The organism is Streptomyces sp. NPDC005408, from assembly GCF_040606445.1.
In the GTDB taxonomy this organism is placed as follows: domain Bacteria; phylum Actinomycetota; class Actinomycetes; order Streptomycetales; family Streptomycetaceae; genus Streptomyces.
In genome coordinates, this window is sequence record NZ_JBEXEX010000026.1 from 57,672 (window position 1) to 101,650 (window position 43,979).

The 43,979-nt window shown below is 69.0% G+C and carries 47 protein-coding genes and 1 pseudogene (1 of these 48 only partly in view); 17 read left to right on the top strand and 31 right to left on the bottom strand.

The annotated features are described in order from the left end of the window. The 6 genes from ABZS64_RS23525 to ABZS64_RS23550 form a co-directional block, all read right to left on the bottom strand. Positions 1–377: the 5' portion of a GNAT family N-acetyltransferase gene (locus ABZS64_RS23525; RefSeq protein ID WP_355832911.1), read on the bottom strand. The gene continues 148 nt to the left of window position 1, outside the view; the window shows 377 of its 525 coding nt (coding positions 1–377); it begins with the start codon at positions 375–377; its stop codon lies beyond the left edge, outside the window. Positions 378–597: 220 nt separating this feature from the next. After that, positions 598–1,776, bottom strand: a complete 1,179-nt coding sequence (gene mqnE / locus ABZS64_RS23530) for an aminofutalosine synthase MqnE (RefSeq protein ID WP_355832915.1) — start codon at positions 1,774–1,776, stop codon at positions 598–600. 94 nt (positions 1,777–1,870) lie between these two features. Beyond that, a complete protein-coding gene (locus ABZS64_RS23535; protein ID WP_355832918.1) occupies positions 1,871–2,326 on the bottom strand; it encodes an Lrp/AsnC family transcriptional regulator in 456 nt (151 codons plus the stop codon). Positions 2,327–2,431: 105 nt separating this feature from the next. After that, positions 2,432–3,097, bottom strand: coding sequence for a UbiX family flavin prenyltransferase (locus ABZS64_RS23540; RefSeq protein ID WP_355832921.1), 666 nt, complete (start codon positions 3,095–3,097; stop codon positions 2,432–2,434). A gap of 21 nt (positions 3,098–3,118) precedes the next feature. After that, positions 3,119–4,021, bottom strand: a complete 903-nt coding sequence (gene mqnP / locus ABZS64_RS23545; RefSeq protein ID WP_355832924.1) for a menaquinone biosynthesis prenyltransferase MqnP — start codon at positions 4,019–4,021, stop codon at positions 3,119–3,121. Beyond that, a complete protein-coding gene (locus ABZS64_RS23550; RefSeq protein WP_355832927.1) occupies positions 4,018–5,469 on the bottom strand; it encodes a menaquinone biosynthesis decarboxylase in 1,452 nt (483 codons plus the stop codon). Before ABZS64_RS23550 ends, mqnP begins: the two co-directional genes overlap by 4 nt. Positions 5,470–5,638: 169 nt before the next feature. Here ABZS64_RS23550 and ABZS64_RS23555 point away from each other — a divergent pair, with 169 nt between their 5' ends. Next, positions 5,639–6,034 carry a PLD nuclease N-terminal domain-containing protein gene (locus ABZS64_RS23555; protein WP_355832930.1) on the top strand — a complete coding sequence of 132 codons (396 nt, stop codon included), beginning with the start codon at positions 5,639–5,641 and terminating at the stop codon, positions 6,032–6,034. Position 6,035: 1 nt separating this feature from the next. Beyond that, complete coding sequence (locus ABZS64_RS23560; protein ID WP_355832933.1) at positions 6,036–6,944, top strand: LysR family transcriptional regulator; 909 nt, start codon at positions 6,036–6,038, stop codon at positions 6,942–6,944. On the opposite strand, the gene ABZS64_RS23565 is transcribed toward ABZS64_RS23560, so the two are convergent. Further along, positions 6,886–7,842 carry a DMT family transporter gene (locus ABZS64_RS23565; RefSeq protein WP_355832936.1) on the bottom strand — a complete coding sequence of 319 codons (957 nt, stop codon included), beginning with the start codon at positions 7,840–7,842 and terminating at the stop codon, positions 6,886–6,888. The genes ABZS64_RS23560 and ABZS64_RS23565 overlap by 59 nt on opposite strands. Before the next feature lie 108 nt (positions 7,843–7,950). Here ABZS64_RS23565 and ABZS64_RS23570 point away from each other — a divergent pair, with 108 nt between their 5' ends. Together ABZS64_RS23570 and ABZS64_RS23575 are read left to right on the top strand one after the other, a co-directional pair. Then, complete coding sequence (locus tag ABZS64_RS23570) at positions 7,951–8,400, top strand: nucleoside deaminase (RefSeq protein WP_355832939.1); 450 nt, start codon at positions 7,951–7,953, stop codon at positions 8,398–8,400. Then, positions 8,393–9,322 carry a 2-oxoglutarate and iron-dependent oxygenase domain-containing protein gene (locus ABZS64_RS23575; RefSeq protein WP_355832941.1) on the top strand — a complete coding sequence of 310 codons (930 nt, stop codon included), beginning with the start codon at positions 8,393–8,395 and terminating at the stop codon, positions 9,320–9,322. The genes ABZS64_RS23570 and ABZS64_RS23575 overlap by 8 nt, the downstream gene beginning before the upstream one ends. A gap of 40 nt (positions 9,323–9,362) precedes the next feature. Here ABZS64_RS23575 and ccsB read toward each other — a convergent pair whose 3' ends face one another. The 7 genes from ccsB to hemL all read right to left on the bottom strand — a co-directional run bounded on the left by ccsB (position 9,363) and on the right by hemL (position 16,962). Further along, positions 9,363–10,445 carry a c-type cytochrome biogenesis protein CcsB gene (gene ccsB, locus ABZS64_RS23580; RefSeq protein ID WP_355832944.1) on the bottom strand — a complete coding sequence of 361 codons (1,083 nt, stop codon included), beginning with the start codon at positions 10,443–10,445 and terminating at the stop codon, positions 9,363–9,365. Then, complete coding sequence (locus ABZS64_RS23585; RefSeq protein ID WP_355832947.1) at positions 10,442–12,130, bottom strand: cytochrome c biogenesis protein ResB; 1,689 nt, start codon at positions 12,128–12,130, stop codon at positions 10,442–10,444. The genes ccsB and ABZS64_RS23585 overlap by 4 nt, the downstream gene beginning before the upstream one ends. Positions 12,131–12,134: 4 nt before the next feature. Beyond that, positions 12,135–12,872, bottom strand: coding sequence for a cytochrome c biogenesis protein CcdA (locus ABZS64_RS23590; RefSeq protein ID WP_355833033.1), 738 nt, complete (start codon positions 12,870–12,872; stop codon positions 12,135–12,137). A gap of 29 nt (positions 12,873–12,901) precedes the next feature. Further along, the gene (locus ABZS64_RS23595) at positions 12,902–13,507 is read right to left on the bottom strand and encodes a TlpA disulfide reductase family protein (RefSeq protein WP_355832949.1); all 606 of its coding nucleotides are present in this window, start codon (positions 13,505–13,507) and stop codon (positions 12,902–12,904) included. A 68-nt stretch (positions 13,508–13,575) separates the two neighbouring features. Then, the gene (locus ABZS64_RS23600; RefSeq protein WP_355833036.1) at positions 13,576–14,820 is read right to left on the bottom strand and encodes a hypothetical protein; all 1,245 of its coding nucleotides are present in this window, start codon (positions 14,818–14,820) and stop codon (positions 13,576–13,578) included. A gap of 136 nt (positions 14,821–14,956) precedes the next feature. Continuing rightward, positions 14,957–15,649 (bottom strand): histidine phosphatase family protein, encoded by a 693-nt coding sequence (locus tag ABZS64_RS23605; RefSeq protein WP_355832952.1) that lies wholly within the window; start codon positions 15,647–15,649, stop codon positions 14,957–14,959. After that, on the bottom strand, positions 15,646–16,962 hold the full coding sequence (gene hemL, locus ABZS64_RS23610) for a glutamate-1-semialdehyde 2,1-aminomutase (RefSeq protein ID WP_355832955.1): 1,317 nt from the start codon (positions 16,960–16,962) through the stop codon (positions 15,646–15,648). Before hemL ends, ABZS64_RS23605 begins: the two co-directional genes overlap by 4 nt. A 273-nt stretch (positions 16,963–17,235) precedes the next feature. Between hemL and ABZS64_RS23615 the strand changes: the two genes are divergently transcribed. Beyond that, a complete protein-coding gene (locus tag ABZS64_RS23615) occupies positions 17,236–17,796 on the top strand; it encodes a hypothetical protein (protein ID WP_355833039.1) in 561 nt (186 codons plus the stop codon). Positions 17,797–17,830: 34 nt separating this feature from the next. Here ABZS64_RS23615 and sigJ read toward each other — a convergent pair whose 3' ends face one another. Next, positions 17,831–18,871, bottom strand: coding sequence for an RNA polymerase sigma factor SigJ (gene sigJ / locus ABZS64_RS23620; RefSeq protein ID WP_355832958.1), 1,041 nt, complete (start codon positions 18,869–18,871; stop codon positions 17,831–17,833). Between the two features lie 245 nt (positions 18,872–19,116). Beyond that, on the bottom strand, positions 19,117–19,686 hold the full coding sequence (locus ABZS64_RS23625; protein ID WP_355832961.1) for a TIGR03086 family metal-binding protein: 570 nt from the start codon (positions 19,684–19,686) through the stop codon (positions 19,117–19,119). A 63-nt stretch (positions 19,687–19,749) separates the two neighbouring features. On the opposite strand from ABZS64_RS23625, the gene ABZS64_RS23630 reads away from it, so the two are divergent. Further along, positions 19,750–20,592, top strand: a complete 843-nt coding sequence (locus ABZS64_RS23630) for a helix-turn-helix domain-containing protein (RefSeq protein WP_355832964.1) — start codon at positions 19,750–19,752, stop codon at positions 20,590–20,592. Positions 20,593–20,658: 66 nt separating this feature from the next. Here ABZS64_RS23630 and ABZS64_RS23635 read toward each other — a convergent pair whose 3' ends face one another. Continuing rightward, the gene (locus tag ABZS64_RS23635; RefSeq protein ID WP_355832966.1) at positions 20,659–21,279 is read right to left on the bottom strand and encodes a hypothetical protein; all 621 of its coding nucleotides are present in this window, start codon (positions 21,277–21,279) and stop codon (positions 20,659–20,661) included. A gap of 45 nt (positions 21,280–21,324) precedes the next feature. Here ABZS64_RS23635 and ABZS64_RS23640 point away from each other — a divergent pair, with 45 nt between their 5' ends. The 4 genes from ABZS64_RS23640 (at position 21,325) to ABZS64_RS23655 (ending at position 24,420) form a co-directional block, all read left to right on the top strand. Next, positions 21,325–21,864, top strand: a complete 540-nt coding sequence (locus ABZS64_RS23640) for a GNAT family N-acetyltransferase (RefSeq protein ID WP_355832969.1) — start codon at positions 21,325–21,327, stop codon at positions 21,862–21,864. A 58-nt stretch (positions 21,865–21,922) separates the two neighbouring features. Next, a complete protein-coding gene (locus tag ABZS64_RS23645; RefSeq protein WP_355832971.1) occupies positions 21,923–22,684 on the top strand; it encodes a metallophosphoesterase in 762 nt (253 codons plus the stop codon). A gap of 125 nt (positions 22,685–22,809) precedes the next feature. Further along, on the top strand, positions 22,810–23,673 hold the full coding sequence (locus tag ABZS64_RS23650; protein WP_355832974.1) for an NAD(P)H-binding protein: 864 nt from the start codon (positions 22,810–22,812) through the stop codon (positions 23,671–23,673). A gap of 12 nt (positions 23,674–23,685) precedes the next feature. Further along, on the top strand, positions 23,686–24,420 hold the full coding sequence (locus tag ABZS64_RS23655; RefSeq protein ID WP_355832977.1) for a Mut7-C RNAse domain-containing protein: 735 nt from the start codon (positions 23,686–23,688) through the stop codon (positions 24,418–24,420). Positions 24,421–24,462: 42 nt separating this feature from the next. Here ABZS64_RS23655 and ABZS64_RS23660 read toward each other — a convergent pair whose 3' ends face one another. Together ABZS64_RS23660 and ABZS64_RS23665 are read right to left on the bottom strand one after the other, a co-directional pair. Beyond that, a complete protein-coding gene (locus tag ABZS64_RS23660) occupies positions 24,463–24,945 on the bottom strand; it encodes a MarR family transcriptional regulator (RefSeq protein ID WP_355832980.1) in 483 nt (160 codons plus the stop codon). Positions 24,946–24,989: 44 nt separating this feature from the next. Beyond that, entirely contained in the window at positions 24,990–25,565 is a 576-nt protein-coding gene (locus ABZS64_RS23665) for a TetR family transcriptional regulator (protein WP_355832983.1), read from the bottom strand. A gap of 102 nt (positions 25,566–25,667) precedes the next feature. On the opposite strand from ABZS64_RS23665, the gene ABZS64_RS23670 reads away from it, so the two are divergent. Further along, complete coding sequence (locus tag ABZS64_RS23670) at positions 25,668–27,125, top strand: FAD-dependent monooxygenase (protein ID WP_355832986.1); 1,458 nt, start codon at positions 25,668–25,670, stop codon at positions 27,123–27,125. A gap of 181 nt (positions 27,126–27,306) precedes the next feature. Here the strand turns inward: ABZS64_RS23670 and ABZS64_RS23675 are convergent, their stop codons facing one another. Further along, complete coding sequence (locus ABZS64_RS23675; protein ID WP_355832989.1) at positions 27,307–27,789, bottom strand: hypothetical protein; 483 nt, start codon at positions 27,787–27,789, stop codon at positions 27,307–27,309. An 88-nt stretch (positions 27,790–27,877) separates the two neighbouring features. Here ABZS64_RS23675 and ABZS64_RS23680 point away from each other — a divergent pair, with 88 nt between their 5' ends. Beyond that, on the top strand, positions 27,878–28,213 hold the full coding sequence (locus ABZS64_RS23680) for a YnfA family protein (RefSeq protein ID WP_355832992.1): 336 nt from the start codon (positions 27,878–27,880) through the stop codon (positions 28,211–28,213). Positions 28,214–28,286: 73 nt separating this feature from the next. Beyond that, positions 28,287–29,051, top strand: a complete 765-nt coding sequence (locus ABZS64_RS23685; RefSeq protein ID WP_355832996.1) for an SDR family oxidoreductase — start codon at positions 28,287–28,289, stop codon at positions 29,049–29,051. Positions 29,052–29,072: 21 nt separating this feature from the next. Here ABZS64_RS23685 and ABZS64_RS23690 read toward each other — a convergent pair whose 3' ends face one another. The 6 genes from ABZS64_RS23690 to ABZS64_RS23715 all read right to left on the bottom strand — a co-directional run bounded on the left by ABZS64_RS23690 (position 29,073) and on the right by ABZS64_RS23715 (position 34,657). Beyond that, positions 29,073–29,483 carry a VOC family protein gene (locus ABZS64_RS23690; protein ID WP_355832999.1) on the bottom strand — a complete coding sequence of 137 codons (411 nt, stop codon included), beginning with the start codon at positions 29,481–29,483 and terminating at the stop codon, positions 29,073–29,075. Positions 29,484–29,563: 80 nt separating this feature from the next. Then, positions 29,564–29,956, bottom strand: coding sequence for an AraC family transcriptional regulator (locus ABZS64_RS23695; RefSeq protein ID WP_355833002.1), 393 nt, complete (start codon positions 29,954–29,956; stop codon positions 29,564–29,566). Between the two features lie 296 nt (positions 29,957–30,252). Further along, positions 30,253–31,536: a phosphatase PAP2 family protein gene (locus tag ABZS64_RS23700; protein ID WP_355833041.1), complete on the bottom strand. Its 1,284-nt coding sequence runs from the start codon at positions 31,534–31,536 to the stop codon at positions 30,253–30,255. A 391-nt stretch (positions 31,537–31,927) separates the two neighbouring features. After that, positions 31,928–33,460: an FAD-dependent monooxygenase gene (locus ABZS64_RS23705; RefSeq protein ID WP_355833005.1), complete on the bottom strand. Its 1,533-nt coding sequence runs from the start codon at positions 33,458–33,460 to the stop codon at positions 31,928–31,930. Positions 33,461–33,511: 51 nt separating this feature from the next. After that, entirely contained in the window at positions 33,512–34,303 is a 792-nt protein-coding gene (locus ABZS64_RS23710) for an aquaporin (RefSeq protein WP_355833007.1), read from the bottom strand. A gap of 39 nt (positions 34,304–34,342) precedes the next feature. Further along, positions 34,343–34,657 (bottom strand): metalloregulator ArsR/SmtB family transcription factor, encoded by a 315-nt coding sequence (locus ABZS64_RS23715; RefSeq protein ID WP_355833009.1) that lies wholly within the window; start codon positions 34,655–34,657, stop codon positions 34,343–34,345. Between the two features lie 73 nt (positions 34,658–34,730). Between ABZS64_RS23715 and ABZS64_RS23720 the strand changes: the two genes are divergently transcribed. Both ABZS64_RS23720 and ABZS64_RS23725 read left to right on the top strand, forming a co-directional pair. Next, complete coding sequence (locus tag ABZS64_RS23720) at positions 34,731–35,150, top strand: arsenate reductase ArsC (RefSeq protein WP_355833012.1); 420 nt, start codon at positions 34,731–34,733, stop codon at positions 35,148–35,150. 155 nt (positions 35,151–35,305) lie between these two features. Further along, positions 35,306–35,599: an amphi-Trp domain-containing protein gene (locus tag ABZS64_RS23725; protein WP_355833015.1), complete on the top strand. Its 294-nt coding sequence runs from the start codon at positions 35,306–35,308 to the stop codon at positions 35,597–35,599. A 313-nt stretch (positions 35,600–35,912) separates the two neighbouring features. Here ABZS64_RS23725 and ABZS64_RS23730 read toward each other — a convergent pair whose 3' ends face one another. The 5 genes and pseudogenes from ABZS64_RS23730 to ABZS64_RS23750 form a co-directional block, all read right to left on the bottom strand. Continuing rightward, positions 35,913–37,526, bottom strand: coding sequence for an MFS transporter (locus tag ABZS64_RS23730; RefSeq protein ID WP_355833017.1), 1,614 nt, complete (start codon positions 37,524–37,526; stop codon positions 35,913–35,915). Positions 37,527–37,865: 339 nt separating this feature from the next. Further along, positions 37,866–38,255, bottom strand: a pseudogene (locus ABZS64_RS23735) (RtcB family protein); the annotation flags it as partial. 209 nt (positions 38,256–38,464) lie between these two features. Beyond that, positions 38,465–39,694, bottom strand: a complete 1,230-nt coding sequence (locus ABZS64_RS23740) for a hypothetical protein (RefSeq protein WP_355833020.1) — start codon at positions 39,692–39,694, stop codon at positions 38,465–38,467. A gap of 385 nt (positions 39,695–40,079) precedes the next feature. Then, positions 40,080–40,469: a DUF4240 domain-containing protein gene (locus ABZS64_RS23745; protein WP_355833023.1), complete on the bottom strand. Its 390-nt coding sequence runs from the start codon at positions 40,467–40,469 to the stop codon at positions 40,080–40,082. Positions 40,470–40,570: 101 nt separating this feature from the next. Next, positions 40,571–41,827, bottom strand: coding sequence for an RtcB family protein (locus ABZS64_RS23750; RefSeq protein WP_355833025.1), 1,257 nt, complete (start codon positions 41,825–41,827; stop codon positions 40,571–40,573). Positions 41,828–41,999: 172 nt separating this feature from the next. Between ABZS64_RS23750 and ABZS64_RS23755 the strand changes: the two genes are divergently transcribed. Together ABZS64_RS23755 and ABZS64_RS23760 are read left to right on the top strand one after the other, a co-directional pair. After that, complete coding sequence (locus ABZS64_RS23755; protein ID WP_355833028.1) at positions 42,000–42,824, top strand: DUF3558 domain-containing protein; 825 nt, start codon at positions 42,000–42,002, stop codon at positions 42,822–42,824. 164 nt (positions 42,825–42,988) lie between these two features. Then, a complete protein-coding gene (locus tag ABZS64_RS23760; RefSeq protein ID WP_355833031.1) occupies positions 42,989–43,720 on the top strand; it encodes a DUF3558 domain-containing protein in 732 nt (243 codons plus the stop codon). The last annotated feature ends 259 nt before the right edge of the window (positions 43,721–43,979 follow it).

Sequence of the window (43,979 nt, forward strand, 5' to 3'; positions counted from 1 at the left end):
GCTTCGATGCCCTCGAAGCCCCGGCCGGCGTCTTCGGCTGCGGCCATGAGATCGCGGCCGTAGCCCTTGCCCTGGTGCTTGGGGTGGACCATGACCGTGTAGAGCCAGACCCAGTGCCGCATCAGCCGGTGCGTGTTGTACGTGAGGAAGGCGGTGGCCGTGACGGCGCCCTCCTCGTCGTACCCGACGAGCAGCCGGGTGCGCCCTTCGGCCATCGCGGCCAGGTGCTTCACCAGCTCGGGCCGGACGGCGTCGGCGCTGACGGGCGGTACGAAGCCGACGGACCCACCGGCGTTGGACACGTCGACCCAGAGCGCGACGATGCCGTCGCGGAGGTCGCGGTCGATCGGCGGATCCAGCTGGAACGTAAGGGCCATTCGGTGATGCTAGCCATTACGCCTGGAGGGCTTCAACCGGTGTCCAGAACGCGAGAAAGCCCCGCCGCACGGGAGGCGCGACGGGGCTTTCTGCGGGGCACGTTGCCGCGCCGCCACAAGGCGTCGGCTCGCGCCGCAGCCGCGGGACCCGGCACGGGCTCCCGTCTGCGGCGGACCCCGGCGTCGGCGACGGGGGCGTGGGGGCGCAGCCCCACCCGGGTCAGACCCGCATCGGCTGCGGCGACTCGCGGCGGGCCGCGTCCGGGCCCGGGTACTCGCGGATGATCTCGTAGCGCGTGTTCCGCTCCACCGGGCGGAAGCCCGCGTCGCGGATCAGGTCCAGGAGATCCTCACGGCCCAGCTTGTTCGGCGTGCCGTAGTTGTCCGCGTCGTGCGTGATCTTGTACTCGACGACCGAGCCGTCCATGTCGTCCGCGCCGTGCTGCAGCGCCAGCTGCGCCGTCTGCACACCGTGCATCACCCAGAAGACCTTGACGTGCTGGACGTTGTCGAACAGCAGCCGCGAGACCGCGAAGGTCTTCAGCGCCTCGGCCCCCGTCGCCATCGTCGTCCGCGCCTGCAGCCGGTTGCGGACCTTGCCGTCCTGCATGTCCACGAAGTCGTGCTGGTAGCGCAGCGGGATGAAGACCTGGAAGCCGCCGGTCTCGTCCTGGAGTTCACGCAGGCGCAGGACGTGGTCGACACGGTGCCGGGGCTCTTCGATGTGGCCGTACAGCATCGTGCACGGGGTCTTGAGACCCTTCTCGTGCGCGAGCCGGTGGATGCGCGACCAGTCCTCCCAGTGGGTGCGGTGGTCGACGATGTGCTGCCGGACCTCCCAGTCGAAGATCTCCGCGCCGCCGCCGGTCAGCGACTCCAGACCGGCCTCGATCAGCTCGTCGAGGATCTCGGATGCCGAGAGGCCCGAGATCGTCTCGAAGTGGTGGATCTCCGTCGCGGTGAACGCCTTCAGCGAGACGTTCGGCAGGGCCTTCTTCAGCTCGCTGAGCGACCGCGGGTAGTAACGCCACGGCAGGTTGGGGTGGAGCCCGTTGACGATGTGCAGCTCGGTGAGGTTCTCGTTCTCCATCGCCTTGGCGAGGCGGACGGCCTCCTCGATGCGCATGGTGTACGCGTCCTTCTCGCCCGGCTTGCGCTGGAACGAGCAGTACGCGCACGACGCGGTGCACACATTGGTCATGTTGAGGTGGCGGTTGACGTTGAAGTGGACGACGTCACCGTTCTTGCGCGTCCGCACCTCGTGCGCGAGGCCGCCGAGCCACGCCAGGTCGTCCGACTCGTAGAGGGCGATACCGTCCTCGCGGGTCAGCCGCTCCCCGGCCCGGACCTTCTCCTCCAGCTCGCGCTTGAGACCTACATCTTGAAAAGATGCAGTCATATGCGGCCGCCTCCCAATGTCTCGGCAAAACAGGCTTCACCAACCGTACTCCCCCGCACTTTTCAGGCGGGGGGACCCCCATTGACGCTCCGCATCAGCCCTCTTCGGGCAGATCTCCGACCCGGTTCTCCCACTTCGTGGAGAGCACGATCGTCGTACGCGTACGCGACACACCCCTCGTGCCGGACAGCCGGCGGATCGTCTTCTCCAGACCGTCCACGTCGTTGGCCCGCACCTTGAGCATGTACGAGTCGTCGCCCGCGATGAACCAGAGGTCCTCGATCTCGGCCAGGTCCTTGAGCCGCCGCGCCACATCCTCGTGGTCGGCCGCGTCGGAGAGCGAGAGGCCGATCAGTGCCGTGACGCCGAGGCCGAGCGACCTGGCGTCGACGGTGGCTCGATAGCCGGTGATGACACCTGCCGCCTCGAGGCGGTTGATGCGATCGGTGACGGAGGGCCCGGAGAGCCCGACGAGCCGGCCGAGCTCTGCGTACGAGGCTCTGCCGTTCTCCCTGAGGGCCTGGATGAGCTGCCTGTCCACCGCGTCCATATGCCTGGACCCTTCCATTATTCAGCGATCCCGCAAGTTTACCATTAGAATCTAAGGTATGCAGGGTGAAATTCCTACGAATTAAGCAAAATGCAGGAATCCAGGCTAGTCCGTACGAGGGCCACCCAGCTCTCCCTCCCACCGGCGGTACAGCCGATGCGGCACCCCCGCCGCGTCCAGCACCCGCCCCGCCACGAAGTCCACCAGGTCCTGGATGTGCGTCGCACCCGCGTAGAACGCCGGGGACGCGGGGAGCACCATGGCGCCCGCCTCGTCCAGTGTCACCAGATGCCTGAGGGTCTGCCCGTTCAGCGGGGTCTCGCGCACCGCGACCACCAGCTTCCGGCGCTCCTTGAGCGTCACGCTCGCGGCACGCTGCAGCAGATCCTTCGAGAGCCCGAGCGCGACCCCGGCCACGCACGCCGTGGACGCCGGGACGATGAGCATCCCCTTGACGGGATACGAACCGGACGAGGGCCCGGCGGCCAGATCCCCTGCCGCCCAGTGCCGTACGTCGTCCACGTCCACCCGGAAGGTGTCCGGCTTTCCGTCGGCGCCGCGCGCCAGCCACTCACGCAGATCGTCGCGCCAGTGCGCGTCGCGGAACGCGATCCCCGTCTCGTCGAGCAGCGTCAGCCGCGAGGCGCGGCTGACCACCAGGTCCACGCTCTCGCCGGCGGCGAGCAGCCCGCGCAGCACGGCGGCGGCGTACGGCGTCCCGGACGCGCCGGAGACGCCCACCACCCACGGGGTGCGCTTGGCGTCGTTCATGCTGCTGAGCCTATCCGCCGGTCACACGGTCAGGCCGCGCACCAGCAGATCGAGCAGCGCACACCCGAACAGGGCGATCCCGATGAACCCGTTGACGTTGAAGAAGGCGCGGTTGAGGCGGGACAGGTCGTGCGGCTTCACGATCGTGTGCTCGTAGAGGAACGCGGCGGTGACGATCACCAGGCCGGTCCAGAAGAAGCCGCCCGCGTCCGTGGCCAGCGCGTACCAGATCAGCAGGACAGTCGTCACGACATGGCAGGCGCGGGCTCCGTAGAGCGCCGCGGGGATACCGAAGCGGGCCGGGACCGACATCACGCCGTGGGCGCGGTCGGCCTCGACGTCCTGGGAGCCGAAGATCAGGTCGAAGCCGCCGATCCAGACGCCGACGGCGAGGCCGAGGATCACCGCCTCCCAGGACCACTGGCCCGTGATCGCGATCCACGCGCCGACCGGGCCCATGGCCTGGGCGAGGCCGAGGATCGCGTGCGGGAAGTTCGTGAACCGCTTGCCGTACGGATAGACCACCATCGGGATCACGGCGATCGGCGCGAGCGCGAGGCACAGCGGATTCAGCGCGGCCGCGGCACCCAGAAAGATGACGACGGCGATCAGCGCGCCGGTCCACGCGGACCTCACCGAGACCGCGCCGGTGACCAGTTCACGGTTCTCGGTGCGCGGATTGCGGGCGTCGATCTCGCGGTCGATGATCCGGTTGCAGGCCATCGCGAAGGTCCGCAGCCCGACCATGGCGAGGGTGACCAGCAGCAGCCGCCCCCAGTGGATGTTCTTGTCGAGCTGGAACATCGCGGTCAGCGAGGCGATGTACGCGAAGGGCAGCGCGAAGACCGAGTGCTCGATCATGACGAGCCGCAGAAACGACTTGGTCCTGCCGGGTTGCGGGACTGCTGCGGCAGCGCTGCTCACAGGCCGTACTCCTTCCACCGGCGGTCGACCTTCGCCGCCGTCTCCGGGTCCGACTCGACCATGTTCGGCCAGCCGCCGTCCCGGACGTACCCCTCCTCGGGGAGCTTCTTCGTCGCGTCGATGCCCGCCTTGCCGCCCCAGAACTGCTGGTAGGAGGCGTGGTCGAGATGGTCGACGGGACCCTCGACGACGGTGAGGTCGCGGGCGTAGTCGGTGTTGCCGAGCGCGCGCCAGGAGACCTCGTGCAGATCGTGCACGTCGCAGTCCGCGTCGACGACGACGATCAGCTTCGTCAGGGACATCATGTGCGCCCCCCAGATCGCGTGCATGACCTTCTGCGCGTGCTTGGGGTACTTCTTGTCGATCGAGACGATCGCACAGTTGTGGAAGCCGCCCGACTCGGGCAGGTGGTAGTCCACGATGTCCGGCACGATGATCTTGAGCAGCGGCAGGAAGAAACGCTCCGTGGCCCGGCCGAGCGGGCCGTCCTCGGTCGGCGGGCGGCCCACCACGATCGACTGGAGCAGCGGCCGCTTGCGCATGGTCACGCAGTCGATGGTCAGCGCGGGGAACGGCTCCTGCGGCGTGTAGAAGCCGGTGTGGTCGCCGAAGGGGCCCTCCGGGAGCGTCTCGCCCGGCTCCAGCCAGCCCTCCAGGACGACTTCGGCGTTCGCCGGGACCTGGAGCGGCACCGTCTTGCAGTCGACCATCTCGATCCGCTTGCCCGCCACGAAGCCCGCGAGGAGGTACTCGTCGATGTCACCGGGCAGCGGCGCGGTCGATGCGTACGTCACCGCGGGCGGGCAGCCGAAGGCGATCGCGACCGGCAGTCGCTCGCCCCTCTCGGCGGCCACCGCGTAGTGGTTGCGGCTGTCCTTGTGGATCTGCCAGTGCATGCCGATGGTGTTCCGGTCGTGGCGCTGGAGGCGGTACAGACCGAGGTTCCGCACGCCCGTTTCCGGATGCTTGGTGTGCGTAAGACCCAGATTGAAGAAGGAGCCGCCGTCCTCCGGCCAGGTGAACAGCGCGGGCAGCTGGTCCAGATCGACGTCTTCGCCGCGCAGGACGACCTCCTGCACCGGCGCGTTCTTCACCTTCTTCGGCGGTACGTGCACCATCGTGCCGAGCTTCCCGAAGGCCTCGCGCACCCCGACGAAACCGTGCGGCAGCTCCGGCTTGAGCAGCCCGCCGATCTTGTCGCTGATCTCGGAGTAGGACTTCAGGCCGAGGGCCTTGAGCAGCCGGCGGTCCGTGCCGAAGACGTTCATCGCGAGCGGCATCGCCGACCCGCGGACGTTCTCGAAGAGCAGCGCCGGGCCGCCCGCCTTGTTCACGCGGTCGACGATCTCCCCGACCTCCAGATACGGATCGACCTCGGCCTTGATGCGCTTGAGGTCTCCCTCGCGCTCCAGCGCCCGGAGCAGGGAGCGAAGATCGTCGTAAGCCATGCCGTCAAGTATCGCTGAGGCCTCCGATGATCCCGCGCGCGGCCCGCCCCACTCTGCCGGGGGTCCGGGGGTGGTCCCCCGGGATAGCGCAGCCGTTACGCACTACCCTGGACCCGTAACCGGGGCCGCACGCAGCTCCGCCACCGCTTCCCGGGGGGAACGCACCACCATGCTCCGGTATCTGCCCTTCCTGCTGGTCCTGGCGCTGTGGATCTACGCCTTCATCGACTGCCTCAACACCCCCGAGCAGGAGGTCAAGCACCTCCCCAAGGTGGTCTGGGTCATCATCGTGCTGCTCTTCGGCGAGGTCCTGATCGGCCCGATCGCGTGGCTCGTCGCGGGCAGGGAGCGCCGGGTCTCCGCCGACGGCAGCACCCCGTCGGAATGGCACCGCAACCACCGCACCGAGTTTGTCGCGCCCGACGACAACCCCGAGTTCCTGAAGTCCCTCAAGGACGAGAACAAAAAGGACGAGGGGCTCCTCAAGGACTGGGAGGCGGATCTGCGCCGCCGCGAGGAAGAGCTCAAGCGCCGCGAGAACGGCGACGATCCCAAGCAGCCCTGACATGGAACTGCGTCTGCTGGTGACCTTCGAGAAGGTCGCGACCGTCCTCAGCTTCACTCAGGCGGCGGCCGAGCTGAAGTACGCCCAGTCCAGCGTCACCAGCCAGATCCGCTCGCTGGAGACCTCGCTCGGCACGGAGCTGTTCGACCGGCTCGGCAGCCGGATCCGGCTCACCGAGGCGGGCGAGCGGCTGCTGCCGTACGCCCGCCGCATCATCGAACTGTCCGAAGAGGCCAGGGCCGCCGTCTCCGGAGCCGACGAGCCCGCCGGGACGATCAACGTCGGCACCATGGAGTCGCTCACCTCCTACCGGCTGCCCGCGCTGCTTGAGCTGTTCCACCACCGCTATCCGCACGTGAAGCTGTCGCTGCGGCCCACGCTCGGGGACGAGACCCGCCAGGCGCTGCGCCAGGGGGTGTACGACGTCGGCTTCCTGATGGAACGGGAGACCGTGCACACGGGCCTGCAGACCGAGGTGCTCACCGCCGAGCCGCTGGTCCTGGTCTGCGCGCCCACCCACGCGCTCGCAGACGCTGCCAAGCTGGCGACCGTCGATCTCGCGGACATCCAGCTGGTGGGTACGGAGCCGGGCTGCCCGTACCGCGATCTCTTCGAGCAGGAGCTGCGCGAACGCAACGGCGCTCCCCCGCCCTTCATGGAGTTCGGCACGATCGAGGCGACCAAGCGGGGTGTGGCCGGCGGCCTCGGGGTCGCACTCCTGCCGCGCATGGCAGTGCGCGAGGAGCTGGCGTCGGGGGCGCTCCTCGCGCTGCCGTGGGAGCCGCCGTTCCAGCTGTACACGCAGGTTGCGTGGCGGGAGGGGAAGCGGCTGCCGCGCCATGTGCGGCTGTTCATCGACGAGACGATGCGGCTGGTACGGGAGCAGGAGTCGTCGAGTCGGTCCGCGTAGCCGAGCCGGCAGCTGAACCAGCCACCGTACGGGGCGACTTGGCGAGGTTGACCTTCAGGCTCGCGAGCACGATCAGCGGGACACCGAGCGCCTGGACGAGTCCGATGTGGTGCCCGTACACCGCCCAGTCGGCGACCATCGCGACGGCCGGGTAGGTGAAGGCGAGCACGGCGATCTTCGCGGTGGGCAGCTTCTGGTACGCGGCGTACATCAGGACGTACATCAGGCCGGTGTGGATCAGACCGAGGCCGACCAGCCATCCCCAGTCCGCGCCGGTCCCGCTCATGGCGCCGAAGTCGGCGAGGGGCAGCAGCAGCGGGATGCCGACCAGCACCTGGACGAGTGCGACCAGGTGCGGGCGTACGCCCGTGACGCGCTTGGTGACGAGCGTCGACAGGCCGTAGAGGAGCGCGGCGGCGAGCGCCTGGCCGATGCCGAGCAGATAGCTGCTGTTACCGCCCGTGAAGTCGCCCGGCGTCACGCCGGAGACGAGGATCAGCCCGGCGAACGCGAGCGCGATCCAGCCCACCTTCGCCGCGGTGAGGCGTTCACGGAAGAGCAGGGCGCCCAGCAGCACCACGTAGAACGGCTGCGTGTGGTAGACGACGGTCGCGACTGAGATCGACGTGTTCTCGTACGACTCGAAGAGGAACACCCAGTTGAAGACGATGAACAGGCCGCCGAGCGCGGCCAGTCCCAGCTTCTTCGGGGTGAAGCCGTGATCGCGGAAGTAGCCGCGGGCCAGCGCGTAGCCGCCCAGGGCAAGAGCGCCGAAGAGGACGCGGAAGAAGACGACGTTGAATGCCGATGCGCCCGACTCGACGACGAAGATTCCGAGGGTGCCGGACAGGACCATGGCGGCGGTCAGCTGGAGTGTGCCCTTGCTCTCTGTGTTCATGGCCCTGACGCTACGAGCGGGGGCGCGAGCCGGTCCACGAGCCAGTGGGGCGTCCTGCCGATGGGCCGATCGGCGCGGCCGATGACGTACGTTCGGATGGTGGGCGTCATGGAGAACGCGAAGTACGGGGCCTGGCTGTCGACCGCCGTCGAGGAGGCCCGGACGGGCCTTGCCGAGGGCGGGATCCCGATCGGGGCTGCGCTGTACGGCGCGGACGGGACGCTGCTGGGGCGCGGTCACAACCGGCGGGTGCAGGACGCCGATCCGTCGATGCACGCGGAGACGGCGGCCTTCCGGGCGGCCGGACGGCAGCGCTCGTACCGGGGCACGACGATGGTGACGACCCTGTCGCCGTGCTGGTACTGCAGCGGTCTGGTCCGGCAGTTCGGGATCTCCCGGGTGGTGATCGGTGAGGCGGCCACCTTCCACGGCGGGCACGACTGGCTGGCCGAACACGGCGTGGAGATCGTGCTGTTGGACGACGCCGAGTGCAGGACCCTGATGGAGGACTTCATCAAGGACCGTCCAGAACTGTGGAGCGAGGACATCGGTGACTGAACCCAGGATTCCCACCATCGATCTGCGCCCCTGGTCCTCCGGGGACCCGGCCGCCCGCGCCGCCGTCTCGGCGACCGTCGACCAGGCTCTCCGCAGCGCCGGATTCCTCCTGGTCACCGGCCATGGAGTCGACCCTGGGCTGCGCGGCGAGATCCGGGAGGTGGCGGGAGAGTTCTTCCGGCTGCCTCAGGCTGCGAAGGAGCCGTACGCCGTGCGGGTCGGCGGCCGCGGCTGGCTCGGCCCGGGCGCGGAGGCCAACGCCTATGCGGAGGGCACCGAGAGCCCCCCGGATCTGAAGGAGTCGCTGTCCTTCGCCGCGGACGAGGCGACCGGGGACCGTGCCGTCGACGCCGAGTGGTTTCTGCCCAACACCTGGCCGGACCAGGTGCCGCGGCTCAAGGCCCTGGTCGAGACGTATCTCGCGCAGATGCGGGAGCTTTCGGACCGGCTCCTTGAACTCCTCGGCGTGGCGCTCGGCGAGCCCGAGACCTTCTTCACCCGGCACACCGGGCACCCCACATGGGGCTTCAACATCAACTGGTACCCGGGCCGCGACCGGCTCGGAGACCCGCAGCCGGGCCAGTTCCGCATCGGCCCGCACACCGACTTCGGCACGGTCACGGTCCTGGACCGCCAGGCGGGCAAGGGCGGGCTCCAGGTCTTCACCGACGAGGGCGGCTGGGAGGACGCGCCGTACGACCCCGAGGCCTTCACCATCAACATCGGCGATCTGATGGCCCGCTGGACGGACGACCGCTGGCGCTCGGGCCGCCACCGGGTACTGCCACCACCGGCGGACGCGCCCGCGGAGGAGCTGATCTCGCTGGTCTACTTCTACGAGTGCGACCCGGGCACGGACGTACGGGGCATCGACTCGCACACCTATCTGCGGGCCCAGCTCGACGCGATCACGGCCGGCTGACGTACTCCGACGGCGGCCCCCGTGACGGGGGGCCACCGCCTCAGACTCCGGCGTATGAGTGCTTGCCGGTGACGAAGATGTTCACGCCGTAGTAGTTGAAGAGCCAGCAGCCGAAGGCGATCAGCGCCAGGGTGGCCGCCTTGCGGCCCTTCCAGCCCGCCGTGGCGCGTGCGTGCAGGTAACAGGCGTACGCGACCCACGTGATGAAGGACCAGACCTCCTTGGGGTCCCAGCCCCAGTAGCGGCCCCAGGCGTCGCCCGCCCAGATCGCGCCCGCGATGATCGTGAAGGTCCACAGCGGGAAGACCGCCGCGTTGACGCGGTAGGAGAACTTGTCGAGCGAGGCGGCCGCGGGCAGGCGTTCCAGGACCGAGGTGGCGAAGGAGCCGGGCTTCACGCCGCGGGCGAGCTTGTTCTCGTAGCTGTCGCGGAACAGGTAGAGCAGCGTGCCGACCGCGCCCAGGTAGAAGACCGCGCCGCACAGGATGGCGGTGGAGACATGGATCCACAGCCAGTACGAGTGCAGGGCCGGGACCAGCTGGTCGCTGTTGGTGTAGAGCACGGTGGTGGCGATGCCGAGGTCCAGCAGGACCGTGGTGACCAGCAGCAGGCCCATCCAGCGGACGTTCTTCTTGGCCAGCAGGAAGGCGAGGTACGCGCCGACCGCCACCGAGGAGAAGGTGATGGAGAACTCGTACATGTTGCCCCAGGGGGCCCGCTGCACCGACATAGCGCGGGCGACGACGCCGCCCGTCTCGATGAGGAAGGCAAGGACCGTGAGCGAGACGGCGATCCGGCCGTACAGGTCGCCCTTCTCAGTGCCGCCCGCCGCGCCGGGGCCGTCCGGGACGTCCCTGGTGCCGGCAGCGGAGCGGGTGACGACCTTCGGCTTGTCCAGTACGGCGGTGCCGCCGCCCTGCTTGACCTGGACCGTGACCGAGGGGGCCGCGGCGGACGCGGTGCCGGTCAGCGCGGCGGCCGTGCGGCCGACCTTGCTGCGGCTGCCGAAGACCCATTCCGCGATGTGCGCGAAGAAGGCCAGCGTGTAGACGGCCATCGACGAATAGATCAGCACATTGCTGATGTGCGCGAGATTCTCGTTGGTTGCGGCGGCGAGAGTCACTTCTCAGCCCCTTCGGCAGGTACGTCTGAGGGATCGGGCGCCGTCGGCGCCTCGGCGTTGAGGGTCAGGGCCAGATCGCCCAGTTCCTCGGGAAGCTTCGGGGACTCGCTGCGGCCGAGTCCCGCCATTTCGACGACGGTGACGCCGTCCTCACCGGCCACGGCCCGGACCCAGACCCGGCGGCGCTGGATGAACAGCGAGCCGACGAGGCCCGCGATGGCGCCGATGGCACCGGTCAGCGCCCAGCCCGCGGCGGGCTGCCGCGAGATCTGGAAGGTCGCCCACTCCTTCACTTCCTTCTCGAAGGTGATGGAGCCCGCGCCGCCCGGGAGCGTCATCTTCTCGCCGGGCAGCAGCCGCGCCTTGAGGATCTGGCCCCTTGAGTCCTTGAACTGGGTCAGCTTGGCGGTGTCCAGCTGGTACACGTTCTGCGGCAGGCCGGCGTTGACACCCAGGCTGCCGTGGTAGGCGGTCAGCGCGATCACCGGGAACTCGAGCCCCGGGAACTGCGAGAACATCGTGCCCTTGCCCGCGCCGCCGAACGTCGGCACGAAGAAGGCCTGGAAGCCCAGCTGCTCCTTCTTGCCGTTCTTGTCGCGGTAGCCGTCCATGATCTTGATCGCGCCGGTCGACGTGACGTTGTTGTCGATCGGCAGCAGCGGCACGGCGCCGTTGAAGACGACCTTGCCCCTGCCGTCCCGGACGGTGACGACGGGCGCGTACCCGTGCCCGTTGAGATAGACCTTGGTGCCGTCGACCACCAGGGGCTCGTTGACCCGGATCACGGACTTCTTGTCCGGGCCGCCGCCCTTGGAGTACGTGACGCCGGCCTCATAGGTGCGCGGGGTGCCCCGCTCGGGACCGCTCTTCGCGTACGTACCGGTGAAGCTGTTCAGTTTGAAGGTGAACGGCGCCAGATCGTCCGAGCTGAACAGCGAGCCGGACTTGAAGTCGTCGTACTGGGTGAGCGTGTTGGAGAAGCCGTCGCCCTCGACGATCAGCTTGCCGCCCTCGGACTTGAGCAGCTGCCCGGCGGCGAAGGCCACCAGCATCACGATCAGCGCGACATGGAAGATCAGGTTGCCGGCCTCGCGCAGATAGCCCTTCTCGGCGGCGACCGCGTCGCCGACGGTGTGGGCACGGAAGCGGCGCTTCTTCAGGATCGCGAGCGCGGCCTCGCGCACCTGCTCGGGCTCGGCCTCGGTGCGCCAGGTGGTGTACGCGGGCAGCCGCGTCAGGCGCCCGGGCGCGCCCGGCGGCCGCCCGCGGAGCTGCCCGACGAACTGCCAGGAGCGCGGCACGATGCAGCCGATGAGCGAGACGAACAGCAGGATGTAGATCGCCGAGAACCACACGGAGCTGTAGACGTCGAAGAACTGCAGCTTCTCGTAGACCGGCGAGACCGTCTTGTGGGCTTCCTTGAAGGTCTGCACCTTCAGCTCGTCCACGCTGTTCTGCGGGATGATCGAGCCGGGGATCGCGCCGAGCGAGAGCAGGAAGAGCAGGATCAGCGCGACCCGCATCGAGGTCAGCTGCCGCCAGAACCAGCGGACCCAGCCGATGACCGAGAGGGACGGCCCTCCGACGAGCTCCTCGCGGGGGGCGGTGGAGAGCTGCGCGCCGGCGGCGCCGAGGTCCTTGCTCTCGTTCTGCGCCGCCTGCTCGTCGGTCTCTGTGTTGCTCATGGAACTAGATCCCCACCGTGAAGCCGTTGGCCCAGCCCTGCATGCTCTGCACCAGGGTGTCCCAGACGCCGGTCAGCAGCAGCAGACCGGTCGCGATCATCATGATGCCGCCGATCCGCATCACCCAGGCGTAATGGCGCTTGACCCAGCCGAACGCGCCGAGCGCCTTGCGGAACGCCACCGCCGCGAGGACGAAGGGCACCCCGAGGCCGATGCAGTACGCGACCGTCAGTATGGCCCCCCGGCCCGCGCTCGCCTGTTCGGCGGCGAGGGCGTTCACGGACGCGAGCGTCGGGCCGATGCACGGCGTCCACCCGACGCCGAAGAGCGCACCCAGCAGCGGGGCGCCGACGAGTCCGGTCACCGGCCGCTTGTGGATACGGAATTCGCGCTGGGTGAGCCAGGGCATCAGCCCCATGAAGAACACGCCCAGCAGGATCATCAGCACGCCGAGGATCTTGGAGAGGGTCTCCCTCTCGCCCTGGAGGGTCGCGCCGAAGTAGCCGAAGAGCGCGCCGCCGGAGACGAAGACGGCGGTGAAGCCGAGGACGAAGAGGGAGGCTCCCGCGACCATCCGGCCTCGCTTGGCCTCGGCCAGGTCGGTGCCGCTGACTCCGGTGACGTACGAGAGATAGCCGGGTACGAGCGGCAGCACACAGGGCGAGAAGAAGGAGACGAGTCCGCCAAGAACAGCGATCGGCAGCGCCAGCATCAGCGCACCGCTGAAGACCGTCTCGTTCATGCCCGTGGAGGCGGCGAGAACCTGCACGATCACTTCTCCGCGACCAGCGGATCGATGATCTTGTGGAGTTCCTCGCTGTCGAGGGCCGTGAGCGAGCGCGCCGCGATCTTTCCCTCACGGTCGAGCACGATCGTGGAGGGAATGGACTGCGGATTGAGACTGCCCTTCGGGAAGCCATTGACGATCAGCTTGCCCATGGGGTCGTACAGGCTCGGATAGCCGATCCCGTAATCCTTCTCGAAGGCGATCGCCGGGCCCTTGTTGGGGTCACGGGTATTGATCCCGACGAACTCGACTCCCTTCGCCTCGCTCTCCTTGGAGACCTTGGCGAAATGCGGTGCCTCGGCGCGGCAGGGGGCGCACCAGGAGCCCCAGACGTTCATCACGACGACCTTGCCCTTGAGGTCGGCGACGTCGAGCTGCTTGCCGTCGAGGGTCTCGCCGGAGAGCTTGCGGGGCGTGGTGCGCTTGCCCTTCGCGACGGTGGAGATGCCGCCGGTGCCAGTGACGAAGTTGGTGTCGCCGCCACCGCCGGACTTGCCGTTGGAGTCACCGCTGCAGGCCGACAGGGTGAGCGCGCCGACGGCGACCACGGCGGTCAGCAGGGCGGCGCGAGGGGCACGGCTAAGGCTCATGTGAAAAGTTTCGCATGGCCGTTGCGGGGATCATTCCGCGCCCCCCTGGGTGCCCGTAAAGCCCCTTGTCAAGCTGCCTTAAGGAAAGTGTTCCAGCCGCCGGCCGGGGACTGACCGACCTCGAGCGTACGAAGCTTGGCGAGCACCTGCGGGTCCTGGACGTCGAGCCAGTCGCAGAACTGCCGGAAGGAGACCAGCCGTACGTCCTTCTTGCCGGCCATGCCCTTGAATGCCTCCTCGACGGCGTCCATGTAGATGCCGCCGTTCCACTGCTCGAAGTGGTTGCCTATGTAGAACGGCGCGCGATTGCTCTCGTAGGCCCGGTTGAATCCGGCGAGGTACGCCTCGGCGGCCTGCTTCTTCCAGCCGGGATACCGCTCGGGCATGCCCTTGGTCGAATTCTGCGACTGATTGGCGAGGATGTTGTAGTCCATCGAGAGCACCTCGAAGGAGTGCCCGGGGAACGGAATCTGCTGGAGCGGCAGATCCCACAGGCCGTGGCGCTTCTCGGGCCACATCTGGCGGCCGCCGGGCGAGCTCGCGTCGTAGCGCCAGCCGAGCTTCTTCGCGGTGGGCAGCAGCTTGTCCTGGCCGAGCAGACAGGGAGTGCGGGCGCCGACGAGTTCCTTGCGGTAGTCGAAGGGCAGCGGATCGATGTCCGTCCAGCCGGTGTTCGTACGCCACTCGGTGACGAACTTCACAGCCTGGTCTATCTCGTTCTGCCAGTCGGCGGGCGACCAGTTTCCGACCGATCCGGAACCGCCGCAGAAATGCCCGTTGAAGTGCGTGCCTATCTCATGGCCGTCGAGCCATGCCTGGCGTACGTACTTCAGCGTCTCCTTGATGTGACCGTCGGTGAGATAGCCGATGTCGGACGCGCCTGTGCCGTTGTTCGGCGGACGGTAGAGCGTCTTCTTGGACTCGGGGAGCAGATAGAGACCGGAGAGGAAGAAGGTCATTGCCGCGTCGTGATTCTTCGCGAGTTCGAGGAAGCGCGGGAAGAGGCCGTTGCCGACCTCGCCCGCACCGTCCCAGGAAAAGATCACGAATTGCGGTGGCGTCTGGCCCGGTTCGAGCCGGACGGGCTTGGGCGGCTGGTGCGGCTGCTTGCCGGTGTCGGACGTGGAGCCGTCCCCGATGAGACGGCCCTCACTCTTGGAGGGGGAGGGCTTACCGCCCGAGTCGCTGCCGCCCGCGCCGGGTCCGGTATGCCCACCTTTGCCCGAACCCAAGGAGCCGCAGCCCGCGATCCCGACCGCGGCTGCGGCTCCAAGTCCCGCCCCGAGCAAGCCCCTTCGACTGATGTCGCGCATGTCGTCCCCCATCCACGCTCTCCCGGTCGGAGAGAGCACATCCAAACCGGCAATGGTCTAGATGGACTTCCGGAGAGTGAGGTTCCGGGGACTCGCACTTATTTTCGTGAGGAACTGCGCTCCAACTGCGCGTCGGCTAAGCGCCGAATGCTTTGGCCTTGCCCTTCACAGGTTTTGCACCGGCGAGAAGATGAGCCGGAACAAGATCACGTGCGGGCTCGGTGTAGCCGACGGAGACAATCCGGTCGCCCTGATACGTGAACGTGGTCAAGGACGCGAGCGTGCACTGCCGGCGGCGCGGGTCGTGCCACAGACGGCGCCGCTCCACAAAGCTGCGCACGATCCAGATCGGCAGCTGATGGCTGACGCACACGGCCTCGTGTCCGCGGGCCGCGTCCCGCGCCGAGTTGAGCGCGCCCATCATCCGTACGACCTGATCGACGTACGGCTCGCCCCACGAGGGACGGAACGGGTTGGTCAGATGCTTCCAGTTGGAGGGCTTGCGCAGCGCGCCGTCGCCGACGCCGAAGGTCTTGCCCTCGAAGACGTTGGCCGCCTCGATCAGCCGCTCGTCGGTGTCGAGGGTGAGGCTGTGGCTCTTGGCGACGGGAGCCGCGGTCTCCTGGGCGCGCTCCAGCGGGGAGGAGACGACGTGAGTGATGTCGCGGTCCGCCAGATGCTCGGCGACCCGGTCGGCCATCTGCCGTCCGAGCTCGGAGAGGTGGTACCCGGCGCGGCGGCCGTAGAGCACACCGTCGGGGTTCTCGACCTCGCCGTGGCGCACCAGATGGACGACGGTGATCTCGCTGTCCAGGCTGTTCTCGCTCATGCGGACACCTCCGTCGCCTCGGCGGCGGCACGGGCGGCGGCGGGCAGCGCGGCCGCGATCCGCTCGACCGCCCGCTCGTCGTGGGCCGTGGAGACGAACCAGGACTCGAAGGCGGACGGCGGGAGATAGACGCCCTGGGAGAGCATCGAGTGGAAGAAGGCGGTGAAGCGGAAGGACTCCTGCTTCTTCGCGTCCTCGTAGTTCTTGACGTCCGTGCCCGTGAAGAAGACGGAGAACATGTTGCTCGCCGTCTGCAGCCGGTGGGCCACGCCCTCCTTGGAGAGCGCCGCGGTCACCAGGGACTGGATCTCGGCCGAGACGGCGTTGATCTTCTCGTACGCGGCGTCGTCGAGCAGCCGCAGCTGCGCGAGCCCGGCGGCGGTGGCGACCGGGTTACCGGAGAGGGTGCCCGCCTGGTAGACGGGGCCGGCCGGGGCGAGATGTGCCATGACGTCCTGGCGGCCGCCGAAGGCCGCGGCGGGGAAGCCGCCGCCCATGACCTTGCCGAAGGTCATCAGGTCGGGCGCGACGCCGTCCACGCCGTACCAGCCGGCCTTGGACGTACGGAAGCCGGTCATGACCTCGTCGGAGATGTACAGCGCGCCGTTCTTGGCGCAGGCCGCCTTGAGGCCCTCGTTGAAGCCGGGCAGCGGCGGGACGACGCCCATGTTGCCCGGGGACGCCTCGGTGATCACACAGGCGATCTCGCCGGGGTGCGCGTGGAAGGCCTCGTGCACGGCCTGGAGGTCGTTGTACGGCAGCACGATGGTGTCGCCGGCCTGCGCGCCCGTGACACCGGGGGTGTCGGGCAGCCCGAAGGTCGCGACGCCCGAGCCTGCGGCGGCGAGCAGCGCGTCCACATGGCCGTGGTAGCAGCCGGCGAACTTCACGACCTTGGCCCGGCCGGTGAAGCCGCGCGCCAGCCGGATTGCGGACATCGTCGCTTCCGTACCGCTCGAAACAAGCCGTACCTGCTCGACGGGCTCGATCCGGGCCACGATCTCCTCGGCGAGGGCCACCTCGCCCTCACCGGGCGTGCCGAAGGAGGTTCCGCGGGCCACAGCGGACTGCACGGCCTCGATAACGGCGGGGTGGGAGTGCCCGAGGATCATCGGACCCCACGAGCAGACGAGGTCGACATATTCGCGTCCGTCGGCATCGGTGAGGTACGGGCCGGTACCGGACACCATGAACCGGGGCGTACCGCCCACGGCTCGGAAGGCTCGGACGGGAGAGTTCACGCCGCCGGGCGTCACGAGGGACGCGCGGTCGAAAAGCGTCTGCGAAACGGGTGCTTCGTATGAATACGCCACTTTGGTCCTGATCTGCTATTCGGGTGTTCGGGGGGCCGGGACGGAGGATCTCGGCCACCGGTGAGCAGGGAGCGCGGTCTCCTCGTATTACGAAAGGGCGTCACCACGCTCGCGTCTGCGAAACTGGGGCGACACAGGGAAAGCTCACGGAATCCATGGTGTCAGAGCCCTCGACGTTCTTGCGGACTGGTGTTTCACAGCACGTTGGTGGGGGAGGTCACTGTCACGATGATCGGGTTGCGCGGCGGGGGCTGCGAGTGGTCGGGTGGAGATATGCATCGCGGTGGCGGACTGGGCGAGGGGACCGACGACCTGGGTCCTGAGCCTGCCCGGCGGGGAAAGCACCGGCGAGGCGAATCGGGCGCGGACGAGCCCATGGGAAGCAGGAGCGGCCGAGTGGGGGTGACCTACAAATACTTCGGCGCACCTGACGGGGCGACTGCCGCGCGTGTGCCGATCTCGATGCGCCCTGAGGAATTGGGCGGCGACGAGCTCGGCATGGGCGGGATGTTCGCCAAGATCAAGCCGGAGACCATAGCCGCGATGGTGCTGACCGGCATCCAAGGCATGCCGCTGAACAAAGTGCCGCCGCTGGAGCTTGTGGTGCTCCACCCCGACTATGCGGTGGTCAAGCTTCCGATGACGGTGGTCGACCCCTTGCGCGGCATCGGCGAGGAATCGGTGGGCGCGGCGGCCTTCATCTGGTCGACGGTCCCGGACCGGGGCGGTCCGCGGGACGCGTTCAATGTGTACCAACTGCTGCACGAATGGCAGGATTTCTCGGTACGCCTGCATGAGGCGGGGCATCAGCCGTACTGCTTGGTGTGGCCGTAGGCCCTGTCCGGCCGATCTTGCAAGTCCGCAGCCCTCAGTCCTCGCCCTCCAGGACATGGACGGTGGTGAGCTTGTCCGGGTTGCGTACGATATCGACCGACGTGATCCGGTCGGTGTCGACCGTGAACGCCACCACGGACAGCACTCCTTCCGCGTCGTGCACGACGAGCCCGGGCGCGGCGTTGACCTGAGCGAGGCGCAGATCGCGGGGCGGGCGCCGGGTGTAGGCGAGCAGCACATGCGCGACCTTCTCCGCTCCGTGCTCGATGTGCCGCAGCGCGGTGACCTTGCCGCCGCCGTCGTCGCGCAGCCGGGCGTCGGGGTCGAGCAGTGCGACAAGACCGTCCAGGTCGCCCTCCTGGCAGGCGGCCGCGAAGGCGCTGACCAGTTCGCGCTGCTGGGCGGGGGTGGGCGGGAAGCGCGGCCGTCCGCTCTCGACGTCGCGGCGGGCGCGGGCGGCGAGCTGGCGTACGGCCGCGGGTGAGCGGCCGACGACATCCGCGACCTCGTCGAAGGAAACCCCGAAGACGTCGTGCAGCAGAAACGCGGTGCGCTGGGCCGGGGACAGCTGTTCCAGGACGACCAGCAGCGCCATGCTCACGGACTCGTCCAGCGTGACCCGCTCGGCAGGGTCGTCCTCGCCGGCGGCCTCGACCAGCGGCTCGGGCAGCCAGGTTCCGACGTAACGCTCCCGCCGCACGCGTGCGCTGCCCAGCGCGTCGAGGGCGATCCGACCGACGGTGGTCGTCAGCCAGGCCCGCAGATCATGGATCCCGCCGGGATCGTCGAGCCTGCGCAGCCGCAGCCAGGCCTCCTGGACGCAGTCCTCGGCCTCGGTCAGCGAGCCGGTCGTCGTGTACGCGACCCGAAGGAGACGCGGCCGCTCGAGCTCAAAGGCGTCCGCGAGGGCGGCTTCGTCGACATCGGCAAGGGGCGGCGCAGGAGCGGCCCGATCGGCGGCCCGGCCGGCGGCATCCGGGTCGGCCCGACCAGCGGCCCGACCAGCGGCCCGACCGGCGGGCTCCTCGTCGGGTACGCCGCGGGGCTGCCCGGACCCGCTTCCCTCGGGGCTCATTACCGCTGCCCCGCCTTCCGCCCCTCAGTGCCAGGCCCCGCCGCCACCTTGTCCCGCAGCCACTTCTCGAACGGCACCGTCCCCCTGCTGAGCCCCCTTACCTCGTGGCCCCGAGAGCGCAGCTCGTCGGCGACCTGCCGGCCCAGGGTTCCTGTTCCTCATGCAATGGCGATCCTCATGCTTCTAGGACGACACAGCCGGCCACTGTGTGACATTCAGGAGGGTCCGTCCCAGGAGGGTCCGTCTCAGGACGGCTGCCAGTGCGGATCACGTCCGGTCAGCGCCAGCACCCTGTCGAAGGCGGATGCGTCGTCCCCCACCTCGACGGGCTCGCCGAACACCCCGCCCTTGCGGGCCATCGGTGCCATCTCCCTGAGCGAGGGCCCGATCTCCTCGACCACCGCCGGGTCCGGTGTGAACGCCTGCCCCGTGGCGCGCGCCAGGTCCCAGGCGTGCACGGTCAGGTCGCCGAGCACCATGTTGCCGACGGTCCTCGCCGGGAAGCCCATGCTCCCGGTGGTGCCCTCCTCGGCGCCCGGTGCCGCCCACGCCGCGACGAGTGCGGCGGTCTCGTCGGCGAAGCGGGACCGCCAGTCACCCTCCATGTAGTGCGGCTCGGCGGAGAAGTCGGAGTCCTGTTTCGCGGCCAGTTTCTGGAAGTTGATCACGACCTGGATGAGGTGATCGGTCAGGTTGCGTACGTCGTACTCGGCGCAGGGCGTCGGGTCGGACAGCCGGTCGTCGGCGATCCCGCGCACGATCGGAACGGCCCGTTCCGCCGCCGCGTCGAGCAGCTCACTGATGGATTTCGTCATGCCTCGACGGTAGGGGCGGCAGGGACCCTGCGTATTGAACAAACGCGACATAGGATCCGCGGCATGGCAGGTCCGCGACGCGACACCAGGGGAATCGTCGAAGCGCGCGAGCTCTTCGCGCGCGTGGACTTCCGCCGCCGCGAGCCCGCCCCGGCCCTGCGCCCGTATCTGGAGCACTACTGGCTCATCGACTGGGACATTCCGGAGCCGTACGCCTCCCACGTGGTGCCGCATCCGTCCGTGAACGTGGTCTTCCAGCGGTACGGCGACGCGCCGCCGTGGGGCGAGGTCGCGGGCATCGGCCTGGGGCTGTTCACGCAGAAGCTGGAGGGGCGGGGCCGGGTGTGCGGGGTGCAGTTCCGCCCCGGCGGCTTCCGGCCGTTCGCGCCCGGGCGGCCGGTGTCCGACTGGACGGGGCAGCGCGTGCCGGTCGCGAACGTCCTCGCGGGCGCGGGCCCGGACACGGCGGCCGCGATCCTCGGGCCGGAGGCGGAGGACACGCGGGTCGCCGCGCTGGACGCGTTCCTGCTGGGCCTGGAGCCCGCGGCGGACCCGCAGTCGCTGCGCGCGATGGAGCTGGTCGACCTGGTGCGCAGTGACCGCACGATCCGGCGGGTCGCCGAACTGGCGGAGGCGGAAGGGGTGTCGGCGCGTTCGTTGCAGCGGCTCTTCGCGGCGTACGTCGGCGTCGGTCCCAAGTGGGTCATCCTGCGCTACCGCATCCATGAGGCGCTGGAGCGCGCCGAATCGGGCGACGGTGACAGCGCGGCGGGCGAGGGCCAGGCGCTGGACTGGGCGGCCCTCGCGGCGGAGCTCGGCTACAGCGATCAGGCCCATCTCGTACGGGACTTCACGGCCACGGTGGGCGTGCCGCCGACGGCGTACACACGTCCCGCACCTCGGTAGCCCGACGCCGACCTTTCAGTAACTCTCGGTGAAGCCGACGGCTCGGCAGCTGTCGTGACGGCGAGTTCAGTAGCTCTCGGTGACGCCGACCGCGCCCGCGCCATGTGCGGCCGCGTACCGCAGCACCCGCACCGGACCGTCCAGCAGTGTGCGCGCGTCGAAGCCGGGCTCGTCGCTCATGGCCGACATCCAGGCGTCGATCCGGCCGATGATCTCGGTACGGCGCGGCCCGGTGACGGCGAGCACGGACTCGGCGTGCGGCAGGACCGCCCGCACCTCGGCGGCAGTCAGCAGGAAGTCGCCGAACCAGCCGGGGAGCCGGGCCGCGGCCTCCGCCCCGAGGCCGTACCAGAGGGCGGTGGCCGGATCGCCCTTGCGCGCGGCAGCGGCGAAGGCGGCGTCCCCCTCCACGTCCCGCAGCAGGTCCATGCCCGCTTCCTTCATCGCGGCGACGGCCGGCGCGCTGGGGCCGCCGCTGCGCGCGAAGGCGGCGAAGCGGAGGGCGGCGGGCGTGGGCCCGGGCGTGAAATACGGTTCGCGGTCGCCGCCGCCGAGCCACCACGCCAGGTCATCGGCGTAGCCGGGCGGCGTGGTCCACTCCCCCTCCACGTGCGCGAATCGCTCGGGCAGGGCGGCGACTTCGGCATCAGGGACAGCGCCGATCGCCCACACACCGGTGAAGCTCATCCTCAGGACCCCCGGTTGTCAGACCCCCGTCCTACAGTGCAAGACATGGAGATCAAAGCATCGGCGGTACGGATCGAGCCATGGTCCGAGGACGACTTCGACCTTCTCCGCGCTGCGAACGCACCGGAGTTGATGGATCACCTGGGTGGCCCGGAGACGGAAGAGCAGCTGGTCAAACGGCACGGGCGCTATGTGGAGCTGAGCTCGGACCGTGCGGGACGGGGCCGGATGTACCGCATCGTTCTGGAGGAGACCGGGGAGTCGGCGGGCTCGGTCGGCTTCTGGGAGAGGACCTGGCAGGGCGAGGAGGTGTACGAGACGGGATGGAGCGTCCTGCCGGCCTTCCAGGGGAAGGGGATCGCGACGGCGGGCACGCTCGCGGTGGCCGAGGCGGCGCGCGCCGAGCACAAGCACCGCTATCTGCACGCGTTCCCGACCCCGGACAACGGTCCGTCGAACGCGGTGTGCAGGAAGGCGGGTTTCGAGCTGCTGGGCGAGTGCGAGTTCGAGTACCCGCCGGGCCATGTGGCGCCGTCCAACGACTGGCGACTGGACTTGCAGGCCACTCCGCGAGACCGCACCTAATGGCATAGAGTTCTCTAACCATTAGCCGTCTGCATGTCAGGCGGCAGAGGGAGGACTCATGCTGCTCGCCCACATCAGCGATCTGCATCTCGACGGCTCGGAGCACGCGACGGACCGTGCCGTACGGACGGTGACGTATCTCAACTCCCTTGCCCGGCAGCCCGATGCAGTCCTGGTCACCGGCGATATCGCAGACCACGGCGCCCCGGCGGAGTACGCGGAGGCGGCCGAGCTGCTCGCCCGGCTCGACGCGCCCTATTTCCCCTGCCCGGGCAACCACGACGACCGTGCCGCGTACCGCAAGGTACTGCTGGCCGAGGACGATGCCGGAGACGCCGGGGACCCCGGCCGCGCCGTCAACCGCCTGCATCTCGTTGACGGTTACGCCCTGCTGCTCTGCGACTCGACCATCCCGGGCGAGGACGCGGGCCTGTTCGACGACGAGACGCTGGACTGGCTTGCCCGCACGCTCGACGAGCTCGGCGACACTCCGGCGCTGCCCGCCTTCCACCACCCGCCGGCCGTCATCCACCACCCGTATCTGGACTCCACGAATCTGACGAACGCCGACAGGTTCGCGGAGGTGCTGGCCGGGCGGACGAACGTCCCGGCCGTGCTGACCGGCCATGCGCACACCGCCGGAGCCATGACCTTCGCCGGACTTCCGCTGCTGGTCGCGCCCGGCGTGGTCTCGACGCTGCGGCTGCCGTGGGAGAGCGGCGACACGCTGACGGACCGGGTGGCGCCGCCCGGCGTCGCGTTCCACGTGCTGGGCGAGGGCGGCGGCCCGATCACCACGCACTTCCGCGTCGTGCCGTAGCTGTGCCGTAACGGCAGGCACGACATCTCAAGGGCCCGCTTGACGAGCGGGCCCTTTGTCACCGATATTTATCTGCGTCACGCAGATTCTGTGCAACGTCGAATAATGTACGTAAGGAACCCGCCATGACGATCCTCGTCACCGGAAGCCGCGGCAAAGTCGGCTCCGTCCTCATCGAGCTCCTCCACGAGGCCGGAGCCGACGTACGCGCCGCCTCCGCCGCCCCCGACAAACTGCGCCTCCCCCCGAGCGTCGATCCCGTTCACCTCGCCCTCGACGATCCCCCGACCTTCCCGGCCGCCCTCGACTCCGTGACCTCGGTCTTTCTGTACGCCGAGCCCTCCCACATCGGCACGTTCCTCGACGAGGCGGTGGCGGCAGGCGTCGAGCACATCGCGCTTCTCTCCTCCAGCTCCGTTCTCGATCCCGGCGCCGCCGACAACCCGATCGCCGCGTCGCATCTCGCGGTCGAGAAGGCACTCGCCGCCTCGCCCGTCGCGACGACCGTCCTTCAGCCGGGTGCCTTCGCGGCCAATGCCCACCAGTGGCGCTGGGCGCTGGAGTCCACGGGCGCGATCGACCTTCCGTACCCCGGCAGTTACGGCGATCCGATCCACGAGCGCGACATCGCCGAGGCGGCGTTCGCGCTGCTCACGCGGCCGGAGCTGCGCGGCAGGACGTACCACCTGACCGGCCCCGAATCCCTCACCTTCACCGAGCAACTCGCCATCCTCGAACGCGTCGTCGGCAGTCCCTTCCCCTTCAACGCCGTGACGCGCGAGGCATGGAAGGCGGCCATGGCGGGATACATGCCGAGCGTCTTCGCCGACGGACTGCTCGACTACTGGGCCTCGACCGACGGCTCGCCCACGCCCCTCACCCGTACCGTCGAGGAACTGACCGGCCACCCGGCCCGCACCTTCGCCGAATGGGCGGCGGAGAACGCCGACGCCTTCAAAACCACCTGGCTGGCACAGGCCGCCCGATGACATGCTGGCGGCGTGAACGGACCGGAAATCTACATCGGCGTCTCCCCTGAGCTGCGCCTCTTCGTCCCTTCCGAGCGCCGCCACGGGCGTACGGCCCTGGTCACCGACGGATCGTCGACCCTCGGCCATGTCATCGAGTCGCTCGGCGTCCCGCTCACCGAGGCGGGCCGGGTGCTCGTCGACGGCCGCCAGGTGCCCGTCTCCCACATCCCGCGCGCGGGCGAGACCGTCGAGGTGCACAGCGTCGAACGGCCGCAGGAGGTCCCCGGCGCCCCGCTGCGCTTCCTGCTCGACGTCCACCTCGGCACCCTGGCGCGACGGCTGCGGCTCCTCGGCGTCGATACGGCGTACGAGAACGAGGACATCGGCGACCCGGCACTGGCCGCCCGCTCGGCGAAGGAGCAGCGGGTACTGCTCTCGCGGGACCGCGGGCTGCTGCGGCGGCGGGAGATCTGGGCAGGGGCGTACATCTACAGCGACCGTCCGGACGACCAACTGCGGGACGTCCTGGAGCGGTTCGCGCCGGTCCTGGCACCCTGGACGCGCTGCACGGCGTGCAACGGCCGGCTGACGGACGCCGACAAGGACTCGGTCCAGGACCAGTTGCAGCAGGGCACGCAGCGGTCGTACGACGTGTTCGCGCAGTGCACGGCCTGCGAACGCGTGTACTGGCGGGGCGCGCACCATGCGCGCCTGGAGGCGATCGTCGCGGAAGCGCTGAGGGAATTCGGCGGCGCCCCGGCGTAGTTGAGGCCCTCGTGTCAGCCCGGCACCCCCGCAGGCGAAGCGTCAGAACTCGCCGCTCCGCAGCCGCTCGACCTGCGCCGCGCTGAGCTCAACCGTCCGCCGCATATGCACGGTGAGGAGCGCGATCTCCTCATCGCTGTACGCGTCGAACATCGCGTACCAGGCGCCGTTCAGCTTCTGCCACACCTCGCCGAGCTCCGCCATGCGCTCGGGCGCCACCGTCACCAGCACCCGCCGCCGGTCCTCGAAGTCGCGCTCGCGCGTGACATATCCGGCCCGCTCCAGCCGGTCGACGAGCCGCGTCGCGGACCCAGTGGTCAGGCCGGTCAGCTCGGCGACGCGTCCGGTGGTGACGGGACCGGGCTCGAGCCCCAGCAGGTTGAGGCACTGCAGATCGGTGGGGTGCAGCCGCAGATGGTCGGCGAGCGCCTGGTTGAACAGGGCGTACGAGGCCATGTAGCGGCGCGAGGCGGTGGACAGCTCTTCCATCAGCCTGCCGCGACCGCCCGCATTCTTCTGCGTCATGCAGAGATTGTACGAACCAAACGCGGACCGACCGCACCCCGGCGCTACGGCAGCTCCGCCGTCAGATACCGCTGAACCGTCGGCGCCAGCCAGGCGATCACCTCATCCCGGGGCATGTCGACGGCGGGCGGGAAACGCAGCACATAGCGCGTCAGCGCCATCCCGAGGATCTGCGAGGCGGCGAGCGCCGCGCGGCGCGGCGCCTCGGCCGGATCGGGGCAGACCGCGGTGGCGACCGGCCCGAGCTGCCCCTTGAAGATCTCCTGCGCGCGCTCGGCGGCCGCCGCGTTGGTGACGCTGGCCCGCAGCAGCGCGGTCAGTACCTCGTCCTGCTCCCACCGGTCGAGGAAGTGGGACACGAGGACCGCGCCTACGTGCTTGCCGGGCACGGCCCCCATCGCGGGCAGGCGCAGATCGAATTCGGAGGCCGCGGCGAACAGCCCCTCCTTGTTGCCGTAGTAGCGCATGACCATCGACGGGTCGATCCCCGCGTCGCGCGCGATGGCGCGGATCGTGGCGCGCTCGTACCCGTCGGCCGCGAAGCGCTCGCGCGCGGCTTCGAGGATCGCGGCCCTGGTGGCATCGGAGCGGCGGGGACCGCCGGGGGCTTCCGTCGTCATGCCAACAACTGTAGGCCAACAGGTGTTGACATGCCAGACCCGGCCGTCCTACATTTGCCAACAAGCGTTGACCAACAAGCGTTGGCACCCGAGGAGGCAGCCATGAATGGCAAGCCCGGAACAGAAGGCACCACCCGCGCGAACGGCACGACCCCCGGCGACAGCACCGACGTCCTCGTCGTGGGCGCGGGCCCCGCCGGGATGCTGCTCGCAGGCGACCTCGCCACCGCGGGCGTCCGGGTCACCGTCATCGAGCGCCGACCGCACGAGACCAGCAATATGACGCGCGCCTTCGGCGTTCACGCCCGCACGCTGGAGCTCCTGGACGCCCGGGGCCTGGCCGACGAACTGGTGAAGAAGGGCAGGACCATCACCGGCCTGAGGCTCTTCCGCCGGCTCTCCCTCGACCTGTCCCGGCTGCACTCCCGCTTCCCGTTTCTGCTCATCACCCCGCAATACGAGGTGGAGCAACTGCTGGAACGCCGGGCGCTCGAAGCTGGCGTGACCTTCCGTTACGGCACGGAGCTGCTCGGCCTGAGCCAGTCCGCCGACTCCGACGAGGTCACCGCGGAGGTCCGGGACACCGACGGGACCCGGAGCACCCTGCGGGCCCGCTATCTGGTCGGCACCGACGGGGTGCGCAGCACCGTGCGCAAGGCTCTCGACCTGCCGTTCCCCGGCGTCTCGGTGATCCGCTCGATCGTCCTCGCGGACGTCCGGCTCACGGAGGAGCCCGAGAACCTCCTCAGCGTCAACGGCACGGGCGACGCCTTCGCCTTCATCGCCCCCTTCGGCGACGGCTGGTACCGCGTCATGGGCTGGAACCGCACGCGCCAGGTCCCCGACAGCGAGCCGGTCGACCTCGACGAGGTCCGCGAGATCGCCCGCCTCGCCCTCGGCACCGACTACGGCATGCATGACGCGCGCTGGATCTCCCGCTTCCACAGCGACGAGCGCCAGGCCCCCTCGTACCGGAGCGGCCGTGTCTTCCTGGCCGGCGACGCGGCGCACGTCCACTCCCCCGCGGGCGGCCAGGGCATGAACACCGGCCTGCAGGACGCGGCCAACCTCTCCTGGAAGCTCGCATCCGTCGTCCGGGGCCAGGCCCCCGACCCCGAAGCCCTGCTCGACAGCTACGAGTCGGAGCGGCACCCCGTCGGCGCGATGGTGCTGCGCAGCAGCGGCACGATCGTCAGGCTCGCCATGGCCCACACCCCGCTCCAGCGCGCCGCCCGCTCCCTCGCGTCCCGCTTCCTGAACGCGGTAAGGCCCGCGTCCGCCCGGGCGATGGGCGTGATCTCCGGCATCGGCATCTCGTACGACGCGCCGCGCGGCGCCCACCGCCTCACGGGCAAGCGCGCACCCGACCTGGAGCTCACCGAGGGCAGGCTCTACGAACTGCTGCGCGAGGGCCAGTTCGTGCTGGTGGCCCCGGAGGGCGAGACCCCCGCGGCACCGGCCGCTCCCGGCAGCGTCATACGGGCGCACTGGGCCACGGACCGCCGCGGCGCGCTGCTGATCCGCCCCGACGGCTACATCGCCTGGGCGGACGGCCGCTGAGCGAATGTCCTTCGGCCAGGTCGGCCGGTCGAGGGTGCGCCGCAGATATGCGCTCGGGTCGGCGGGGTACCGGCGAGAGTGGTCGCCGACCCGCCGGCGCCCTGGTCAGAGGCGGCCCCGGTCGGCACCGACGATCCGGTCCGATCCGATCCGGTCCGATCCGATCCGATCCGGCGCCCCGTCAGAAGGCGTACGGGTCACCGGTGGCCGGGGTCAGCACCTGGTGCTCGTTGTTCTCCGGGTTCCTGTCGGTCGCGCCGCCGTTCCACTGTGTGCCGACCTGCACGAGGACCTCGGCCGGTGTGCCGACCGTCCGCAGGTCGAGCGCGAACCGGCGGCCGGTTCCGGCCGCCCGCAGCTCGCCCGTCGCACACAGCACGATCTTGTCGCCGCCCCACAGGCACCCGGCGGGCAGCACCTGAGGACCGGCCATCGGCACCGAGAAGGAGAGCCGCACGGTCGCGTTCGCGAGGCTCGCGGGGCCATGGCTCTCGGAGACCAGCGAGACCCCGAGCCGCCCGCTCGTCAACGAGACATGGCCGTGGTGCGCCACATCCGCCTCCGGTGCGATCGCCGGGCCGTGCGCGCCCGCGCTCGTCCCGGCACCGACCACCATCACCACTGCGGCGGCGACCGCCGACAGCGCCCTACGCATCACACACATGACCCGAAGATACCTTTTACACGCTTATGTTCCTGATTGCCCGTCAGTCCCGGCGAGTCCTGGGTGCCTTGCGTGGGAGGCTGCCCCCATGCTCGTCGCCCGTTCCGCCGCCCTCTTCCTCGTCGCCGCCTTCTTCGAGATCGGCGGCGCCTGGCTCGTCTGGCAGGGGCTCAGGGAGCACCGGGGCTGGATCTGGATCGGCGCGGGCGTCATCGCCCTCGGCGCGTACGGCTTTGTCGCGACGCTCCAGCCGGAAGGCGAGTTCGGCCGGATCCTTGCCGCGTACGGAGGAGTCTTCGTCGCGGGCTCCATCGCCTGGGGCATGGTCGCCGACGGCTACCGCCCCGACCGCTGGGACGTGATCGGCGCGCTGGTCTGCCTGGCGGGCATGGCGTTGATCATGTACGCACCCCGGGGCCGCTGACACCGGGCCACCGCGGGCGAGAGCGGCCGCATATCCTGGGCCGCGTATCGATCACACGCGCGAGGAGTACGACATGACCGCCGCTGGGACCCCCGTCGCCGTCATCACCGGAGCCAGCAGCGGCATCGGCGCCGCCACCGCACGCGGGCTGGCAGCCGCCGGGTACCACGTCGTTCTCACGGCCCGCCGCAAGGACCGCATCGAAGGGCTCGCCGCGGAACTCGTCGCCGCGGGCCACCGGGCCACCGCGTACGCCCTCGACGTCACCGACCGTCCGGCCGTCGACGAGTTCGCCGCATCCCTCGACCGCTGCGACGTCCTCGTCAACAACGCGGGCGGCGCGCTCGGCGCCGACCCCGTCGCCACCGGCGACCCCGCCGACTGGCGTCAGATGTTCGAGGTCAACGTCATCGGCGCGCTCAACACCACCCAGGCCCTGCTTCCGGCCCTCACCTCCGGCGGCGACGGCACCGTGGTGATCCTCTCCTCCACGGCGGGCCTCTCCACCTACGAGGGAGGCGGCGGCTATGTCGCCGCCAAGCACGGCGCCCATGTCCTCGCCGAGACCCTCCGCCTGGAGATCGTCGGCACCCCGGTCCGGGTGATCGAGATCGCCCCCGGCATGGTCAAGACCGAGGAGTTCGCCACGACCCGCTTCCGCGGCGACACGGAGCGGGCCGCCAAGGTCTACGCGGGCGTGGCCGAGCCGCTCACCGCCGACGACGTGGCGGACACGATCACCTGGGCGGTCACCCGCCCCTCCCACGTCAACATCGACCTCCTGGTGGTCCGCCCCCGCGCCCAGGCCTCCAACTCCAAGGTCCACCGCGAGCTCTAGGCGTAACCCGTGGGCCGGCCCTCAGGCCTTCGGCTGGGTGAAGCGGATGCTGTTCCCGAAGGGGTCGCGAAGGCCGCAGTCGGTTCCGTACGGACGATCGGTGGGTTCCTCCGTGAACTCGACGCCACGTCCCCGCAGCGTCTCGTACGTCTTGCGGCAGTCGTCCGTGCTGAAGATGAGGTGGCCTCCCGTCGCGCCCTTGGTCACCAGCTCACGGACCAGCTGCGCCGTCTCCTCGGACATCGCCGGAGGGCCCGGCTTCTCCAGCAGGATCTGGCGCTCGGGGTGACCGGGGATGCTGACGGTCAGCCAGCGCATGAAGCCCATGTCGACGTCGGCGTTGACCTCCAGGCCAAGCTTGCCGACGTAGAAGTCGAGGGCCTCGTCTTGGTCGAGGACGTAAATCTGCGAGTGCGTGATGGCGTTGAACATGTGCATCACGCTACTGGGCAAGCCGGAGGAAAACTTCTCCAAAACTGCTCAGTCGACGGACGGTACGGCAGTGCGAACGGTCATGAGCTCGGCCGCATCCACGCCATCGTGAAGCACGTCGGTACGTCCGCGGCCGGCGCCTCCTTGCGGTACGCCCGCGGCGACCGGCCGACGATGTCGCGGAACGTGCGGCTGAAGGTTCCCGGGCTGCCGAAGCCGACTTCGAAGCAGATGTCCGTCACACTGCGGTCGGTCTCCCGCAGCAGGAACATCGCACGCTCGACCCGGCGGCGCTGCAGGTAGCGGTGCGGCGTCTCGCCGAACGTGGCCCGGAAGGTGCGCGTGAAGTGCGCCTCCGAGACATGGGCGATCCGGGCCAGGGCCGGGACGTCCAGCGTCTGCGCGTAGGCGCGGTCCATCGCATCCCGTGCCCGAAGCATGCGGCGATTGCTCTCTTCGGCAGCACGGCTCACGGCGTCATCACACCACGGTTTTCCGCCCCGGTAGGTGCGGCTGCCGTTTCCAATGGCCGCTCCTCCGAGTCGAGAGCGACCAGCAGGTATTGCGAGCCGAGGCCCGTCAAGCGCAGGCACGTAGCCGGCGTGATACGGGTTGCGATGAAGAGGAACGCCGTGCCCGGGAGTTCAGCGCACGCCCGCCAGGCAGAGGAATGCGACCGATGCACCCCGAAGAGCTTCCTCGACCTGTCGCTGCCGGACATCGATGGTGCGCGTCAGCCGGTGGCCGGCGGGTAACGCGATGACATGACTCAAACCAGTTCGGGCTGCGTTTCGCGTCGCGGTTCCGGCAGATGCACCGACGCGGGCTTCCGTTCCCACAGCTTGGTGGTCCGTACGTAGCCGTAGACCACTGAGGTCATCGCCAAAATGAGCAGCGGCCCGAACACCCACGGATGTTCGGCCATCTCCATCGACAGGTAGCGATACGACGCCAAGAGCGCAGCGAAGACCGCGGCGCCGTAGACGACAAGCTGGATTCCCGGCCGGTCCCAGCCGCGGTCGAGCGAGCGCAGCGCCGTCTCGATCGTGAGCGTGAACACCACACCGGCGACGATGTCCGCGCCGTAGTGGTAGCCGAAGCCCAGCGTTGCGCCGAGCGTGGCGATCAGCCAGAACGCGCCCAGGAGTCGCAGAGCCCGCGGGCCCTTGCGGGAATGAATGAAGATCGCGGCAGCCCACGCCGTGTGCAGACTGGGCATGCAGTTGCGCGGGGTGATCTCGTCGAAGTGCATCGAGTGCGGGGTACTGACCGGCGGCGGCGTGTCCGGCCACAGGTTGGCCACCGCCCAGTGCCCCCCGTCGGCACCGTAGGCGAAGATCGGTCCGACCACCGGGAAGATCATGTAGATGCCCGGCCCGAGCAGGCCGATGACCAGAAACGTGCGTACCAGGTGATGGCCCGGGAAGCGGCGCTCGACCGCCACATTGCGCAGCTGGTACAGCGCGACGATGACCGCGCCCACCGCGAGCTGAACGTAGACCCAATTGAGAACGTAGGCGCCGACCGTGCCGGTGGCCTCGACGATCCGGCCCACCACCCACGACGGGTTGCCCAACGCGTGATCGGCGGTTGCCACGTACTGGTCGAGCACCGCCGGGCGGGTCTTCGACGTGATCAGCAGCCAGGTGTAGCCGGTCTTGCGGCCGGCCACCAGCAGCAGGGCCAGTCCGACGCCTTTCAGCAGCAGGACGCGGTCCCGGCCGGAGCGGCGCGTGACGGCGATGACGGCACAGGCCAAAGTCACCCACAACGCGCCGTTGCCGTACATCATCTCGGCGTCGACAGCCCACCGCACGAGCCAGAAGACGACGTCGATGCCGATCGCGGCGCCGGCCGCGATGAAGCGCTGCCGCCAGGTGAGCACCACCATCATCAACGCCATACTGACGTACAACACCGTCCCCGATTTGGGGGCGAATATCACCTCTCGCGCCTGGTCGGTGATCGGCCCGCGCTCGCCGTACCGACGCGCGGCGATCTCCAGTGCAATGAGGAATCCGAGGCCCACCACACTGACCGCGCCCCACAGCATGACGCGTGGTTGACGCCATGCAGCCAACCGAAGGCTGCCGCCTGTTCGCGAAAGCCCTCGCGTTACCTTAGATATCAATTTTTCAGCCGATTTATCATGTTTCAACGTGATCGTTGCGAGCTCGAACATGCTATCGGAGCGGGTGGGTTTCGCCGATCACGGGTACGTCGAATACAGCGATCGGCTCCCCTTGCCCGCGGCGGACATGAAACGTCGCGCGGCCCCGGATTGGGGCGGCGCGGGCGCTCGGTGGACCGGAGGGCGGGTGCCGGGGCGGGGCTTGACGGCGACAGTGGCGATGTCGAGGGCGGCGCGAGCGACGCCGACAGCGGATCCCTGGCCGCGATGGGCCACATCCTGGGCCGCGGGTAGACCGCGGCGCCCGTACACATCACGTCCGGCGCGGCAGCCACCGGTCGAGATACCGGACGAGCCCCGTCAGGTCCGTGCCTCCGGCCCGGTACGCGAGGTAGCCGTCCGGCCTGACCAGACAGTGCGTGACGCCGCGCCAGGGCCCGCCCGTCCCCAGGGTGTGGACATGGACCAGGTGATCGCGGCCACGGATCGCGGCCGCGATCAGGCCGGTGTCCCAGTCCTCGCCCGGGCCGCACAGGAGCAGGTGGTACCCGGGTGCGGCGATCAGCGCGTGCAGCTTGCCAGGGGTGTCGGGCAGCCGGTCGCCTGCCCGCGGACCGCGCCGCGGCGGATGGCTGCCCTCGGTCGTTGCGGGACTGCGCCGGTAGTGGATGGCCAGTTGGGAGAGCGTACGGAAGGCGGCGCCGCGCAGGGCGGGCAGGCGCAGGACCAGCGGCGCCAGGCGGGGCGCGACCTGCGTGCGGGCCATTCGCAGCAGCGGGTTGCGGCTGGTGGCGATGGTGAAGGCTCGGTCGGTGAAGCGCAGTACGTTGCGGCCGACCGGAGCCCGTTCGCTCTCGTACGTGTCCAACAGCGCGGCCGGCGCGGAATCTTGGCAGACGAGCGCGAGCTTCCAGCCGAGATTGAGCGCGTCCTGGATGCCGGTGTTCATGCCCTGGGCCCCGGCCGGGCTGTGGATATGGGCCGCGTCCCCGGCCAGGAAGACCCGGCCCGAGCGGTAGCTCTTGGCGCCGCGGTTGTAGAGCCGGAAGTCGGTCATCCACACCGGGTCCCGCAGCCGCAGCGGATCGCTGACATAACGGTCCACGATCGCCTGCAACTGCCAGATCTCCACCGGTCCTTCGGTGCCTCCCGGCGGGCGCATCGCGAGCATGCGCCAGCTCGCCGGTGACCCCAGCGGGAAGAAGAACAGCATCCCGGCTTCGGTCATGTACGCGTGCGCGGCGCCGCGTTCCAGGCCGTCGACCTCCAGATCGGCGAGCAGGAATGTCTGTGGGTAGGCGTGGCCCTCGAAGCCGATACCGGCCTGCTCGCGGACCGTGCTGTGCGCCCCGTCGCAGCCGACGACGTAGCGGGCGTGCACGCTCTCCTCGCGCCCGCCCTGATGCCTCAACCGGCAGACGGTATACGCCGCTTCGGGTGTCAGCTCCAGCAGCTCGGTACCCCGCTCGACCGTCGTACCCGCCTCGGCGAGACGGCTGCCGAGCACACTCTCCGTCTCGGTCTGGGACAGGAACAGCAGGAAGGGATACAGAGTGTCCCCGACGCCGATGTCGAACAGCGGCATCCGCACCGTACGGCCGGGAAGATGCATCCGCACGTGTACGGCCGGGTTCCCTCGCGCGACCAGTTCGTCCGTCACGCCGTACGGGGCGAGGGCTTCCAGAGTCCGCGGCTGGATGGCCAGCGCCCGGGACTCCCGGGCCCGGTCCAGATGCCGGTCGACGATCCGGAACCGCGCGCCGTACGCGTGCAACTGGGCGGCGAGAGCCAGCCCGGTCGGCCCCGCGCCCACTACCAGGACATCGAGCGACTCATTCGCAGCCATGGCAGCAGTGTGCCGCCGGCGGGAGCGCCGCGCGCGCCGGAGAGTTCAGCGTCAGGCCGATTGCGGGGAAGTGTCCCGCCCCTGCATGAAGATGAGCGCCACCAGGGCCAGCCCGAGTACGGCACCGGCCAGTTGGGCGGCGGCGAAGCCCGGGACCGAGCCGGGTGCGATGCCCGCGAAGGTGTCCGTGAACGCGCGGCCGATCGTCACAGCCGGGTTGGCGAACGAGGTGGAGGACGTGAACCAGTAGGCGGCGCCGATGTACGAGGCGACGGCGACCGGCGCGAAGCGCAGACGGCCGGTGCGTTCCAGGCCGAAGATCAGCAGGATCAGCCCGGCGGTGGCCACGACCTCGCCGAGCAGCAGATGTCCGGCCGAGCGGTCGTGGGTGGACCACGCGACCAGCGGCTTCCCGAACATCGCATCGGCCAGCACGGCGCCCGCAATCGCCCCCGCGATCTGGGCGGGCACGTACACGACCGCCTCTCGCGTGGTGACCCCGCCACCCCCGCGGCGGGCGGTCCACCACTCGGCCAGAGTGACCGCCGGGTTGAAGTGCGCACCGGAGACCGGGCCGAGCAGGGTGATGAGGACGCCGAGCCCGAAGACGGTGGCAATGGAGTTGGCGAGGAGCTGGAGGGCAACGTCCTGGGTCAGCTCGGTGGCCTGAATGCCGGAGCCGACCACGACCGCGACGAGAGCGGCGGTCCCGACGAGTTCGGCGGCGGCCCGGGCGACCAGCGGAGTGCGGGGCGGGGTGGCGCCCGGGGCCGGCTGCGGCTCGGCGGCGGATACCGCGGTTTCCGCGGTGGTCTCCGGGACGGCGGTCGACGTGGCGCTCAACAGAACTCCTCGGTGCAGTTAAGACAGGACAAGAGGGAATCAGAGGCAGGAACGCTTGACGTTCGCCTCAGCCGTGGCGCGCGCGGACTGCGCCAGGCCGGAGAACTGCCCGGCGAGCGCCTCGATGACCTCGGGCCTCAGCCGGTAGTACGTGAACCGTCCACAGGGCTCGGTCTCCACGACCCCGGCCTGGCGCAGCACCTTCAGGTGGTTGGAGAGGTTGGTCTGCCTGGCGCCGGTCTCCTCGACCAGATGCGTGGTGCAGAGCGTCTCCTGGGCGAGGAGGGTGACGATCTGGAGCCTGAGCGGGTCGGCCAGCGCCCGGATCAGTTCAGTGTCGACTGATGTCAGCATGGGCTGATACTGTCACATCAGCCGGAGCTGATACCAGTCCGGGCCGAATCCGGCCGCGAAGGAAGAAGAACCGATGGCCTCCACCCCTGCCGCCTCCGTGCTGTTCGTCTGTGTCCACAACGCCGGGCGCTCGCAGATGGCCGCCGCCTGGCTGACGCACCTGGCCGGGGACCGTATCGAGGTCCGCTCCGCGGGATCCGACCCCGGCGACGCCGTGAACACGGCCGCGGTCGAGGCGATGCGCGAGGTCGGCATCGACATCTCCGCCGAGACCCCGAAGATCCTCACGATCGACGCCGTCCGCGAGTCCGACGTCTGCATCACCATGGGGTGCGGCGACACCTGCCCGGTATTCCCCGGCAAGCGCTACCTGGACTGGAAGCTGGACGACCCGGCCGGCCAGGGCGTCGAGGCCGTACGGCCCATTCGCGACCAGATCAAGAAGCTCGTCGAGGGCCTGATCGCCGAGATCGACGCCGAGGCCGCCAAGTGAGCGGTGAGATCCGCAACGTCATCGTCATAGGCTCCGGCCCTGCCCGGTAAACCGCCGCCCTTAGATCCACTGTCCGTCGGTTCCGGGGGCGAGGTGCGGATCTACGCTGACCTGCGCGGTACGCCGTGCAGTTTTCTGCCGGATCGGAGGCATCCATGAAGGACCTCAAGTTTGAGCAGAAGCGCTCGCTGTCACGCCTTGAGGCGGCTGATCAGCTCGCGGCGCTCGCGGCCGCGCTGAGGCACGGTGGTGATGCCGAACTGGAACTCGGCCCCGGGAGGCTGAGCCTGCGGGTCCCCGACGACCTTCGCAGCGAGATAGAGGTCGAGGTCGGTAACGGGGAGATCGAGCTGGAGATCGAGTTCAAGTGGCCGACCGCACCGACCCGGACAACGACATCGCAGGCGGCGGCAGGCACAGAGGAGGCCCCGCGAAGCGAAGACGAGTGACGCGAGACGCGAACCAGTCCGCACCGGATCTCACCGGCCCAGACCGCCGATCAACCACAAACCACCTCACCGACAACCTCCGGTACGACCGGCTGCGGTCACCACCGCTCACTCAGCCGGCACAACACCGAGCCCGCAGCGGCCGCCGCGGGACAGGGGGACACTGTATTCGCGCTCTGCGTAGTCGTGGCTGGCTCGCTCACCCTGCGTCCGCTCATGGCGGAGAATGAGCTGTCCTGACCGCACAGGCCGAGGCACGTCTGCGTCAGGAAGCGAGAGCGAGTGCGCCGCTCCTGACGGCGTTTGCCCGGCGCTACGGTTCCGTCGAGCGGGGCTGGGTGGTCGGGATCCGTTGGGTGAAGAACATGGCGAGGAGGGCGGCCAGAGCGAGGATGGCGAGTGCGGCGCGCAGGCCGTCGAGCCTGGCTGCCTCGTTCGCGTCGAGCGCGGCCTGGGTCACTTCCTTGCTCGTGCCCGCTTCGTCGAGGGCGCCCTTGAGCTGGGCGTCCGACAGGAAGGGCACGCCGCTTTGGAGTTCGACGTTCGCCTGGCTCTTGACGTTGGCCGGGATCGCCTCGTTCTGGTCGACGCTGGTCAGGAACGAAGCCGTCAGCGCGGCGATCAGGATCGACCCGGCGAGTGCTGTACCGATCGAGGCGCCGAGGTTGGTGACGGCGTTCTGAATGCCTCCGACCTCCGCGCTCTGTTTGTCCGGTACTGCGGAGACGGTGACCGATCCGAGCTGCGACGCCAGCGCGCCCATGCCGAGCCCGATCAGCAGGAGGGGGATGGTGACGATTTCCGCACCGGCGTCTGCGTCGAGCGCGGCCATGAGGACCACCGCACCCGCGAGCAACGCAAGGATCCCGAGGCGCACCACGCGCCGCGGTGAGACGTTCGGGAAGAGACGCGGGATCAGGATCGCGGCGGCCAGCAGTGTCAGGGAGAGCGGCAGGATGCGTGCGCCGGTCTTGAGCGCGGACAGGCCGAGTGCGACGGACAGGTAGAGCGGTACGACGAAGAACACGCCCATCTGCACGAGGTACTGGAAGAAGAACATGGTCAGGCCGCCGGTGAGCTGCTTGTTCCGCAGGAGCGCCGGGTCCACGAGGGGCTCCTTGCGCTGCTCCACCAGGCGGGCCTCCCAGCGCAGGAAGAGCCAGATCAGCAGCAGACCCGCCAGCATCAGCCACGCGACCAGCGAGATCCCGAGCCAGGACGGCGCGTCGGGCTTCGGCTGGAACCAGCCCCATTCGGCCGAGCGCAGTACGCCGTAGACGAAAATCCCGAGCCCGAGGGCGGAGAGCACGGCGCCGACGAGATCGATGCGATGGCGCTGGTCGGTCGGCACGTCGGCGATCCGGCGGGCGAACACCAGGATGCCGAGCACGATCACGACCTCACCGGCGAAGACCCAGCGCCAGGAGAAGTACGTCGTTGCGACACCCCCGATGATCGGCCCGACCGCGATCGCCACGGCTCCTGCGGCCGCGACGAGTCCGTAAGCGGCGGGGCGGCGTTCCGCGGCGAAGTTGCCGGCGACGAGCGCCACGATCGCGGGCAGGATGAGCGCCGCCCCGACGCCTTCGAGGAACGACCAGCCCAGCAGGAGAACAGGCAGGTTCGGGGCGAGCGCCGTCGTCAGGGATCCGCAGCCGTAGATGACACAGCCGATCATGAACGCGCGCTTACGGCCGATGAGCACGCCGACCTTGCCGCCAGGGATCATGAACATCGCCATCACGAGCGTGTAGGCCGTGATCGCACCCTGGATCCCGGTCACCGTTGTGCCGACGTCGTCGGCCACCGTCGCGATCGAGACGTTCATGACGGAGCTGTCCAGCGCCATCAGGAACTGTCCGGCCGCGAGTGTCAGCAGGACGAGTCCTGCCTTTGTCGAACTCGCCGTGCCCGCCCTGGATGTCATGGGGCGCATCGTCCCAGCGCCCCGACGGACGGATCCTCGACCCGCCTCGGAGATCAACCGATTGGCGGACATTTCGCGCCGACTCCACTGAACCGATGGAGATGGCCCCACGTCACGGCTACGCCCAACTTCGTCACGGACAAAGCAGTAGACGGCCACCTGTGCCCGCGAGGTGCCCACGTGATGGTCCAGTCCGTCGGGTCGTCATCCCCAGGAATCGTGGAGGAGCTTTGTGGACACCCCAGGAGGCCGAGGCGTCGCGCCCGGCGACCTGAACCGAAGACTGCAGGCCCCAGACCTCGTAAGTCTGGGGCCCGTCATCCGGTGGTGTGCTGGACCTCAGCCCTTCACGCACACGACCTGCTTGAGCTTCGCGACCACCTGCACCAGGTCCCGCTGCTGCTCCATCACCTTCTCGATCGGCTTGTACGCACCCGGAATCTCATCCACGACGCCGGAGTCCTTACGGCACTCCACACCCCGCGTCTGCTCCTCCAGATCCTTCGTCGAGAACCGCCGCTTCGCCGCGTCCCGGCTCATCTTCCGACCAGCCCCGTGCGAAGCCGAGTTGAAGGAAGCAGCGTTACCGAGCCCCTTCACGATGTACGAGCCGGTACCCATCGAACCCGGGATGATCCCGAAGTCGCCGCCGCCCGCCCGGATCGCGCCCTTACGGGTGACCAGCAGGTCCATGCCCTCGTACCGCTCCTCCGCCACATAGTTGTGGTGGCCGGGCTACCCCGCCCCGGTGGCCCGACGCCACCGGGCACTCCCACTGTCCCGCCCGTGGCGCGCGCCGCTCATCACCGTCGGGGGTGAGGCCGCCCCACCCCGCGCGCACCGGCTCGGCCGTTGGCCCCCCGTGACGCCACGAGCCCCGGCGGTCGGCTCCGGGGCTCGTGGCGACCGCCGCGGCAGTACCGCGTCCGGCCTTGCGATCAGCTCTTATTGGCAGGCTTCGTCTTGACGACGTTCAGGTCGTAGCAACCGGGGACGTCACCGGCGCAGTTGTCGGGGAGGTTCTTGAAGATCTTGCTGTGATTCAGGATGACCTTGGCGCCCACCCAGTTGTTGATGCCGCCGCCGTTGCGGGCCGCGCGGTTGTCGGTGACCGTCGTGCGGTCGAGGGTCAGCACCACGGGGTCCGAGGCGTTCTCCTCCTCGTTGTTGATGCCACCGCCGTCCCGGCCGGCCGAGTTGCCCCTGATCGAGCCCCCCTTCAGGGTCGCCGTGCCCTCGTTGTTCAGCGCGCCACCGTCACGGCCCGCGACGTTGCGGTAGAAGCTCGAGCGCGTGACTTCCAGCGTCTTGTTGTCTGCAGGGTCGTTGTTGATGGCGCCGCCCTCGACGCCGGCCCAGTTCTGGACGAACTTGCTGTACCGGATCGTGGCGGAACCCAGGTTGTTGATGGCGGCGCCGTCGTCGTCGCGCGCGATGTTCTTGGAGAACAGGGTGCCCTCGACCGTCAGCGTGCCCTGGTTCTGGATGCCGCCGCCGTCCTCCTCGGAGGTGTTGCCGGCGATGGTGGACTTCTTGATCGTGAGGGTGCCGTCCGCGTTGTTGCTGATGCCGCCCCCGTCCGCGGCGTCCCCGTCCTGGTCGAAGGCGACGTTGGTCAGGACACGGCTGTCCACCAGCGTGACGTTCCCGCCCTCGTTGGAGATGCCGCCCCCGTCGCCGGTGATCTGGTTGCCGACGACCGTGCTCTTCTCCAGGCGCAGCGTGCCTTCGTTGGCGATGCCGCCACCGTCCGCATTGCCCTCGTCGTCCTCCGGGTCGGAAGTGAGGAGCCCGCCGGCCACGGTGACGCCCTTGAGGGTGAGGTTGCCGTCCTCCTCAACGCGGAGGATCCGGAACTCCTCGCCCCGCACGGAGCGGATCAGCGTCGACTCGTTACCGATGATGGTGACGTTGCTGGTGATCGGGGGCAGGGCGGTGAGGGTGCTCTGGTAGGGGGTTTCGAACCGGTAGGTGCAGCGCTTGGCCAGCTTGATCGTGCCGCCGCCGTTGTTGTTCGCGTCGTTGATGGCGCCGATGAGGTCCTGGGACCCGTTCTCGTCGCAGCCGATGGTCACGTCGATCTGGGCCGCCACGGCCGGTACCGCCGACACACCCAGGCCGAGGCTCGCCACCAGGGCCGATCCAGCGAGCACCAAACGCTTCTTCATGGGTTTCCTTCCCTCTGGTTCAAGCGACCCGCCAACCACCCGCAGTATCCGTTTGTCAACAAATAAACGAAAAGGAGGAATTGGGGTGCGCTCTTGACGCAAAAGGGGTACCACCTGACTTAACAGGCATCACGCAGCACCAGCCGTAGGTCACGGAATGCATACGGATGGCCGCGACGAATGGCCCCGTACGGCCGAGGTGACCGACGTACAGACCGAGGATCATGCAACGAGGCCCCGCCGAACCACTCCGGCGAGGGCCTCGTCCGTTACGTGAAGGGCTCTGCGTCAGCCCTTTACAGAGATGACCTGTTCAGCTTCGCAACGACCTCGACCAGGTCGCGCTGCGCTTCAAGCAGCACCGTGAAAGTTGTAGACCGCTGGATCAGCCAGCCGCCTCGCCCAGGTAGAGCAACGTAAGCCGGGGCAGTCGCCGATGCATCTGCTCGGGGTCGTCGAAGTCGAAATCTTCGCTCGGATGGTCGGCAAGTCTGTCCGGGGACTGCAATGCCCTCTCGTACCAGTCCCGCCCGAGGGCTATCAGGCCGGCACAGAAGTCCATGAAGCTGTCATCCGAGCGACCACCGCCGATGAGACAGGCTGCAGCCCACACATCCCAGCTGTACGCAGCAATGTCCAGTTCGTCGAACCTCTGCTGAAACTCCAGGATCTCGGTCTTCGAGCTGCTGCCCAGACAGCCAACCAGCGCCTCGGCAAACGGTTTGCTGTCCCCACGCGCCGACTCGACAAGGCCCCAGAAAGCTTCCACGTTCATGGCGCGCACTCTGCCACCGAGGTTTGACAACCACTGCCACAGCAACAGGCCCCGGACCGAGGTCAGTCCGGGGCCTTGTCGATCACGTGGAGTGCTGTGTCTCAGCCCTTCACGCAGATGACCTGCTTGAGCTTGGCAACGACCTGCACCAGGTCCTTCTGCTGCTCCATCACCTGACCGATCGGCTTGTACGCCGCCGGGATCTCATCCACGACGCCGGAGTCCTTACGGCACTCCACACCCCGCGTCTGGTCCTCCAGGTCCTTCGCCGTGAACTTCCGCTTCGCGGCGTTCCGGCTCATCCTCCGGCCCGCCCCGTGCGACGCCGAGTTGAACGACTTCTCGTTCCCCAGACCGCGCACGATGTACGACTCCGTGCCCATGGAACCGGGAATGATCCCCCACTCCCCCGAGCCCGCACTGATCGCACCCTTCCGGGTAACCAGCAGATCCATCCCGTCGTACCGCTCTTCACTGACATAGTTGTGATGGCAGCTGATCACACCAGGGCGGTACTCGACGGTCCTCATCTGACCTTCAGCATCTTCCTGCTGGCGCGAGATCACCGGCTCGAAGGTCACCTTCGCCTTCTTGAACTCCTTGCGGACCACGTCCTGGAAGAGCGCCATCATGACCGCGCGGTTGTACTTCGCGTACTCCTGCGCCCAGAAGAGGTCGTTCCGGTACGCCGCCATCTGCGGGGTGTCCGCGATGAACACCGCGAGGTCACGGTCGACCAGGCCCTGGTTGTGCGGCAGCTTCTGGGCCTCGCCGATGTGGAAGTCCGCGAGTTCCTTGCCGATGTTCCGGGATCCGGAGTGCAGCATCAGCCAGACCGAACCCGCCTCGTCGAGGCAGAACTCGACAAAGTGATTCCCAGAGCCGAGCGTTCCCATCTGCTTCGTCGCCCGCTCCTGACGGAACTTGACCGCTTCGGCCACCCTGTCGAACCGTGCCCAGAAGTCGTCCCACCCAGCCGCCGGGACGCCGTGCAGATATCCCGGGTCGACCGGATCGTCGTGCATCCCCCGGCCGACCGGGATCGCCTGCTCGATCTTCGAGCGCAGCCGGGAAAGATCTCCCGGCAGGTCGTTCGCGGTCAGCGAGGTCTTCACCGCCGACATACCGCAGCCGATGTCGACACCCACCGCCGCCGGGCAGACCGCGCCATGCATCGCGATCACCGAGCCGACCGTCGCGCCCTTGCCGTAATGGACGTCCGGCATCACGGCAAGGCCCTTGATCCACGGCAGCGTCGCGACGTTCTGCAGCTGCTGCATCGCGCCGCTCTCGACTGTCGACGGGTCGGCCCACATCCGGATCGGGACCTTGGCGCCCGGTACCTCTACGTACGACATTCTTCCTCGATTCCCCCGAAACAACCTTAAAGTCTCAAAGCGCAAAAGCCGGAGCCTAAGGCCGCATAAGACCCAACGGACCGGCATCGACGGCTGCGCGTGCGATAGACATTGTGTCCATCGGCCGCTCTCACGCGGCAACCGTTTTTCCTCTCGAAGGGAGCCTGGGACCGTGCAACGAAAGGCGTACGTACCCGGCCTCGCGACGCTCCTCGTGGCGCTCGTCGCCGGCTGCACCGCCGACAGCGGTACCGACGGCTCCGCCATCGACTCCAAGTCCGGGAGCGGCACGTCCGCCGCCGCGCCTGCCGGGAAGTACCGCACCCTCCGTGAGCCCTGCGGCTCCGTCCCGCGTTCCACCCTCAAGGACCTGCTGCCCGGCGCCGCCGAGCTCCCCGAGGAGCAGCAGCAGAAGATCTTCCGTGGCGCGGCCGCCGTCACCTATGACACGGACCGCCGCGTCGGCTGCAGCTGGAAGGCCGACTCCCCGGACGCCTCCCACCATCTCAGCGTCGACTTCGAGCGTGTTGTCTCCTACGACGGGGCGGTGAGCGACGACGACCGGGCGCAGGAGGTCTTCGCCACGAAGCAGTCCGGGGCCTCCCGGCCGATCGCCGACGCAGGCGAGGGGTCCCCCACCGCCACTCCCTCGACCTCGACATCGAAGCCCGCGACGGGCACGCCGACCGGCACCCCCACGGGCACGCCCACCGGCACCCCGTCCAACTCCGCCTCCGGCACGCCCGACGGCCTGGAGCCCCGCGTCCTCGACAGCCTCGGCGACGCCGCGTTCCTCGACGACGTCCTCACCGGAGCCGGGGCCGGATCCACGGCCCAGCGCCGCACCGTCAGCGTGGTCTTCCGCACATCGAATGTGATCGTGACCATCGTCTACGGCGAGCAGCCAGCCCGTACGACAGAGGTCCCTGACAGCAAGGAACTGCAGGAAAAGGCCCAGAGTCTGGCCCGCAAACTCGCCGACGAGTTCAGCGGCTGACCCACCCCGCGGTTTGGTCGCGATGTGGCGTACGTATCCGGAGACACACCCGCGGACGGGCCGGCTCCGCGTACCGTGGGCTGGCCGACCGGACCGGTCGTACGACAATTCGACCGCAATCGGCTGAGATCGAATGAAAACGACTGAAATCGACTGAAGGAACCATGCACCGTTCAGCCCCGCGACTCACCCGCATTCTCGCCTGTGCCGCCGTCCCGGTGATGCTCGTCGTCGCCGGCTGCTCGTCGCTCTCGGGCTCCGACAGCAAGAAGGACTCGGGCTCGGACTCCTCGTCCTCCGCCTCCTCCTCGCAGGGCGGGCAGAAGCCCGCGACCGTCGACCCGGCGAAGTACGCCAAGCTGCCCGAGCCCTGCACGTCGGTCTCCTCGAAGACGATCGCGAAGCTCGTCCCGGAGACGAAGGTCAAGGCGGGCACGGCCGGCAAGTCCTCGGACACCACCAGCCGCGGCAGCTGCTCCTGGAACGGCCTGGACGACAACGGCGTCAAGGGCTCCCAGTACCGCTGGCTCGACGTCTCCTTCCTCCGGTACGAGTCCGAGCAGTCGCTCGGCGTCAGCGGCAAGCAGCGCGCCGAGGACAACTACGCCAAGGAAATCGCCAACACGAAGGCCACCGAGGGCGCGAAGAGCGTGCGGACCTCGCCCGCGAGCGGCGTCGGCGAGGCTGCCACGGCCATCGGTTACGAACTCAAGAAGACCGGCGAGGACTTCACCTACGCCACGATCGTGACCCGAGTCGACAACATCGTGATCACGCTCACCTACAACGGCACGGGTTACGCGGGCGCCAAGTCCCCGTCCTCCACCGACCTGATGGAAGGCGCCGTGGCGGCGGCCAAGGAGGCCGTGGCCTCGGTGGGAACCGCCAACAAGTAGGTTCCCGGCCACGGCCTGTTGAAGGAGCCCGCCACCCCCGGACGTACCCCCGGCACTACCCCGGTAGCCCCCGCCGAGGGTCGCCCGGAGGGACGGGCTCCGTAGGCATGTGCCAGGCTGTGCCCGCTGGATTCGAATGGGGAGGGGATCGCGGGTGGCCGCGATGCAGCTGACACGCACGCACCGCATACTCATCGGGCTCGTCGTCACGGGCGCGGTCATCATCGCCGCGATCGGTTTCGCGGGTTCGTACGCCGCC

Coding starts and splice junctions, on each gene's coding strand:
- ABZS64_RS23555 (WP_355832930.1), top strand. CDS start 5,639: ATGCTCCGGTATCTGCCCTTCCTGCTGGTCCTGGCGCTGTGGATCTAC.
- ABZS64_RS23730 (WP_355833017.1), bottom strand. CDS start 37,526: ATGACATCCAGGGCGGGCACGGCGAGTTCGACAAAGGCAGGACTCGTC.
- ABZS64_RS23675 (WP_355832989.1), bottom strand. CDS start 27,789: ATGTGTGTGATGCGTAGGGCGCTGTCGGCGGTCGCCGCCGCAGTGGTG.
- sigJ (WP_355832958.1), bottom strand. CDS start 18,871: ATGAGCCCCGAGGGAAGCGGGTCCGGGCAGCCCCGCGGCGTACCCGAC.
- ABZS64_RS23740 (WP_355833020.1), bottom strand. CDS start 39,694: ATGAAGAAGCGTTTGGTGCTCGCTGGATCGGCCCTGGTGGCGAGCCTC.
- ABZS64_RS23645 (WP_355832971.1), top strand. CDS start 21,923: ATGCTGCTCGCCCACATCAGCGATCTGCATCTCGACGGCTCGGAGCAC.
- ABZS64_RS23540 (WP_355832921.1), bottom strand. CDS start 3,097: ATGAACGACGCCAAGCGCACCCCGTGGGTGGTGGGCGTCTCCGGCGCG.
- ABZS64_RS23625 (WP_355832961.1), bottom strand. CDS start 19,686: ATGACGAAATCCATCAGTGAGCTGCTCGACGCGGCGGCGGAACGGGCC.
- mqnE (WP_355832915.1), bottom strand. CDS start 1,776: ATGACTGCATCTTTTCAAGATGTAGGTCTCAAGCGCGAGCTGGAGGAG.
- ABZS64_RS23635 (WP_355832966.1), bottom strand. CDS start 21,279: ATGAGCTTCACCGGTGTGTGGGCGATCGGCGCTGTCCCTGATGCCGAA.
- ABZS64_RS23745 (WP_355833023.1), bottom strand. CDS start 40,469: ATGAACGTGGAAGCTTTCTGGGGCCTTGTCGAGTCGGCGCGTGGGGAC.
- ABZS64_RS23585 (WP_355832947.1), bottom strand. CDS start 12,130: ATGAGCAACACAGAGACCGACGAGCAGGCGGCGCAGAACGAGAGCAAG.
- ABZS64_RS23665 (WP_355832983.1), bottom strand. CDS start 25,565: ATGACGACGGAAGCCCCCGGCGGTCCCCGCCGCTCCGATGCCACCAGG.
- ABZS64_RS23535 (WP_355832918.1), bottom strand. CDS start 2,326: ATGGACGCGGTGGACAGGCAGCTCATCCAGGCCCTCAGGGAGAACGGC.
- ABZS64_RS23680 (WP_355832992.1), top strand. CDS start 27,878: ATGCTCGTCGCCCGTTCCGCCGCCCTCTTCCTCGTCGCCGCCTTCTTC.
- ABZS64_RS23700 (WP_355833041.1), bottom strand. CDS start 31,536: ATGCTGTGGGGCGCGGTCAGTGTGGTGGGCCTCGGATTCCTCATTGCA.
- ABZS64_RS23565 (WP_355832936.1), bottom strand. CDS start 7,842: ATGAACACAGAGAGCAAGGGCACACTCCAGCTGACCGCCGCCATGGTC.
- ABZS64_RS23605 (WP_355832952.1), bottom strand. CDS start 15,649: ATGAGCGAGAACAGCCTGGACAGCGAGATCACCGTCGTCCATCTGGTG.
- ABZS64_RS23760 (WP_355833031.1), top strand. CDS start 42,989: ATGCACCGTTCAGCCCCGCGACTCACCCGCATTCTCGCCTGTGCCGCC.
- ABZS64_RS23725 (WP_355833015.1), top strand. CDS start 35,306: ATGAAGGACCTCAAGTTTGAGCAGAAGCGCTCGCTGTCACGCCTTGAG.
- ABZS64_RS23705 (WP_355833005.1), bottom strand. CDS start 33,460: ATGGCTGCGAATGAGTCGCTCGATGTCCTGGTAGTGGGCGCGGGGCCG.
- ABZS64_RS23690 (WP_355832999.1), bottom strand. CDS start 29,483: ATGTTCAACGCCATCACGCACTCGCAGATTTACGTCCTCGACCAAGAC.
- ABZS64_RS23600 (WP_355833036.1), bottom strand. CDS start 14,820: ATGCGCGACATCAGTCGAAGGGGCTTGCTCGGGGCGGGACTTGGAGCC.
- ABZS64_RS23650 (WP_355832974.1), top strand. CDS start 22,810: ATGACGATCCTCGTCACCGGAAGCCGCGGCAAAGTCGGCTCCGTCCTC.
- ABZS64_RS23720 (WP_355833012.1), top strand. CDS start 34,731: ATGGCCTCCACCCCTGCCGCCTCCGTGCTGTTCGTCTGTGTCCACAAC.
- ABZS64_RS23685 (WP_355832996.1), top strand. CDS start 28,287: ATGACCGCCGCTGGGACCCCCGTCGCCGTCATCACCGGAGCCAGCAGC.
- ABZS64_RS23670 (WP_355832986.1), top strand. CDS start 25,668: ATGAATGGCAAGCCCGGAACAGAAGGCACCACCCGCGCGAACGGCACG.
- ABZS64_RS23715 (WP_355833009.1), bottom strand. CDS start 34,657: ATGCTGACATCAGTCGACACTGAACTGATCCGGGCGCTGGCCGACCCG.
- ABZS64_RS23660 (WP_355832980.1), bottom strand. CDS start 24,945: ATGACGCAGAAGAATGCGGGCGGTCGCGGCAGGCTGATGGAAGAGCTG.
- ABZS64_RS23595 (WP_355832949.1), bottom strand. CDS start 13,507: ATGAGCCTTAGCCGTGCCCCTCGCGCCGCCCTGCTGACCGCCGTGGTC.
- ABZS64_RS23590 (WP_355833033.1), bottom strand. CDS start 12,872: ATGAACGAGACGGTCTTCAGCGGTGCGCTGATGCTGGCGCTGCCGATC.
- ABZS64_RS23550 (WP_355832927.1), bottom strand. CDS start 5,469: ATGGCTTACGACGATCTTCGCTCCCTGCTCCGGGCGCTGGAGCGCGAG.
- ABZS64_RS23560 (WP_355832933.1), top strand. CDS start 6,036: ATGGAACTGCGTCTGCTGGTGACCTTCGAGAAGGTCGCGACCGTCCTC.
- ABZS64_RS23750 (WP_355833025.1), bottom strand. CDS start 41,827: ATGTCGTACGTAGAGGTACCGGGCGCCAAGGTCCCGATCCGGATGTGG.
- ABZS64_RS23615 (WP_355833039.1), top strand. CDS start 17,236: ATGCATCGCGGTGGCGGACTGGGCGAGGGGACCGACGACCTGGGTCCT.
- ABZS64_RS23630 (WP_355832964.1), top strand. CDS start 19,750: ATGGCAGGTCCGCGACGCGACACCAGGGGAATCGTCGAAGCGCGCGAG.
- ABZS64_RS23570 (WP_355832939.1), top strand. CDS start 7,951: ATGGAGAACGCGAAGTACGGGGCCTGGCTGTCGACCGCCGTCGAGGAG.
- ABZS64_RS23640 (WP_355832969.1), top strand. CDS start 21,325: ATGGAGATCAAAGCATCGGCGGTACGGATCGAGCCATGGTCCGAGGAC.